Genomic DNA, 45195 nt, shown 5'->3' with positions numbered 1-45195 from the left:
CCATGCCAACAACGTAGGACCGACTGAAGGAGCCGTTCGTGTTGAACCAAGGCCTCGGCTCCTGGCCGGCGCGCCGGACCCGCAAGACGCCCGACCGGATCGCCGTCGTCCACGAGGACCGCAGCTGGACCTACCGGGAACTGCACCAGCGCGTCCTGCGCCTCGCCCACGCCCTGCGCGCTCTGGGCACGGGACGCGGTGACCGCGTTGCCTACCTGGGCCCCAACCATCCGGCGTTCCTGGAGACCCTGTTCGCCGCCGGGACGCTCGGGGCGGTCTTCGTCCCGCTCAACACCCGGCTCACGGCGCCGGAACTGGCGTACAACCTGTCCGACTCGGGCAGCACCGTCCTCGTCCACGCGTCCGAGCATGCCGAGGCGGCCCCTGCCGCGGCGGCCGCGGCCGGGGTGCGGCACCGGATCGCGCTCGCCGGGCCCGACGACGACGGTGCCCTCGGCTACGAGGAACTCCTCTCCGGGGCCGGGACCGGACCTCTGGACGAGGCCGTGGCGCCGGAGGACCCGTGCATGATCATGTACACCTCCGGGACCACGGGCCGCCCCAAGGGCGCCGTCCTCTCCCACGCCAACATCATCTGGAACAGCGTCAACGTCCTCGTCGACACCGACCTCGCCGGCGACGAGGTGACCCTCGTCGTGGCACCGCTGTTCCACACCGCCGGGCTCAACATGACCTGCCTGCCCACCCTGCTCAAGGGCGGCCGGGTGGTGCTGCTCGGCGCCTTCGACGCCGAGCGCGTCCTGGAGGCCATCGAGGGCCGGCGGGTGACGTACATGTTCGGCGTCCCCACGATGTACGACGCCATGGCCGCCCGTCCTCGCTGGGAGACGACGGACCTGTCCAGCCTGCGCACCCTCAACTGCGGCGGCGCCCCCGTCCCCGCGCACACCATCGCCACGTACCTCGCCCGCGGCCTGGCCTTCAGCCAGGGCTACGGCATGACCGAGGCGTCCCCCGGGGTCCTCTACCTGGACAGGGAGCGGACCTCGGACAAGGCGGGCTCCGCCGGCGTGCCGCACTTCTTCACCGACACGCGTGTCGTGCTGCCCGACGGCCGTGAAGCCGGACCCGGAGAGCGCGGCGAGATCCTCGTCCACGGCCCCAACGTCATGACCGGCTACTGGGGCCGGCCCGAGGACACCGAGGACGCCTTCACCTACGGCCGCTGGCTGCGCACCGGCGACGTCGCCCGGACCGATGCCGACGGCTACGCCTACATCGTCGACCGGGTCAAGGACATGTTCGTATCGGGCGGCGAGAACGTCTACCCGGCCGAGGTCGAGGACGTGCTCCTCACCCACCCCGCCGTTGTCGAATGCGCGGTCATCGGCGTGCCCGACCCGGTCTGGGGCGAGGTCGGCCGCGCCGTCGTCGTCCTCAGCCCCGACGCCCGCGCCGACGAGGACGACATCCTCGGCCACCTGCAGGGCCGGCTCGCCAAGTACAAGATCCCCAAGTCCCTCGTCGTCACGAAAGCCCTGCCCCGTACGGCCTCCGGGAAGATCATCAAGCCCGTCGTGCGCGACACCTACGCGACCGGCCCCGCCGAGCGCGCCCACCCGTGACAGACGTCCGGGCAACGCCCTCCCACTGGCAGCGCCCGCTGTTGCCTGTGCCATCGAAAGGATCTTCCATGCCTGCCATCGCCAACGGCCTCGACGGACTCAAGGCCCTCACCGGAGCAGACCTCGGCCGCACCGCATGGCTCGAGATCACCCAGGACCGGGTGAACACCTTTGCCGACGCCACCGACGACCACCAGTGGATCCACACGGACCCGGAGAAGGCCAAGGACGGCCCCTTCGGCGGCCCCATCGCCCACGGCTACCTCACCCTCTCCCTCATCATTCCGCTCTTCGGCGAACTGCTCACCATCACCGGCACCGAGATGAGCGTCAACTACGGCCTGGACAAGGTCCGTTTCCCCAGTCCTGTTCCCGCCGGCGCGAAGATCCGCCTCCACGGTGTCGTCGGCACCGTGGAGGAGGTCAAGGGCAACGGCGTGCAGATGCCGCTGACGTTCACCGTCGAGGTCGACGGCAGCGACAAGCCGGCCTGTGTCGCCCAGGCCGTCTACCGCCACTACGCCTGACCAGCACCGCGCCGTGAACTGCCTTCCGCACGTGCGGAAGGCAGGCGGCGGGGCGCCGTGACGCGGGCGGGGCAACGATGACCCCGCCCGCCAAGAGGGTGCCCGTCCTCGGTATCGGCACCACCCAGCGGCCCTCGCCCGCGCCGACCGCAACGAGGGCCGCCGCGGCCTGTGCGAAGGGCCCGATCCGGCGCGGCGCGCGGACCGGGCCCGCCTGAGGTGGCCTGCTAAGCGCCCGGGGCCGCGGCGAGCTGCTCCTCGAGGGCCGCCAGCGTCCGGTAGCAGGGCATCACCTGGGCGATGGACGCGTTCGGCTCGCGGCCCTCGCGGATGGCGGCGACGAACTCGCGGTCCTGCAGTTCGATGCCGTCCATCGAGACGTCGACGCCGCTGACGTCGATCGGCTCGTCCTTGCCGGTGACCAGGTCGTCGTAGCGGGCGATGTAGGTGCCGGTATCGCCGATGTAGCGGAAGAACGTGCCGAGCGGCCCATCGTTGTTGAACGACAGCGACAGGGTGCAGAGGGCGCCGTTCTCCGTGCGCAGCTGGACCGACATGTCCATCGCGATGCCCAGCTCGGGGTGGATCGGGCCCTGGACGGCGTTGGCCTGCACGATCGACGAGCCGGTCTGGTAGGCGAACAAGTCGACGGTGTGCGCTGCGTGGTGCCACAACAGGTGGTCGGTCCAGGAGCGCGGCTCGCCGAGGGCGTTGAGGTTCGTGCGGCGGAAGAAGTACGTCTGCACGTCCATCTGCTGGATGCGGTAGTCCCCGGCCTGGATCTGCCGCCGCACCCACTGGTGGCTGGGGTTGAAGCGCCGGGTGTGCCCCACCATGGCGACCAGCCCGGTGCGCTGCTGCGCCGCCAGGCACGTTTCGGCGTCGGTCAGGGAGGAGGCCAGGGGAATCTCGACCTGGACGTGCTTGCCTGCTTCGAGACAGGCCAGCGTCTGCGTGGCGTGCATCGGTGTGGGGGTGGCGAGGATGACGGCGTCGATGTCGTCCATCGCCAGCACCTCGTCGAGGGACGCGACGCCGCGGCCGACGCCCTGGTCCGCGGCGAACTTCCGGGCGCTTTCGAGGGTGCTGCTCACGACGGCGGCCACCTCGACGCCCTTGATCCGCCTGAGCGCGGCCGCGTGCTTGGCGCCGAAGGCGCCGCCGCCGGCCAGGGCGATCCGGAGGGTGCGGTCGTCCGTCATGTCACTTCACTCCTTCGGCGGGCTCCTGGGCCCGGGGGTGGTTTTCGAGGATCAGGTGGCCGACGGCGGTGTTGGACGCCGGCACATGGTAGAAGCGGTGCTTGACCTCGATCCGTCCGGACCCGTCGAGGTCGCTCATCGCCCCGCGGGCGATCAGCCACATGACCAGCTCGATGCCTTCCGAGCCGGCTTCCTCGACGTATTCCAGGTGCGGCACCTGCGACAGGCCGACCGGGTCCTCGATCAGCCTGTCGAGGAAGGCGTTGTCCCATCCCCGGTTGATGAGGCCGGCGCGCGGGCCCTGCAGCTGGTGGCTCATGCCGCCGGTGCCCCACACCTGGACCTTCAGCGGCCTGTCGTAGGACTCGATCGCCTTGCGCAGCGCCTGGCCGAGCTTGAAGCACCGGGCGCCCGAGGGCACGGGGTACTGCACCACGTTGACGTGGAACGGGATCACCTTGCACGGCCACTTCTCGACGTCCCCGAACATCAGCGACAGCGGGACGGTCAGGCCGTGGTCGACGCTCATCTCGTTGACGAGGGTGAGGTCGAAGTCGTCCCTGATGAGCGAGTGCGCGATGTGCGCGGCCAGGTCGGGGTCGCCCTCGATACCGGGGACCGGGCGGGGCCCGTAGCCCTCGTCGGCGGTGGGGTAGGCCGCGCCGGTGCCGAGCACGAAGGTCGGGATCAGCGACAGGTCGAACGTGGTGGCATGGTCGTTGTAGACCAGGAGGATCACATCGGGGAGGTTCTCCTTCTCCCACTGCTTGGAGAACTCATAACCCTCGAAGACAGGCCTCCAGTAAGGTTCGCCGGTCTTGTCGTGGTCCATCGCCGCGCCGATCGCCGGAACGTGCGAGGTGAAGACCGCGCCGGTGACCGTGGCGTGCTCGGCCGGCGGTGCCGGGTTGGAGTACGCCGCTTCGAGGACGGCGTGGTCGATCCGGTTGCCCTCGACGGAGCGGCCGCCGCTGACCATCATGTCGCGGTACTCCTGCTCGGTCATGCCGGTCATCGAGCCCGCCATCTGCTGGAAGGACAGTCCCAGCGTCGCTCCCCACTTGGCGAGGAAGTAGATGTTGCCGCCCTCGAGCACCGCGGCGTTGAGGTCGCGGTCGAGCAGCGCCTGCCTCTGCTCCTCCCGCAGCGGCCACGCGTCCAGGTAGGCGCGCTCGTCGGCGAGGTAGAGCTCGCGGTTCTCCGTCGTCATCAGCGACATGCAGAACTGGTTGAGGTGGTACCCCTTGGCGGACTGTTCGGCGTCGAAGATGGTCGTCCCCGGAACCAGTTTGTAGGTCTTGTCCAGTGACATGGTGGGACTCCAATGGTGGGGCGGTCAGCGGGCGTCCGACCAGTACAGGCGCGTCGGGTTGTCGACGAGGAGCTTGCGCTGCAGCTGCGCGGTCGGTGCGATGTGCGGGATGAAGTCGATGAGCAGGCCGTCGTCGGGCATGTGGGCGGCGAGGTTCGGGTGCGGCCAGTCGGTGCCCCACAGCACCCGGTCGGGGAACTCCTCGACCACGCGCCGGGCGAACGGGACGACGTCGCGGTAGGCCTGCTGCTCGCCGTCGAGGGCCGGCGGGCCGCTCACCGACAGCCGCTCCGGGCAGGTCACCTTGCACCAGATGTCCGGCCTCGCCCGCATGAAGTCCACGAACGCCTCGAACTCCGGGCCGTGCGCGCCCTTGGTGACATCGGGCCGGCCCATGTGGTCGATGACCAGCGGCACCGGGATCGAGAGGAGGAAGTCGCGCAGGCCGGCGAGGTCGGAGGCCTCGAAGTAGACGACGGCGTGCCAGCCGTAGGGCGCGATCCGCTCGACTACGTCCCACAGGTCCTGCCGCGGTGCCGTGTCGACGAGCCGCTTGACGAAGTTGAACCGCGCGCCGCGTACACCGGCCTCGTGCAGCTCGCGCACATCCGCGTCCGCGATGCCTGGCCGTACCGTCGCGATGCCCCGGGCCAGGCCTCCCGAAGCCCGCAGGGCGTCGATCACGGCGCTGTTGTCGGAGCCGTGGCAGGTCGCCTGGACCACGACGTTGCGGGACAAGCCCAGGTGGTCGCGCAGCGCGAAGAGCTGGTCCTTGGACGCGTCACAGGGGGTGTATTTCCGCTCGGGGGCGTACGGGAACTCCGCGCCCGGGCCGAAGACGTGGCAGTGCGCGTCGACGGCGCCCTCGGGCACCTGGAACCGCGGCCGGCTCGGGCCGGCGTACCAGTCCAGCCAGCCGGGGGTCTTGTCGAAGGTGGTCGTCATCCTCAGTCCTCGTAGCGCAGTCCGAGCTCGGCCAGCGGGCCGCGCATGTCGTACATGTCCAGGCCGAGTTCGCCCGTGCGGAACTGCGCGCGCTTGCCCTCCTCCTTTGCCTCGCGCCTGGCCGACGCCGCGGCGACCTCGACGGCCCGCTCGCGCGGCACCACGACGACGCCGTCGCTGTCCGCCACGACGACGTCGCCGGGCCTGACCAGGGCATTGGCGCAGACCACCGGTACGTTGACCGAGCCGAGGGTGGCCTTGACCGTGCCCTTGGCGTTGATCGTCCGGGAGAAGACCGGGAAGTCCATCTCCTCCAGGTCGACCGCGTCGCGCACGCCGCCGTCGATGACCAGGCCCTTGCATCCCCGGGCGCGGAACGAGGTGGCGAGCAGCTCGCCGAAGAAGCCGTCCTCGCTCTCGGTCGTGCAGGCCGCCACCACGACGTCGCCCTCCCGGATCTGCTCGGCGGCGACGTGGAGCATCCAGTTGTCGCCGGGCTGCAGCAGCACGGTCACCGCGGTGCCGCACAGACGGGCCTTGGGGTAGACGGGGCGCAGGTAGGGGCGCATCAGTCCCACCCGGCCCATGGCCTCGTGGATCGTCGCGACGCCGAACGCCGACAGCGCGGCGACGGCCCCGGGGTCGGCGCGGTCGATCGATGTGTGAACGACGCCGATCTCGGTGTGTTCCATGCGTACTTCTCCTGGGGTCAGCGGCCGGCCGCGGTGAGGCGGGCGGCGAGGCGGGGGTAGACGCGCAGGGCGTTGCGGGAGTAGACGGCGGTGCGCTGCTCGTCGGAGAGGTTCGCGGTGGCCTCGACGTACCGCTTCGTGTCGTCGAAGTGGTGGCCGGTGCGCGGGTCGATGTCGCGGACCGCGCCGATCATCTCGCTGGCGAACAGGACGGACCGGCTGGGGATCACGCGGGTGAGCAGGTCGATGCCGGGCTGGTGGTAGACGCAGGTGTCGAAGAAGACGTTGTCCAGAAGCGTCTCCGGGTCCGGTCTGCCCAGGGCCATCGCCAGTCCGCGGAACCGGCCCCAGTGGTAGGGCACCGCGCCGCCGCCGTGCGGGATCACGAACCGCAGCGTCGGGAAGTCGGCGAACAGGTCACCCTGGACCAACTGCATGAACGCCGTGGTGTCGGCGTTGAGGTAGTGGGCGCCGGTGGTGTGGAAGGCCGGGTTGCATGACGTGCTGACGTGGATCATGGCGGGGATGTCGTACTCGGCCATCGCCTCGTAGACCGGGTACCAGCTGCGGTCGGTCAGCGGCGGCGCGGTCCACCTGCCGCCCGACGGATCGGGGTTGAGGTTGATGGTCACCGCGCCGAGTTCCTCGACCGCGCGGCGCAGCTCGGGCAGACAGGTCGCGGGGTCGACGCCCGGCGACTGCGGCAGCATCGCGCCCATCGCGAAGCGGTCGGGGTAGAGCGTGCTGACGCGGTGGACCAGGTCGTTGCATATCCGCGCCCATATGGAGGAGACCTGGAAGTCGCCGATGTGGTGGGCCATGAAGCTGGCCCGCGGGGAGAAGACCGTCAGGTCGCAGCCGCGTTCGTCCATGAGCCGCAGCTGATTGCCCTCGACCGCCTGACGCAGGTCGTCGTCGGTGATGACCAGTTCGTCGGGATCGGGCGCGTCCTCGGGTACGCCGGCCGCCGCCACCTGCCTGTCCCGCCACCGCGCCAGCTGCGGCGGCGCGGTGGTGAAGTGACCGTGACAATCGATGATCATGGGTTCTCCTCGTGCTCGTCCGGGTCAGTTCTGCGGACGGGTGGGCCAGCCGGTGTACTGCTCGGCGAGGTAGGTGCGCCCGGCGCGCGTGCCCACCACGTTGTCGAGCTCGCCGAGCTGACGCTGCAGGTCGAACGACGTGCCGCCGGGCGCAGTGTGCAGGAGCTGAGTCATCCAGTAGGAGAAGTTCTGCGCCCGCCAGACCCGCTGCAGAGCGCGCGGCTGGTATTCGTCCAACGCCGCCTCGCCCTCGCTTCCGAGCGCCCGCAGCAGGACGCCGGCGAGTACCTTGACGTCGTGCAGCGCAAGGTTGAGCCCGCGGGCACCGGTCGGCGGCACGGTGTGCGCGGCGTCGCCCGCGAGTGCCATCGAGCCCCAGCGCATCGGCTCCTGTACGAACGAGCGGAACCGCAGCACCGTCTTCTCGAGGATCGGCCCCTCCTTGAGCCGGAAGCCGTCCTGGCCGGCCACCCGGGCCTGGAGCGTCTCCCAGATGCGGTCGTCCGGCCAGGCGTCGACGGACTCGTCGGAGCCGCACTGGAAGTACATCCGCTGCACGGTCTCGGTGCGCCGGCTGATCAGCGCGAACCCGTGCTCGGAGTGGGCGTAGACGAGCTCGGGCGCGCTCATCGGTGCCTCGGCCATGATGCCGAACCACGCGAAGGGGTACTCCTTGCCGTAGCGCACCCGCCGGTCCTCGGGCACCAGGTCGCGGCACATGCTGCGCGACCCGTCCGCACCGACCACGTACCGCGCGCGGATCTCGTGACGGGTCCCGTCGGGCGCGGTGTAGCGGACCCGGGGGGCGTCGGTCGTGATGCCGAGGACCTCGGTGTCCTGGATGTCGAAGTGGACCGTGCCGCCGTCGCGATGGCGGGCATCGGCCAGGTCGATGAACACGTCGGTCTGCGGGTAGAGCCACACCGACTCGCCCACCAGCTCCTTGAAGTGGATGCGGTGCGGCCGGCCGCCGAACCGGAGCTCGGTGCCCTCGTGCTCGTGGCCCTCGCGCAGGATCCGGTCGGAGACGCCGGTCTCGACCAGGTCCCTGGCCGTGTCGGCCTCGAGGATGCCGGCCCGCTGCGTCGTCTCGATCTCGCGCCGGGAGCGGGTGTCGATGACGATCGTCTCGACCCCTGCGCGCCCGAGGAGGTGCGCCAGCATCAGGCCGGCCGGGCCGGCACCGACGATGGCAACGGGAACCGAGGCAACGGTGTCGATGACGGCAGCGGCCATGGCATCTCCTGAGCGACGGGGAGCGACTCGAACACCCCGAACGCTGGCACCCGGAACCGCGGCCAGTCGCCGGCGTTTCCGTCAGGCGGAAGCCTTGTCCGATGTCAGTCCGTCCTGTGGGCGCGCCGGCCGAGCTCGTCGGACACCTCGTACGCGGCTCTCAGGAGCGGCTCACGCAGCCCTTGCGCCCGGGCCGCGCCATGGGCCGCTATGACGATCCCCAGTGCGGCGCTGACCGGCCCGGTCCGGCCGATCCGCACAGGTGCGGCCACCGCGACCGTGCTTTCCGACAGCTGCCGGTCGCTGACGAAGACCTGCTCGCGGCGGATGCGGTCCAACTGCGCGCGCAGCGTCTTCGGGTTGGTGACGGTGTGCGGGGTCCAGGCTCGCAGCGGCGCTTCGAGAACCTCCTCCTGGATGTCCCGGGGCGCGTGCGCCAGCAGTACTCGGCCCATCCCGGTGGAGCCGATCGGAAACCGGGCCCCCACCATCGTCACCAGTTCCACCGACCGATGTCCCGCGATCCGCTCGACGAAGACAAGCTCCGTGCCCTCGCGCACCGCGAGTTGGATGTTCTCGTGAGTCGCCTCGTAGAGGTCCTGCATGAACGGCAGAGCCACATCGCGCAGGATCTGAGTGCGCGGGCATCCCGAGGCGATCTCCCAGAGCCTCAGCCCGACATGCCACGACCCGTCCTCCTCGCGCTCAAGCGCTCCCCATCCCGCCAGCTCTGTGACCACTCGGTGCGTGGTACTCAGGGCCAGGCCCGTGCGCTGAGCGATCTCCGACAGTGTTTGCGACGGGCGCTCGCGATCGAAGGTCGAGAGGACCTTGAGAACTTTTCCAGCCGCCGTGATCTGGGTTGTGCTCACGCGGTCAGTCTTGCAGACGGGCGTTGAGCTGCCCGTTCGGGCGTCGTAGCATCGGCCGGACACTAGGCCCGTACTTCGCAGGTCACCCGTTAGGAACGCCTCAACTCAAGATCGTTGGCCGATCTCGGCCGCGTTGGCCCAGCCGTGACAGACCGCACGGCGTCAACTATCCGATGGCGACCGATCGCGACCGGTTGATCTTCACGATCGGGTGACCTGCGAAGTCCGGGACTAGGAGGCGACGTGGACCGAGAGCTCTGTGGGCTGTCCTCGATGGCGACGCGGCTGATTCTGGCTGACCTTTGCGAGCACATCGGACTCGATCGCGGGATTCCGGTGCGGTTCGAGTCCGCCGGCGGGGTCGAGATCGCACGGCGGGTGCGCGAAGGCGCTGAGGCCGACTTGCTCGTGCTCGCCGATGGCGCATTGACCACACTGGAACACGAGGGACACCTCCTGGCAGGAACGGTGCGCCCGCTATGGATCTCCCAGGTTGTTGCGGCGGTGCCGGAAGGATCACCGGTTCCAGCTCTCCGCTCGGAGTGTGACCTGCGAGCCGTGCTTCTTGCTGCGAAGAGAGTCGCCTACTCCACCGGCCCCAGCGGTACGGCCCTCGTCGATCTGATCACCCGGCTGGATCTCGCCGACACGCTCGGAAACCGGCTTGTCCAAGCACCACCGGGGGTGCCCGTCGGCAGCTTGCTCGCATCCGCCGAAGCCGACCTCGCCTTTCAACAGCACAGCGAACTGATGGGACTGCCAGGAATCGTCATCATCGGCCCGCTGCCGGGCGATACCGCGATCAGCTCGACGTTCAGCGGGGGCGTACTGACTGCATCTCACCAGCCACATCGCGCCTCGGAAGTTCTTGACATTCTCGGTTCCGATGCAGCATCGAAGGCCACCCGCGCCAGGGGCATGCGGGCCGTCGGGGAGCGGGGCTGACAAAGAACGCCTTTGACTCGCAGATGTGTTGCGGCAGAGCCGGCGTGGCTCGGGGCAGTACGGGGGGTGCCGGTGTTCGGCGATGACGCACGAGTCGTGGCGTCCCCCTTACCGTGCGTGTCCGCCTTGGCGGGGTTCTCCCGCGCCGCCCTCACCGAGCCCCGGTGGAACGGCGCAAGGCCGGTCGGCCGGTTTGGCGCGCAGGGTGAAGGGACAGGCGCTTGGCATGGACCGCAGTCGAGTACCGAATGCACGGGGCCACGTTCCCGATGCCAAGCAAGCCACGCCATCGGCGGCCGGCCCCGGCAGCGACGTAGAGGGCAACCCGCCGGACCGGCCGGCGGCGGCCCGCCGCTTCCTGGGGCTCGACCGGGCACTGACACGCTCGGCGGCGTCCTGGAAGGGACTCTGGGCGAGCAAGGTGCTGCCGGCGGTCGAGGAGTCGGCCGAGCACACCAAGCTGTGGCTGGCCGCCGCCGCCTTCCTGGCCGTCGCGGGCGGTCGTCGCGGGCGACGCACCGCCGGCTCGGGCCTGGCGGGGATGTGGACCGGGCAGGCCATCGGCGGCGCGGCAAAGTACCTGTGGGATCGGCGCCGCCCGCCCAAGCACCTCATCCCGAACGACCAGGTCGAAGATCGGCCGGACAGCTCCTCCTTCCCCTCCGGACACACCGCGGCCGCGGTCGCCTTCACCACCTCCGTGGCGGCTGTGTGGCCTGTGGCCGGCGTCCCTTGCGCGGCCCTGACCGCTGCCATAGCCCTCGAGCGGATCCACAGCGGAGCCCACTACCCCAGCGACGTGGTGGTCGGCGCCGTCATCGGCTTCACCGGCGCCCGCCTCGCCCGGCACACCACACGTCTCCTCAACCCACGCCTCGGCCGGATTTCCTCAGGGTGCGCAGCAACGTAGTCGCGGACCGTCTGGTCCGGGCTCTCGTCCGCGTCGGGTCCTGAAGCCTTGGCCGCCGCCCCCTGCATACGCCGCCCCGGCAAGGGGTACCCGAGTGGAGTGGCATGTGAACGGCTGAGCTTCGATGGCTGGATCGCGGCCGCCGGGACGGGGTCCGGCACGCGCGTGGTCGTCGGTCACTGGCCCCACTCGCCCTTCGGGCCGTTCAGTGACGTGATGCTGGAACGCGCTGACGGTTGGCGCGTGCTGCTGGCACCCACCTCCCGGACCGCGCAGTACATCGCGGGCATCTATCACTTCGACGAGGTCCGGACGGGCCCGGTGAGCGTGCGCAGGCGCGACAGGGTGTGGGACGTCGCGGCGGGGCCCCTTGCCCTGTGCTTCACGGTCGGCTGTCGCGGGGCCCTCGGCCTCGCGCTGCGGTCCGTCCCGCGACAGCTCGCCCGACGGCCGCTGTGGGCGGCCGTGACCGACGTCCCTGCCCGCCTGATGGCCGGCGTACGGACCCGGGGCAGCTCGCGCCCCGGATGGCGCCAGTGGTACGCGGTCGGCGACCTGTGGCCGATCATCGCCGCCGACGCATCCTTCGACGGAACCGACCTCGGCCCTCTCGCTCCGGTCGTCCCGCCGGTGCGCTTCGGGTTCGGATCGGCCCCCACGACGCCGGCACTGGTACGGGTCCTCTCCACCGTCGAACGCGCAGGTCCGGGAACGGCGTGAGGCGATGAGCACCATGGGAGTACATCACGTCACGGAAGGCCGCTTCCGCCACCGTGGAGCCGAGCTCGTGTACGACGACGCCGGTCACGGGCCGCTCGCCGTGTACGCCCACGGCGGGTTCGCGAGCCAGGCCAACGAGGACCGGATGGGCCTCTTCGTCTGGACGCCCGTGCTGGACGCCGGGCGGCGCCTGGTCCGCTACGACGCTCGCGCCCACGGCCGGTCCACCGGCGAGCCCGTCGCCACCGACTACACCTACGCGTCCCTCGCCGACGACCTGCTGGCCCTGCTCGGCCATCTGGGGGCCGCGGAGCCCGTCGACGGCATCGGCGCCTCCATGGGCTGCGGCACCCTCCTGCACGCCGCCGTCCGCGCACCCGACCGGTTCTCCCGGCTGATCCTGCTCATCCCGCCCACGGCGTGGGCGACCCGCGAGGCCTACGCGCGGGCCAACCGGTCGGCCGCCGACACCGTCGAACGGGAGGGGGTGGAGGCCTGGCAGGCCGCCAAGAACAGCCGGCCCCGCCCCGCGGTCGTAGCGGACGTGCCCGAGCTCCCGCCGACACCGGAGGAGCGGGTCCTGCCCTCCGTACTGCGCGGCCTCGCGCTGGCCGATCTGCCGGAGCCGGCCGCCATCGCCGGGCTGCGCCACCCGGCCTTGATCCTGGCCTGGGCGGATGACCCGGGCCACCCGCGGGCGACGGCGGACATCCTCGCCGGCTGCCTGCCTGACGCGCAGCTGCGCGTGGCACGGACGCGCGCCGAAGTGGGGACCTGGGGAGAGCGCATAGCGGAGTTCCTGACGGGACCTTCGCGCCCCGGGAGGTGAACAGCGGACGCCGTTCAGGCGGCTGCCCGCGTGGGCAGTGGCGTTTCCCCCGGGTCAGCCGCGTCAGCCGCGTCAGCCGCGTCAGCGCGGAGGGCTCTGACGGTCGCCTCGTGCAGCAGACGGCTGCGGTAGCCGGTCGGGCAGAACGCGGAAGCCCCCCCAAGGGTCAGCCACTGCGCTGCGCCGGTGGGCCGGACGCTGATCCTCACCTGGCCGGATCTCCAGTTCGTCTGTACGTCGACTTCGCCCGTGAGGACCCCGGCCTCCTCGGTGCGTACGCCGTCCGGTCCGACGGGAACTGCAGCAGTCGTCCACGTTGCCCAACCCATGTCCCATGTCCTTTCCCTCGATCGTTCGGCCCTGGGGCCTGTCCTTCGCGAGGGTGAAGGGGGCGAACCGTCTGCCGACGGGAGACGCAAACCGAACGAACCTGGTCCCTGCCTGCCTGCCTGCCTGATGGAGCCGGCCTATGCGCCTACCCCCTGATGCCACGGACATTCCCTCCCGGATCGGCCGTCACTGGGATGCTCGCCTCTCTCGGCGACAAAGTGCGCCAGGCGAAGAAAACGGCGCCGACCCGGCCGCACCCTGCCGCTCCGGACCGGCCGCCGGCCAACAAGCCGCTCGCGCCGGGCGTCGGCATGGTGGACCGGGTGCCCGACGCGCTGGCCGGCCGGGGCATGGAGTCCTGACCCGTTATCGCCGGATGGACGGCGTACCCCGGCCCAGCGCGATGCCCAGGGCGATCATGCCGGCGCCGAGCGCGAGGTGAAGCCAGTTGTCCGCACTGTTGGCCCGTGCCCGTGCCCGTGTCCTTGTCGGTTCGCAGGGCTGTCTCGCCCTCCGGTCAGCTTGCGTCGTGCGCGTCGGCCATCAGCGCGGCGAGGTCCCCGGGGTGGATGAAGGACGGCGGCACCGGCGGGCCCCAGTTGTAGTGCGCGCGGACGTCCTCCCACACACGTGGCGTCCAGAGCTGGTCGTCGACCACCACTGCCCGGGGTCATCTGTCCCGTTGGCCGTCATCACGCACGCCTCCGCCCCGTGCCACGGGACCGCTCGAGCAGCGGGTCCTGGTCAGACGTCGCAAGGGTGAACGGCGGCACCAAGCCAAGGGGGAACACCCGCCTTCAGCTGCGCCCGCGTCGGCGCAGGCGGCCCAGGCCCGGTGACGAACGCAGGACCGTACGGGCCGCGTTGGCGCCCGGTGCGCCGTGGACGCCGCCGCCCGGGTGGGCGGTCGCCGAGGCGAGGTAGAGACCGCGGATCGGTGTGCCGGGCCGGCCGGTGCCCGGGACGGGCCGGAAGAGGAGCTGCTGGTGGAGGTTGGTGGTGCCCTGGTTCACCGCGCCACCGACAAGGGCGGGGTTCAGCCGCTCGAGATCGGGCGGCGCGAGGACGCGACGGGACCGGATCGCCGCGCGGAAACCGGGCGCGTAGCGCTCGACCTGCGCCTCCACGCGGGCGGCCATCGCGTCCTTCTCGCGTTCGTCCCAACGCCCCGTGATGGCGTCGGCGCCGCCCCCGGCCGCGTCGCCGGAGATCGTCTGCGGAACGTGCGTGTAGGCCCACGCGGATTCGGTGCCGGTCGGTGAGCGGCTGGGGTCCGCCGTGGTCATCTGGCCGAGTACGAGGAAGGGCACCCGCGGTACGCGTTTCATCGCGATGTCGGCCGCGAAGCAGGTCAGCTCGTCCATTCCCTCGGCGAGGTGCACCGTTCCGGCGAGCCGCGCGCCCTCGGCCCGCCAGGGGATCGGCCGGGACAGGGCCCAGTCCACCTTCACCGTACTGAAGTCCCAGTGGAAGCGCCGCAGGTCGGAGCGCAACCGCTCGGGCAGGTGCTCCTCCCCGACGAGGCGCTCGTACAGCAGCGGAGCCGGTACGTCGGCGAGCACGGCCCGCCCGGCGGGGACCTCCCCGCCGTCCTCGGTGCGGACCGCCACGGCCCTTCCGCCCCGGACCACGACCTGGGTGACGGCACTGCCGCAGCGGACGGTGCCGCCGCGCGCTTGGAACCGGCGGACGAGCGCCGTGGTGAGCGCCTGGGCGCCACCGACGGGCACGGGGAAGCCGTACGTCTGCCCCAGCATGCACATCAGCCATCCGAAGCCGCCGCCGAGCGCCGAATCCGGGCCGAGGTCCGCGTGGAGCGCGTTGCCGGCGATGAGGAGCTGCCCCCCTACGCCGGAGAATTCCTCCTCGCCGAGCCTGCGGGCGGGCAGCAGCATCGAACGCGCCACCCGCAGGCCCTCTGCCGGCCCCAGCCGTACCCCGAGGCGCAGGCCGGCCCGGACGGGCGGGAAGGGCGTGAACAGACAGCCGAGCAGGTCGTCGCCGAGGCGCCGCCAGAGGGTGTGGAGGCGCTCCCACGCGGCCCCGTCGCCCGGCGCGAAGGCGTCGAGCGAGGCGGCCGTGTCGCGTACGTCGTCGCACAGGACCGCACAGCGCCCGTCCTCGAGGGGATGGGCGACGACGGCGGGAGCCCGGCTCCAGCGCAGTCCCTCCTCCTCGAGGTGCAGGGCGCGGATGACGGGCGAGGCGGCTGCCAGCGGGTAGAAGGCGCTGAACACGTCGTGCACGTAACCCGGGTCGACTCCGCGGTCGCTGCGCACGGCCCCGCCGGGCTCGGGCCGCGCTTCCAGGACGACGACGCGCCAGCCCGCGTCCGCCAGTACGTTGGCGGCCACCAGCCCGTTCGGGCCCGAGCCGATGATCACGGCGTCAGGCGTCGACACGGGACCCGCGTCCTTCGCTTTCGGCCACTCGGGCGAGGCGTCTGAGCACACCTCTGTGGCGGAGGTGGACGAAGGCGTCGATGGCCGCGGAGTGCACGGAGCCGTTCCGGCCCCGCAGGGGGTGTTCGTCGATGACGACCAGCGTGTCCTTGCCCCACGGGCGCAGCTCGATGGCGATCCGGGCGCTGCCGGCCTTGCCCGCCATCGCCTCCAGCTCCAGGCGGCGCTGCGGCTCGCAGATGCGCACGACGGTGGTGCCCTCGTACGACCAGGGGCCGAGCTTCAGCCGGTAGCCCAAGGCGGCGCCCTCGCGGGGCCACTGTGGGTCCTTCTCCCAGGAGTCGTGCGTGCCGACGACCCAGGCGGCATACCGGTCACCGTCGCTCAGGACGTCCCATACGTCGGACGGCGGCCGGTGGACGAGCCGGTGCATCACTGCCATGTGGTCCTCCGTGAGGCTGTGTACGGCTGTGTCGGTGCGGCCGGGTTGCCGCCGTCGATGGCCGGCGCCTACCCAAGGCGGTGCGGCTTACCCGTGCGCAGCGCGGCGCGCCCGGCGGTCGTCAAGACGACCGCCGCCGCTGCCGCCCCGGTCCTGCGGGCGGCCGTGCGCCAGCCGCTGCCGAGGCCGCCGCGTACGGCGGCGTGGGGTCCGGACGGTGTGTGCAGGATGCCCTGCGTGGCCGGTGCGCTGCCGCGGGGGCCCAGGTAGCGGCGGTCGGTGCGCCGGCCGAGCGCGAGGCGGGTGAGTCCGGGGGTCAGTGCGTGGGCCGCCGCCAGAGTGTGGGCGTAGGGTCCGACGAGCCTGCGGGCGCGGGGGCGGCGTATGACGGCGGTGACGGCGCGTGCCACGCGCTCCGGTGTCGCTACGGGGGGCAGGGCCCGGACATCGCGGCCGGTGTGGTTGGCCGCGTGCCGGAAGAAGGGCGTGTCGACCCCCACGGGGAGCACGGTGCACACGCTGACGCCGCGCGGCCCGCCGAGGGCCAGCTCCAGGCGCAGTACATCGCCGAACGTGACCAGGGCGGCCTTGGACATCGCATAGCCGGAGAGGTACGGGGCCTCGACGACGCCGCCGAGCATGGAGGCCACGTCGATGACGATGCCCTCCCCCTGCCGGCCCATGACGGGCACGGCGGCACGCGCCCCGTGGACGGCGCCGACGACGTTGACGTCCAGGAGCCGGCGCAGCTCCGCGGGCGGCATCTCGTCGAACCGGCCCAGCATCCCCACCCCGGCCGTGTTCACCCAGACGTCGATCCTGCCGAAGCGGTCGGTGGCCGCCGCGGCGAGGGCGTTCACGGACCCGGCGTCGGTCACGTCGGTCGGGACGGCCACGGCCCGGGCGCCGCGGCGCCGGCACTGTGCCGCGACGTCTTCGAGTACGAGCGCGCTGCGGGCGGCGAGGACGACGTCGGCTCCGCGGCGCGCACAGGCCAGGGCGGTGGCCCGGCCGATGCCGCTGGAGGCGCCCGTGATGACGACGACTCGGTTCTTCAGTTTCACGCCGGGCGTCTGACCAGGATGGCGGATTTCATGCGGCGCCCCCGTGCGCGCTTGACCGCCGGCCGCCGAACATCGCGTCGTGCTGGGCCATGACCCGCTCGCTCGCGGCGCCTACTGCCGACTTGACAGGCTGGTGAGGATGTGCGGCGACAGGACTTTGATCATGGTGTTCGTCCAGCGCATCTGCCGCAGCGTCTGCGGGTGACAGGCGGACGACACGGCCAGCAGCCGGTCGTCGCGGGCCGCCTGGGCCGCTTGGGCGAGCATCTCCCAGTACAGGGAGTTCCCGGCGGCGGCCATGGATGTCCTGCGCGGCCGCCTCGGCCGGGCTCAGCTCGGCCCACACGTCGGGGGCCGCCGCGTCGAGCTGGGGGACCCGCCCCGTTTTCGTCCGGGTGTGGAAGTGGTAGAGGGTGCGGCCGGTGGTCAGCTGGAGGGGGTACTCCTCGCTGGTGTCCTCGGCTACTCGGCCCTTGTCAGGCAGGCCGAGGCAGCCCCTCCCTCCCGTTGACCTCGACGTGCCCAAGGCATCCTCCGCGGTGCGACGGGCAGGTGCAGCACACGGGCGCCCCCCCTCCTACCCACCAGCGGCTGATCCGGCGCCTCCAGGGAGGTCACGATGGACGAAGTGCGGGTCCCCCTGGTGTCGGTGCACTGGAGGCGGCAGGCGTTCGTGCACTGGCCCTATCCGCCGGCGGTCCTGCAGCGCTTGCTCCCGCCCCCCTTGGAAGTCGACGTGTTCGAAGGGCAGGGCTGGGTCAGCCTGACCCCCTTCGTCATGGCTTCCACGCGGGTCCTGGGAGTGCCGTTGCCCGGGTCGACCTTCCCCGAGACCAACCTGCGCACCTATGTGCGGCGCAAGGGCGGGCCGAGCGGCGTGTGGTTCTTCTCCCTCGACGTCACCCATCCGGCCATGCCGGCCGCGCGCCTGCTGGGAATCCCGTATTCCTTGGGACGTCTGACCGTGCAGTGCCAGGGCCGCACCTGCCACTACGCGGGCCGCCGGGGATGCCGGGGGCCCGGTTATGAGCTGGTGGTCCGCACGGACGACCGCATCGACGCGCCGCACGGCCTGGACTCCTGGCTGACCAACCGCTTCCACGTGTACGCGGCGTCGGCCGGCTTGCTCTGGCGGATCCCGGCGTCCCACGAGCCCTGGCCCCTCTTCCGCGGAACGCTCAGGCGCTTGGAGCAGTCCCTGTTGGCCGCGGCCGGGCTGCCCGAACCGGCCGCATCCCCCCTCGTCCACACCTCGCCCGGTGTGGGCCCCGTACGCCTCGGTTTCCCCCGGCCTGGCTGAGAAGGCCGTGGTGCCGGGGCCGGCTGGTGCTGCCCGCTGCCGCCCGACCTGGGCGCGGCGCCTCTCGCGCCACCGCGAAGGCGTGGCACGCGGGAAGGCGGGTAGCCGCCCACCATGAACGGGGCCCACGCCTGGAAACAGATGACGATCATCGGGTCGTTGGACGAGCTGGCGGACCTGCTCGCCAGTTGGCACGGCCTGTACGTACGCTGGTCGATGGGTCCGGAGGCCGACCTGCCCGAGCCGTCGAGCCGGGACGCACTCACCGGTGTCGAGCTGCCCGGTCTGTCCGCGAACCCCCTGGACATAGAAGACTGGTGGGGTGAGCGGCCGCTCCGCACGTGGGCCGCGCGCCGCCTCTACGACTACTCGCACTTGCCCCACGTCAAAGACCGACGGGTGCGGCCGTGGCTGCTGCACGGCACGGAGGCCGGCCGGGGGCCCGACAACGAACCCCTCGTACGGGACGTGCAGCCCATCGGCTGGGTCGACCGGGAAGTCATCACCGAAGCGGAAGAAGAGATCGAACAGCAGCAAGGAGCATGGGGGCCGCTCAACCGCCACTGACGGACACCGCGACTTCGCAGAAAGCCGGGGTGTGTCAGGCGCCGAGCTGGTTCACCGCGGCCTGCAGGACCGAGGCCAGCACGTCAGGGTGGGCTTTGTGCGGCGGGCTGAGGGCCGCCATCGCGTCCAGGTCCCGCGAGGAGGCGACGTGCAGGGCGCCTGAGTACTCGGGCTCCTGCAGCTTGGCGACGTCCACGACTTCCACCTGACCCCGGATGACGATGAGGACCCGCTCCTCACCGGAGGAGTCGAGAAGGGCCCGGACATGATCCGTTGTGACCGTGGTGAGGCGTGGCCCGTCTGCGGTCCCAGGGTCTTCGACATGCGATCCGCCGTCTGTCATGGCGTCCTCCTGCCACCTCGTCACGCGGCGCCTGCCCAGGGACGAGGGGGATTACGCCTGGGTAGCCACCCGGAGATGCCGCGCGCGCAGCCCGACCCCGTGTCGACTGCGACGGCATCGGCTTGTTTCCCGTCGGGACGAGGGGTAGACGCCCGGCATGACTGACACCAGACCCCTCGCCGTGGTGACCGGAGCGTCGAGCGGCATCGGATTCGAACTGGCCAGACAGCTCGCTGAGCGCGGGTTCGACCTCGTGATCAACGCGAAGGACCATGGCCGTCTGCGGGCGGCGGCGCAGCAGATCGAGCAGACGACCGGGGTGGCGGTGCAGACCCTGCCGGCCGACCTGCGCGGCTATGACGATACGGAACGCTTCTACGAAGCCGTCACCGCGACGGCCAGGCCAGTGGCGGTAGCGGTGTTGAACGCGGGCGTCGGGCAGGGCGGGCCGTTCGTCGACACGGATCTCGCGGACGAGCTGGAGATCATCGATCTCAATGTCCGCTCCACGGTGCACCTGGCCAAACGCGTCCTGCGGGACATGGCGTCCGACGGGGAGGGCTACGTACTCGTGACGTCCTCGATCGCGTCGACCATGCCTGGTTCCTTCCAGGCCGTCTACAACGCGTCGAAGTCGTTCCTGCAGTCCTTCGCTCATGCGGTGCAGAACGAGCTGAGGGACACGGGCGTGTCCATCACGGCGCTGATGCCCGGCCCGACGGACACCGACTTCTTCCATCGCGCCGCCATGGACGACACCAAGGTCGGCCGGCAGAAGAAGGACGACCCCGCCGAGGTGGCCCGGCAGGGGCTGGACGCCCTCTTCGCGGGCAAGGGCAAGATCGTCGCCGGCTCCCTGAAGACGAAGGTCCAAGGCCTGGCCAACAAGGTACTGCCGGACAAGGCCAAGGCTCAGGTCCACCGGAGGATGGCAGAACCCGGATCCGGTGGTGCCCGGGCCGCCGGAGAAGGATGACCTGCCTGTTCCGGACGGGAGGACGGGGTGAGCGGGTGGCAGCTCCGCATGGTCGAGGCCGGGAAGGGCAGGCGCAAGTGAACTTGGCGGGCCGATCTCCAGGGGTGACATGCGCAGCGTAGGTGTGGAAGAAGAATTGCTGTTGGTGGACGCACGCAGCGGAACGCCCCTCGCCGTCTCAGGGGCTGTTCTGGCAGCCGCGGAACGCCTGGCGTGGCAGGAGTCGGGGCACGGGAGAGGGAAGCCGCACGAGTTCGAAAAGGAGCTGCAGAAGGAGCAGTTGGAGTTCGCCACGAAGCCCGTGACCGAGATGGGCGAGCTCCAGGCCGAGATCACCCGAATCCGCGGCGAGGCGGGCCGCTACGCGGCGAACGCCGGCGCGGTGGTGGCGGCCGTCGCGACGTCGCCGCTGCCGGTGAAGCCCTCGCTGAACGCCGGCAAGCGCTACCAGTGGTTGGGGGAGCAGTTCGGGCTGACGGCCCAGGAGCAGCTGACATGTGGCACACATGTCCACGTATCGGTGGCTTCCGACGAGGAAGGCGTCGCCGTCCTGGACCGGATCCGCCCCTGGCTGGCCGTCCTGACGGCGATGAGCGCGAATTCGCCGTACTGGCAGGGTGAGGACACCGGGTACGGGAGCTACCGCAGCCGGGTGTGGAACCGGTGGCCCTCGGCGGGTCCGATGGAGGTCTTCGGCTCTGCCGACCACTACCACGAGCACGTCCGAACCATGATCGGGACCGGGGTGCTGCGGGACGAGGGCATGATCTATTTTGACGCGCGCCTGTCGGCCACGTATCCCACGGTCGAGGTGAGGGTCGCGGACGTGTGCCTGCACCCGACGACCCCCGTCCTGCTGGCCGCCCTGATCCGCGGCCTTGTGGAGACCGCCGCCCGCGCCTGGCGCGACGGCGAGCCACCGGCCAGGATCAGCACGGGCCTGTTGCGACTCGCCTCGTGGCGGGCCGGCCGCTCGGGACTGGACGGCCCCCTGCTGCACCCCGAGACGATGCGGGAGACCTCCGCCGCCCACGCCGTCGAGGCCCTGTACCAGCACGTGCGCGAGGCCTTGGCGGACCACGGCGACGACGAGCGGGTCCGCCAAGGCATCGCACACCTCCACGAGCGCGGGAACGGCGCCCGCGTTCAGCGGCAACTTTTTCGGAGCGAAGCCAGCCTCGCCCGTGTGGTGAGCGAGTGCGCACGGATGACCAACGAGGGCTGACACGGACGTCGTTCGCGCGGGGCCCGGCCCTGAGCGCGTCGCGTCGCTGACTCGGCAGAGTGGAGCGCTGTTCCTGCGGGAGCGGCGCCCACGGCGACTACCGGATCACCAGACTGTACGACCCTCAGCGCGGCGCAGCCGAAGAAGCGACAGGTCCAGTGCCGCTCGTGTCGGTGTCCGCGCTGGCCGGCGTCGGGGCTGGAGTGGAGCACTAGCGCGCGGTGAAGGGCATTCTGGTGACCGACCCCGTGGTTCGGGCGGGCGAGCCAGGCAAGGGCAAGCCCCGATGAATGTCTTGAATTCATCGAAAGGGGCGACGGCAGCGGTCGTATGGTCTGCTCGAGACCGCTTCAGATTGTTGTGGCGGAGGGTGGCGATCGCCGAGAGTCCCGGGAGGCCCCATGCTCGACTGGATACTTGCCGTCGTCATCCCCGTCGCCCTGTTCGCCATGGGTGCGCTGGCCTTCTGGTTGTGGGTGCGCTGGGGCACTGACGATCCGGTGGAGCACCACAGTTCCATGCCCAGTTCGCCGGACTGGCCTGAGGGGTGAAACGCCCTCTTCAGGCCACCTCGAGCCGCGTCAGCCACCAACGGCATCGTCCCGGACCCGGCTGACGCGGATCCGCGTCTCCCCGGCCCTCAGGGCCGCGGCCACGGCATGAGGCCTGCGAGCGGCAAGAGCGCCGGCCGGGGCCGCCATGGTGCTCGGTGGCCTTGTCCGGCCTTCGCGGACGTAAACCGTCTCCCCGCTGACGAAACAGTAACGATTGCATGGATCTGGGAGCCCGGCGAGCACAACGGCACCTTCCGCGGCAACAACCCCGCCTTCGTGACGGCCACCGCCGCCTTGGAAACGTACTGGCGTGACGGCGTCCTGCGCGAGCGGACCCTCATTCAGGGCGGCCGGATCGAGCGGACGCTGCGCGAACTCTGCTCGGACGACCTGGGTCCGGGCACGAGCTACCGGGGCCGCGGCTTGGTCTGGGGCCTCGAATTCCAGGACAAGGAGCGAGCGGCCGCCGTCTGCCGCCGGGCCTTCGAGAACGGCCTCCTGATCGAAACCTCCGGCCCCGCGGACGAGGTGGTCAAGCTGTTGCCGTCGCTCACCATTTCTCCGGCCGAGCTGGAAGAGGGCCTGGAGATTCTGACGCGGTCCGTCCGCGAGGCCGGCTGAGCGCGGACGCACGCCGCGGGCCCTGGGCCGCGCGCCGCACGCCGAAGAAAGGCAGATCCAGAGTGATTGTCCGTTCCTTCAAGGACATCGAGGGGACCGAGCGGCACGTGAAGGCCGCGTCGGGAACCTGGGAGAGCAAGCGCATCGTCCTCGCGCGCGAACGCGTCGGCTTCTCCCTGCACGAAACCGTGCTCTACGCCGGTACCGAAACGTCGATGTGGTACGCGAACCACGTCGAGGCCGTCGTGTGCCTGGACGGCGAGGCCGAACTCACCGACGAGGAAACGGGCGACAGGCACCTCATCACGCCCGGAACCATGTATCTGCTCGACGGCCACGAGCGCCACACCCTGCGTGTCAGGAGCGACTTCCGCTGCCTGTGCGTCTTCAACCCGCCCGTCACCGGGCGTGAGGACCACGACGAGAACGGCGTCTATCCGCTGCTCACCGAGCCGGACGACGCCTGACGGATGACGAGAGGAGAGGCAGGCACCATCATGACCACCACACCCGTGCGCACTGCGGACGTCTACCCGACCCGGGGCCCCGAGGAGGTGCTGATCGGCCGCAAGGACCCCGTCGTATGGTCCGACCCCGGAACCCCTGGGCCACTGTGGGGACACGAGCTGGAGAGCTTCGAGCAACAGGGATTCCTCCCCGTCGAACAGCTCATCACCCCTGAGGAGGTGGATGTCTACCGCGGCGAACTCGACCGCCTCGTCAGCGATCCCGCGATGCGCGGGGACGAACGGTCGAGCGTCGAGCCCGCGTCCCGGGAAGTACGCTCCGTCTTCGAAGTGCACCGGGTCAGCGAGGTGTTCGCGCGCCTCGCCGCCGACCCGCGCGTGGTCGGAACGGCGCGGCAGATCCTCGGCTCGGACGTCTACGTGCACCAGTCCCGGATCAACGTGAAGCCCGGCTTCGGAGCGCGGGGCTTCTACTGGCACTCCGACTTCGAGACCTGGCACGCCGAGGACGGACTTCCGCGCATGCGGACCGTTTCGGTGTCCATCGCACTGACGCCGAACCATCCCACCAACGGCGGCCTCATGATCATGCCGGGCTCGCACCGGATCTTCCTGGGCTGTGCCGGCGCCACACCCGAGGACAACTACAAGAGGTCCCTGCAGATGCAGGACGCGGGCACGCCCTCGAACGAGGCCCTCTCGAAGTTCGCGGACGCCTGCGGGATCCGGCTCTTCACCGGCCGGGCGGGCTCGGCGACCTGGTTCGACTGCAACGCGATGCACGGATCGGGGGACAACATCACGCCGTACCCGCGCAGCAATGTCTTCTTCGTGTTCAACAGCGTGGACAACGTGGCGGAGGAGCCCTTCGCCGCCCCGCTGCGCCGTCCCGAGTTCATCGCCGCGAGGGACTTCACTCCGGTGCGCTGACGCCTCCACGACGGCATGAACCGCGGCCGCGCCTCCGCCGGAGCGCGCGGCCGCTCGCGCCTGCGCGTCCTGCGGGTCGTCCGCCCGCGGTCACGTCGGCCGCCGTCCGTCACCGTCAGCGCCCTCCACGTCGGCGTCGTAGTCCGCCGGCAGCGCCTGACCTGCCGGCGTCAGGCGTCGGTGTCCCCGGAGCCGGTGACGAAGGCGACCAGCAGGCCCGCGAGCACCGCCCAAGCGGCTGCGGCGGGCCCGGCGGCGGCCCAGCCCAGCAGACCGAGCGCCAAGCCGACCGCGGCTCCGGTGGCCACGGCACGCCGGTCGGTCAGGGAGGCCCACTGACGTCGCCCGCTTCCCGGCACGCGGATCTCGGCAACAGCCGTTTTGATCACCAGGGCCGCGATGACGATGGCGATGCTGAGGAGGGTGATCGCCACTGCGGCCTCCGGCTCTCGGTCAGGTCGCGGCCGTGGCGCCGGGGCGCCGTGGCGGCCGCGACCGCGGGGGTGCGCTGGTGGAGGTCCGGGTGCCGCCACCGTCGGCGTCGAGGTTCTCTTCGTCGTACAGACGACGGTAGACCGCGTTCCGGCGACGCAACAGGTCTTCGTCGTACAGACGACGGTAGACCGCGTTCCGGCGACGCAACAGGTCGGCGGCGAGCCCGGCGGCCACCCGGACCATACGGCCGTACCGTCACCCAGCGTGCTACCAAGTCAGCATGTCGCACCCGGGGACCCTCATCCTGATCACGGCTGCCGTGGTCCTCGCACCGCCATGCTGATCTTCCTCGCCGGGTACGAGCGACGGCTTCGCTCCCCGCCCGGGCCTGTCCGGGCCTGTGGCGTGGGCCGGTCGGGTGGTCGGTGAAGGCCGACGGGGATCAGGGCGCCGACAGGGGGCATAGGAGGACATGGTGTTGTGACAGAGCCGGACCTGGGAGAACACGCGTGATCGTAATGTCCGGAGTGAGGCGTCGCCCGTGAGACCGGCAAGGATGCGAGCTGTGCGTGCCGTGCGTGCCGCCCTGGGCGCCGCTGCCGTCGGTGTGCTGGTCGCCGGGTGCGGGGCGCCCGCGGCCCGGGTGGACGGGGCGCGGGCTGCGGGGGAGGGGTTCGAGCAGGCTCTGGCCGCCGGGGACAACGAGGCGGCCTGTCGGCTGCTGGCCCCCGAAACCCTGGAGCAGCTGGAGCAGGACGAGCGGAAGGCGTGCGCCCAGGTGCTGGGCGCAGAGCAGCTTCCCAAGGCGGCGTCGGTGGTGGCCACCGAGGTGTACGGGCGGCAGGCCATGCTGCGCCTCGAGGGTGACACGTTGTTCCTGTCGCAGTTCAGTGACGGGTGGAAGGTCGTGGCGGCCGGCTGCACCCCGCAGGGGGAACGGCCCTACCAGTGCGTGCTGAAGGGCGGCTGAGGATGCGCTTCCTGTTCGTGACCTGCCTCGTCGTGGTGGTGGGCGGGCTCGGGTACTTCATCGCGATCGGGGCGATGCACCGATGAGCGACGAGCAACACGGGGACCGACGGCGCGGCCGGTTCTGGCGCGACAACAGCCTCACCCTGGCGTTCGGAACGGCGTTCCTGCTGGTCCTGCTCGGGCAGGCGCTCGCCGGACACGCCGAGTTCAACGAGCAGCTCACCGTCGACGGGCTCCAGCAGATCAGCCTGGGCCAGTACATGACCACCTCCGACTTCGCCGTGGACGTCACCGAGAACTGGCAGTCGGAGTTCCTGCAGTTCTTCCTCTTCATCTTCGGCACCGTCTGGCTCGTCCAGCGGGGATCTCCCGAATCGAAGGAGCTCCACAAGGCCGGTACGGAGTCGGACCGGGAGCAGCGCCTCGGCGAGCACGCCCGGAGCGACTCGCCCCGCTGGGCAGGCACCGAGGACTGGCGGCAACGGCTGTACTCACGCTCGCTGGGCCTCGTCATGGGCTGCCTGTTCGTCATCTCCTGGCTCGCCCAATCGGTGGCGGGCGTGGCGGCCTACAACGAGCGGCAGCTGCGACAGCTCCAGGCCCCCGTCGGATGGGGCGACTACCTTGCCCTGCCCGATTTCTGGAACCGTACATTGCAGAACTGGCAGTCCGAGCTCCTCGCGGTGGCCGCGATGGTGATCCTCTCCGTCTACCTGCGCCAGCGGGGCTCGCCGGAGTCCAAGCCTGTCGGCGCCGCTCACACCTCGACCGGTGTCGAGGGGTGACTCGAGTCGGCCCACGGGATCGGCGCAGGCGGCGCAACAGCTGGATCCATCGAGCGGCGGCACACCCCGTAAAGGAGTGACGTGCGGGAACGCGGGTAGCCGCCCACCATGGATGGGGTCCGGGGCCTGGACGCAGGTGGCGGCGGGTCTCCTTGCCGGCCGCCTGGGCCGCTGAACCCCGGTGACGAAAAGGCTGACGCGAAGGGGAACGAGACGATGGGTGACGCTCAGCAACCGGAAGCGCGGCGCAGCGGAAAAGGCGCTGCGACGCCGCAGGAAAGCAGGCACCTCAAGGCCGCCCAGCCGAAGACGCCCCAGAAATCGGGCGGCAGCGGCAGCAAGGACGAGCGGTCACAGACGGGTGGCCCCACGCCGCCTGAACAGCGTCCTGACCACCCGTGACGTCAGGTGCGTCGGCGGCAGCCCAGCAGCGGGCCGGGCTCCGTGCGCATCGTCAGCACCGCTCACGCCGTCTGGCCCGGACTGGCGCCGGCCGCTTGCCCCGCGTCTGACGCCGTTCCGTGTGCCGCCGTGCCGCCGTGCCGCCGTGCCGCCGTCCGGGGGACATCGCCGTTCGGCGTGATGTCCGCCGCCTGCGGACCTTTGGGGCCGGCCGTGCTGTCGAAGCGCATGGCCTGGCCCTTCCGCAGCGCCCTGAAGCCCGTGCCCCGGATCGGGGAACGGAGCAGTGGGCGAAGCCTTCAAGGGCTCGTCCTGCACGATGAAACGAAGCCCCTCTGCGCGCTGAACCACTTCACCCGTCCTGTCGCCACAGCCGGCATCCTCCGTCGAGGCTCGCTCCACGCTGCCGAGATCCATTGCGCCCCCACCGAGCCCAGCCGACCCCCGCAGGAACGAGGGCCGTGGTGGCCCTCCCGGACCGTACGCGGCCGCGGCACGCGGGAACCGGACCTCCATCACCCGTCCGCAGCCGGCCCGCTCGCCGCGCCGAAGCGCCGCTCCAGGGAGTCGTCACCCGGATGCCCTCTCTCCCCGGGCGGCATCCGGGGCCCTGGGGCAGTCTGAGGTAATCCCTGCGGGTCGGGTTGTTCCCAGGTACGGGCGGTGGGGCAGCCGCCGCCCCGCGATCCCTGCGTCCCGCGCTCTCCCCCTTTCCGAGAGGAGACCATCATGGGCTCTGTCGCGGTACCGACTTGGGAGCACGCCGTCGTCACAGGCGGCGCGGGCTTCGTCGGCTCGCACCTGTGCTCCGCGCTGACGGCTGCGGGCACCGCGGTCACCTGCGTCGACGACTTCAGCACCGGACGGCTCGAGAACGTGGCCCATCTGGCCGACCGCCCCGGCTTCACCCTCCAGGAGGCGAACGTCTCGCGGCCCTTCACCGTGGAGCGGCCCCCCGATCTCGTCCTCCACCTCGCCTCTCCCGCCTCTCCCGCCGACTATCTCCGGCTGCCGGTGCACACGCTGGAAGCGGGCAGCCTCGGTACCCGCAACGCCTTGGACCTCGCGCGCCGCAGCGGGGCCCGGTTCCTTCTCGCCTCCACCTCCGAGGTGTACGGCGATCCGCAGGAACACCCGCAGAACGAGCGGTACTGGGGCCACGTCAACCCCGTCGGCCCCCGGAGCGTCTACGACGAGGCCAAGCGCTTCGGCGAGGCCCTCACCACGGCGCACGGATCCACGCTCGGCACCCACACCTGCGTCGTGCGGCTCTTCAACACCTACGGTCCGCGCATGCGGGGCTACGACGGACGCGCCGTCCCCACCTTCATCCGCCAGGCTCTGGCCGGCGCCCCGCTGACGGTCACGGGCGACGGCCTGCAGACGCGCTCCCTGTGCTACGTGGACGACACCGTCTCGGGGATCCTCAGGGCCGCCGGCCACGGCATGCCGGGCCCCGTGAACATCGGCAACCCCGCCGAACTCACCATGCTGGAACTGGCCCGCTGGATCATCGAACTGACGGGGTCGCACTCGGAGATCACCTTCGTGGAGCGACCGACGGACGACCCGGCCGTGCGCTGCCCCGACATCACGCTCGCCCGGGACAAGCTGGGCTGGGAGCCGCTCGTGACGGCCGAAGAAGGGCTGCGCCGCACCATCGACTGGTTCCGCGCCCACGCCGACAACTGACCCCTCCGCAGAACGCAGACCGCAGGTCCGCAAGCGTTGCCGTCCCGGCCCGTGCCGGCGCCGACGGCCGATACCCACAGCCGAAAGGCCCGCACCGTCATGCGCATTCTCGGAATCAACGCGCTCTTCCACGATCCCGCCGCCGCCCTCGTCATCGACGGCCGCACCGTCGCCGCGACCGAGGAGGAACGCTTCTCGCGCCGCAAGCACGGCAAGCGGCCCGTGCCGTTCTCCGCCTGGGAGCTGCCCGAGCAGGCCGCGGCATGGTGCCTGCGCCGCGCCGGACTGCGTCCCCAGGACCTGGACGCCGTCGCCTACTCCTACGATCCAGCCCTGGCCCGGCCCGCCGAGGACATGGGGCTGCACGACCCGTGGGACCACCTGCGCCAGACGTACGCCCGCCAGGCCCCGGGGTTCCTGGCGGCCGCGCTCCCCGGTCTCGACCCGGCCCTCGTCCGCTTCGTGCCCCACCACATGGCGCACGCCGCCTCCGGCGCGTTCGCCGCCGACGGCGCGGACACCAGCTCCGTCCTGGTCCTCGACGGCCGTGGCGAGCGCGCCTCACACCTCGCGGCGCGCCGGACCGGCAACAGCCTGGAGCCGCTGTACGCGCAGGACCTCCCTCATTCGCTCGGGCTCGTGTACGAGGAACTCACCGGCCACCTCGGCTTCCTGCGCTCCTCCGACGAGTTCAAGGTGATGGCCCTCGCGTCCCACGGCACACCGCGCATGCTGTCGGAACTGCGACGGTACGTGTACCCGACCGGCGACGGCGGCTTCCACGCGACCGGCGTCCCCTGGCACGAGTTCTGCCCGCCCCGCAGCGAGGACGAGCCGTGGACCGCCGCCCACGCGGACGTCGCCGCGAGCGCCCAGGCCGTGCTGGAGGAGACGCTGCTCGACCTGGCGCGCTGGCTGCACGGCCGTACCCACGACCAGGTCCTCACCCTGGCCGGGGGCGTCGCCCTGAACTGCGTCGCCAACTCCCGCATCGCCCGCGAGGGACCCTTCTCCCGGGTCTGGGTGCAACCCGCCGCCGGCGACGCCGGAACAGCCCTCGGCTCGGCGCTGCTCCTTGCCGCCGGGGCGGGAGACGAGCCCGAACCGATGACCGGCGCGGACCTGGGCCGCGACTGGTCGGATGCGGAGCTCGGGGCCTGGCTCAAGACGGCCGGCGTGCCGTTCGAGCGACCGCAGGACATCGCCGCCACCGTCGCCGAGGCCCTCGCCGACAACGCCATCGTCGCCTGGTTCCAGGGCCGTTCCGAATACGGGCCGCGCGCCCTGGGGCACCGCTCCCTCCTGGCGCACCCCGGCCACGCGGGAAATCTGGAACGGCTCAACGACGTCAAGGGCCGCGAGCAGTTCCGGCCGGTGGCGCCCATGGTGCTCGCCGAACGCGCCTCCGAGATCTTCGACGGGCCGCTGCCCAGCCCGTACATGCTCTTCGTCCACGACGTGGCCCCCCACTGGCGGGAGCGGATCCCGGCCGTCGTCCACGTCGACGGAACGGCCCGCATCCAGACCGTGGACCGGAGTACGGAACCCCTCGTGGCACGCATGCTCACCGAGTTCGAGCGGCGGACCGGACTGCCCGTGGTCGTCAACACCAGCCTGAACACCGCCGGCCGGCCGATGGTGGACGACCCCCGGGACGCGCTCGAGTGCTTCGGCTCGTCACCGGTGGACCTGCTCGCCATCGGACCGTACGCCGTTCGGCGGGGCGGACTGTTCTGCAACGGAGAGGAAGCGTGACCGCGATGACGCAGCGAACGACGGCCGAACCGTACGCCGTGGTCGTCCCCACACTCGGCAGGCCGAGTCTGCGGGCCTGCCTGGAGGCCCTCGCGGCCGCGACGGCCGACGGCACCGGACCGGCGAAGCTGGTCCTCGTCCACGACCGCGCGGACGCCGACGGCACGCTGCCCGCCCTGGACGTGCCGCAGGCGCTGCGCCCGGTCACCACCGTCGTGGCCGGCGGCGGACGGGGACCCGCCGCGGCCCGCAACACCGGGTTCCGGGCCGCCGCCGCCGGCCCGGCGCCGTGGATCGTCTTCCTTGACGACGACGTGGTGCCGGGGCCCACATGGGGCAGGGACCTGGCCCGCGACCTGGCGTCGGCGGCGCGCGACACCGCCGCCGTCACCGCGCGCATCGACGTCCCGCTCCCGGCCGGGCGCCGCCCCACGGACTGGGAGCGCAATACCGCGGGACTGTCCACCGCCCGCTGGATCACCGCCGACATGGCCTTCCGGCGTGAGGCGCTGGAGGCGGCCGGCGGCTTCGACGAACGCTTCCGGCGCGCCTTCCGGGAAGACGCGGACCTCGCCCTGCGCCTGCTCGACGGCGGGTGGCACCTGGCCCCCGGCACCCGCCGCACCACGCATCCGGTCCGCCCCGCCGACCGCTGGGTATCCGTACGGGTCCAGGCGGGCAATGCGGACGACGTGCTGATGAGCCGCCTGCACGGCCACGACTGGTGGGCGCGGGCCTCCGCTCCGCGCGGCCGGCTGCCGCGCCATCTCGCGGTCAGCGCGGCGGCGGCAGCCGCCGTGGGGTGCGCGCTGGCCGGCAGGGGCGGCGCCGCCGCCGTGTGTGCCGGGAGCTGGCTCGCCGGGACCGCCGAGTTCGCCGCGGCACGGATCGGGCCCGGACCGCGGACCCGGAACGAGACCGCCACCATGGTCGTGACGAGCGTCCTCATTCCGCCCGTGGCCGCCTGGCACTGGCTGCGCGGCCACGTCCTGCACCGCGCAGCCCGGCCCCTCGGACCCGCGCAGCCGCCGGGAGCCCGCACCGCGACCCCGAAGAAGTCACCGGTCGAACGGGTGCGGTCATGACACGCCCCCTCGCCGCCCGCGCACGCCGTGGCGAGCCGCCACCCGACGGCCCCTGGCTGTGGGGCGACGCACGTGCCGCCGCCCGGCCCCGCGGCCGCTCCCGCGCGCAAGACGGTCTGCCGGAGGCTGTCCTCTTCGACCGTGACGGCACCCTCGTCGTCGACGTCCCCTACAACGGCGACCCGGCCCGCGTGGTTCCCATGCCCTCCGCCCGGGCCGCGATAGCCGCCCTGCGGGGCCGCGGCATCCCGACCGGCGTGGTGAGCAACCAGTCGGGAGTCGCCCGGGGACTGCTGACACGGGACCAGGTGCAGTCCGTACGGCTGCGCGTGGACGCCCTGCTGGGGCCGTTCGCCGTGTGGGCGGTCTGCCCGCACCGGCCCGAGGACGGATGCGGCTGCCGCAAGCCCTCGCCCGGACTGGTGCTCGCCGCATGCGAACGGCTCGGCGTCGCACCCCGGCGCACGGTGGTCGTCGGCGACATCGGGGCCGACGTGCGGGCCGCGGAAGCGGCCGGAGCACGCAGCGTGCTGGTACCGACACCGGCCACCCGGCCCGAGGAGGTCGCCTCCGCCGGTCAGACGGCGCCCGACCTGCTGGCCGCAGTCCGCCTGATCCTGGACGCGGACAGGCCGCTGCGCGAGCCCGGCGGCACGCGATGAGCCTCCCGCGCAGCCTGGTCGTACGCCTCGACAGTGCCGGGGACGTCCTGCTGGCCGGACCCGCCCTGCGAGCGGTGGCGGCCGGCTCCTCGCACACCACGCTGCTCTGCGGGCCCCTCGGTGTTCCGGCGGCCCGGCTGCTGCCCGGCGTGGACCAGGTACTGGTCTACGACGCACCGTGGGTGGGCCTGGAGCCCGGCAGGACCTCCCGCGAGGAATGCGGCCTGCTGGTCGACGCCCTGTCCGCCGGCCGCTTCGACCGCGGCGTGGTCCTCGTGTCGTACCACCAGAGTCCGCTGCCGACCGCCCTGCTGCTCGCACTCGCGGGAGTGGAGCGGGTCGCCGCCGACTGCGAGGAGTATCCCGGCTCCCTGCTGAGCCTGCGGCACCACCGACTGCCCGGACGGCACGAGGCCGAGGCCGCCCTCGACCTGGTGCGCGCCTTCGGTTTCTCCCTGCCGCCCGGGGACGACGGGAGGCTCGGCGTGCTCCCGCCGCCCGACACCACACGGCTGACGGGTCCGGAACCGTACGTGGTGCTCCATCCGGGGGCCGCCGTGGCCGCCCGCAGGTGGAGTGCCGCCCGCGCGGCGCGCGCCGCCGCCGCGCTGCACGGGGCGGGACACCGTGTGGTGGTCACCGGCAGTCGTGCGGAGAAGGACCTGACCGCCGAGGTGGCCGGACATCACGGACTCGATCTGGGCGGTGCCACGGGTGACCTGCACGAACTGGCCGGCGTCCTGGCCGGCGCGCGGGTCGTGGTGACGGGCAACACGGGCCCCATGCACCTCGCGTGCGCCGTCGGCACCCCGGTCGTCTGCCTCTTCGCCCCCGTCGTGCCGGCGGAGCGCTGGCGGCCGTACCGCGTGCCGCACGTCCTGCTGGGGGACCACGCTGCCGCCTGCGCCGGCAGCAGGGCCCGGGAGTGCCCGCTTCCGGGACACCCCTGTCTGGACTCCGTCAGCGACGCAGAGGTACTGGCGGCCGTGGCCGGACTCCTCGGACACCCACCGGTGAACGGGCACCCCGCCCGCGTGCCGGACCGCAGCGAGAACGATCGAGGAGCCAGCGTATGAACATCCTCCTGTGGCACGTCCACGGTTCCTGGACGACCGCGTTCGTCCAGGGAGCGCACACCTACCTGGTGCCCGTCACGCCGGACCGGGGGCCCGACGGACTGGGGCGGGCCCGCACCTTCGACTGGCCGGAATCGGTCCGTGAGGTCACTCCGGCCGAACTTGCCGACACGCCCGTCGACCTCGTCGTACTGCAACGGCCCCATGAGGCGGAGCTGGCCGAGCGCTGGCTCCGCCGCCGCCCGGGCAGGGACGTCCCCGCCGTGTACCTGGAGCACAACGCTCCGGACGGAGCCGTGCCGCTGACCCGCCATCCGTGTGCCGACCGCGACGACCTGACGCTGGTGCACGTCACCCATTTCAACCGGCTTTTCTGGGACAGCGGCAGCACCCGGGCCGAGGTCATCGAGCACGGCATCGTCGATCCGGGGCACCTCTACACCGGCGCCCTGCCCCGCGCCGCCGTGGTCGTCAACGAGCCGGTCCGACGCGGCCGCTACACCGGCACCGACCTGTTGCCCGCTCTGGCACGGTCCGCGCCCCTGGACGTCTTCGGCATGCGCACCGAAGGGCTCGCCGCACACCTGGGCCTGCCCGCCGAGCAGTGCCGCTCGCACGAGCTGCCCCAGCGGGACCTGCACGCGGCCATGGCGCAGCGCCGCCTCTACGTGCATCCCGTGCGCTGGACCTCCCTGGGCCTGTCCCTCCTGGAGGCCATGCACCTGGGGATGCCCGTCGTGGCGCTGGCCGCCACGGAGGCCGTGGAGGCCGTGCCGCCCGGCACCGGCGTCCTGTCCACCCGGCCCGAGGTACTGGCCCGCGCGGCCCGCCACTACCTCGCCGAACCGGAGGCAGCGGCCGAGGACGGCGCACGGGCCCGGCAGGCGGCCCTCGAACGCTACGGCCTCAAACGCTTCCTGGACGACTGGGAGCGGCTGATGACGGAGGTACGGTCATGACTTCCTCCCCCCGGTCCGCCCTCCCCGCCACTCCCCGGCGGTCGCTGTCCGTGGCGCTGGTATCCGAACACGCGAGCCCGCTCGCCGCCCTGGGCGGAGTCGACGCGGGCGGACAGAACGTGCACGTGGCCTGCCTGGCCGGGGCTCTCGCCGACCGCGGCCACCGGGTGACGGTCTACACCCGCCGCGATGCGCGTGACCTGCCCGAACGCACCCTCATGCGCCCCGGTGTCACCGTGTACCACGTCCCGGCCGGCCCGGCGGAGCACCTGCCCAAGGATGAACTCCTGCCGCACATAAGGAAGTTCTCCTACTACCTGATGAACCGCTGGCGGCATGACCAGCCCCCCGACCTGATCCATTCGCACTTCTGGATGTCGGGCCTCGCCTCCCTCACGGCAGCGCGAGAGCTGCGGCTGCCGATGCTGCACACCTACCACGCGCTCGGAACGGTCAAGAAGAGGTACCAGGGCGCCACCGACACGAGTCCGCCGTCGCGCATCGGCTTCGAACGGGAGGTCGGCCTGGGCTGCGACCGGGTGGTGGCCACCTGCCGGGACGAAGTCGCCGAGCTCGAACGGATGGGCATCCCCGCAGACAAGGCCGATGTCGTCCCCTGCGGCGTCGACACCGACCGGTTCCGCCCGGACGGTCCTGTCGCCGACCGCGGGACGCGTCACCGCTACCGGCTGCTGCAGGTCGGCCGGCTGGTCCCCCGCAAGGGAGCGGCCGTGTCCATCGCCGCGCTCGCCCGCCTGCCGGAGGCGGAGCTCGTGATCGCGGGCGGTCCCGAGGCCGGCTCGTTGGACTGGGATCCGGAGGTGTGCCGGCTGCGCGACATCGCCCGCGGGGCCGGGGTCGCCGACCGCGTGCGCTTCCTCGGCGCGGTCCCGTGCGGCGAGGTCCCCACCGTGATGCGCAGCGCCGACGTCGTGCTGTGCCCCGCGGACTACGAGCCGTTCGGCATCGTGCCGCTGGAAGCCATGGCCTGCGGCCGCCCCGTCGTGGCGAGTGCCGTCGGCGGCCAGCTCGACACCGTCGTCGACCGGGAGACCGGGCGGCTGGTACCGCCCGGGGACCCCGGCGCGCTGGCCGAGGCCGTGGCCGAGCTACTGGCCGACGCCGGCCTGCGGGAGGCCTACGGCGCGGCCGGCCGGCGACGGGTGACGAGCCGGTACGGCTGGGCGCACGTCGCCACGGCCACGGAGCGGGCCTACCGCCAGGCGCTCGCCGGGCGCCTCACCGCCGCCGGGGCCCCGTGATTCCGCGGGCGAGCGCCCCTTCGACCCCCGCCGCCCGCCCGGTCCCGCCGGACCGGCGGCCCGTCCCGCGCAGCCTCGAAGCCTGAAGGAGGTGGGGCCCGGACCGCTCTCGCGAGCGGCCGGCCCGACGCCATGAGCCAGACCCCCGCACACGCAGGAGCCCACCAGCACTGCCAGTCGCTCCAGGACGCCCTGCAACGCCTGCGCGTCCACGGGCTGGACCAACTCGCCCACTGGGGCCGCCGGCTGGCCGTGGTACTGCCCGCGGGCGGCCGGCTGCTCGCTGCCGGGAACGGCGGCAGCGCGGCCCAGGCGCAGCACCTGACCGCCGAACTCGTCGGCCGGTACCGCGAGGAACGCGCCGCCTATTCGGCCATCGCCCTGCACGCGGAGACGTCCAGCGTCACGGCCATCGGCAACGACTACGGATTCGAGCACGTCTTCGCCCGTCAAGTGGCGGCCCACGGCCGGGACGGCGACGTGCTGATCCTGCTGTCGACCTCCGGGCGCAGCACCAACCTGCTCTCCGCCGCGATGACGGCCCGCGCGGCGGGCGTGGAGGTCTGGGCGCTGACCGGCGCCTCCCCGAACCCGCTGGCCGAAGCCGCCGACCAGGCCCTGTGCATCGACGCGGACACGGCGGCGACCGTGCAGGAGGCCCACCTGGTGGCCGTGCACCTGCTGTGCGAGTCCTTCGACGCCGCGCTCGCCGGCGCCACCCCTGCCGCCGGCCTGGCCGTCGGCGGGAGAGCGCCCCGGCCGGCGGCCGCCACCCTCAGGAGGACGTCGTGAACGCCGCCCGGCCCCTGGTCGTCGTCGGCGACGTCCTCCTCGACCGGGATGTCCAGGGTTCCGTGGACCGGCTCGCCCCCGACGCGCCGGTGCCCGTCGTCGACGTCACCGCCGACCTCTCGCGCCCCGGGGGAGCCGGACTGGCCGCGGTCCTGGCCGCCCGGGCGGGCCGCGACGTCGTCCTGGTCACCGCGCTCGGCGAGGACCGGGCCAGCGAACGTGTGCGCGAGGCGCTGCGCGGGCGGGTACGGCTGGTGGAGCTCCCGCTGGACGGCAGCCTGCCGGTGAAGACGCGGGTGATGGCCGCGGGCCGTCCCCTGATCCGCATCGACCGGGGCGGCGGCGAGGTCGGCCCGGCCCCCGCTGCCGTCCGGGACACCCTGCGGGAGGCGGCCGCGATCCTCGTCGCGGACTACGGCAGGGGCGTGGCCGATGCCGTCCGGGCCTTGCTGGCCGAAGCCGCCCACCGGGTTCCGCTGGTGTGGGACCCGCACCCGCGTGGCGGGCCACCCGTACCGGGAGCCCGCCTGGTGACCCCGAGCGCAGCCGAGGCGGCCGCCCTGTGCCCGGGCGACGGGCACTCGCTGGGGGCGCACGCCCGGCGGGGCGCCGACCTGGCGGAGCGCTGGAACGCCGTCTCGGTCGCCGTGACACTCGGCGATCGCGGTGCGCTGCTGACTCGGCCCAGATCGGCTGCGCCGATGCTCGTACCGGCTCCCTATGCGGCCGTGGGCGATCCGTGCGGCGCCGGCGACTGCTTCGCCGCCCTCGCGGCCGTCGCACTGGCGGAGGGGGCACTGCCGGAGGAGGCGGTGCAGCGGGCGGTGGCCGGGGCGGCCGCCTTCGTCGTGGCGGGCGGGGCCTGCGACCCCGGCCTGTGGCGTGCCCACCGAGAGGGCGGCCCGGCGCTGCCGCCGACGGGCGACGCCTTCGCGCTGGCGGAGAGCGTACGCGCGCGCGGAGGCACCGTGGTGGCGACCGGCGGCTGCTTCGACCTGCTGCACGCCGGGCACGTGGGCCTGCTCGACAGCGCACGGCGCATCGGCGACTGCCTGATCGTCTGCGTGAACACGGACGCCTCGCTGCGCCGCCTGAAGGGGCCGGGCCGCCCGCTCACCCCGCTGGAGGACCGCATGAGGGTTCTGGCGGCCCTCGGCAGCGTCGATGCCGTGGTCGCCTTCGAGGAGGACACGCCGCAGACCCTGCTGCACGCACTGCGCCCGGACGTCTGGGTCAAGGGCGGCGACTACTCGGCCGACGCCCTGCCGGAGGCGGAGGCGCTGCGCGGCTGGGGCGGCCAGACCGTCGTCCTGCCGTACCTGGACGGCCGCTCCACCACCAGCCTCGCCGACCGCGCGGCACGCGCCGCGTCGAGCCCGAAGCCGGCCCGCAAGCCCGCCCCGGACCCGGCTCCCTGACCCGTCGGGCCAGGGAGCCGGGCGGGAGGGCTCAGGCCGCGGTGCCCAGGCTGGTACGGGCGGGCAGGGCCGCCTCGGGCACCCGGGCGGACGCCACCGGGCGGGGCTTGCGGCCACGCAGCAGGTAGCCCGCCGCCACCGCCCCCGCGATGACGAAGCCCCCGGCCACGAGCGTGGCGCGGACGCCGGCGAACTCCATCAACAGCCCCAGCATCGGCGGCGCCGTGAGACCCCACACGGTGCGGATGCTGGACCAGGCACCGAGGACACGGCCCCGCATCCGGGCCGGCGGGTCCGTCTGGAGCACCGTGGACTGCGCGGTGTCCCCGACGGATTCCGCCACGGCCATCGGCAGGACCAGGACCAGGAGCAACGCGAGCGACGGGGACAGGCCGGCCAGCACCTGGAGCAGCGCCCCGGCGAAGGTCAGCACCCCCACCAAGCGGACGCTGGGCCTGTGCAGCCGCGCGCCCAGGACGGCGCCGATGATCCCGCCGACGGCCAGGACCGTGGAAACCTTGCTGAAGGAGGCCGCGTCGCCCGCGAGGGGTCCGGTGACCAGGACCACCAGGGTGAGCGAGTAATTGCGGCCGAACATCGCGCTGATCCCGTTCAATGCGGCGAGAGCCACCAGCCGGGGCCGGCGCATGAAGAAGGCGAGTCCCTCCCGGGCGCTCGTCTTCTGCTCCACGACCGACCCGGACGCCGGGCCGGCTTCGGGCGCCGTGACTGCCTGAGCACGCGGTGCTGCGGGACGCGCCGCCTTGAGGAAGGGGATCACGCAGGCCACGAACAGGAACGACAAGCCGTTCGCCGCGTATGCCGCCGCCGTGCCCATGACGGCGACGGCCACCCCGGCGAGCGCCGCGCCCGCGAGCCGCCCCGCGCTGTGCACGAGCGAGCCCACGCCGATGGCGGAGGGCACGTCCTGCGGACGGACGAGGTCGTTGCCGAGCAGCGCGCAGGCCGGGCCGTCGACGGTGGCGATCAGGCCGGTGACGGCGGACAGCGCGAGCAGCACGGGGAGGTCGAGGCGGCCGGTGACCACGAGGACCGCCGTCACGAGGGCCACCACGCCGAGCAGGGCCTGGCCCACGGCGGCCGTCAGCTTGCGGGGCCAGCGGTCGACGGCCGCACCGCCGGCCAGGCCGAGCAGCAGACCGGGCGCCACCTGGATGGACACGGACAGCCCCGTCGCGGCGGCCGATCCGGTGATCTGGAGCACGAGCAGGTTCTGCACCGTCAGCTGCATCCACGTACCGGCGTTGGACACGAAGTTGGCGACGGCCCACCAGCGCATGCTGCGGTAGCGCAGGGACCGCCACGGCGAGCGGTCGGCAGTGGCGGGGGCAGAGGTCGAGGACAGGGCGGAAGAAGGCACAGACACAGACACAGAGGCACCGGGGACGGAGCGCGAAGCGCGGAGGACGGCAAAGGGAGGCGGGGAACGGGCGCTCCGCACCGTCGACACGCACACCGGCGCTCGACAGGTGGGGGAGGAGGGGGAGGAACGAACCCGCCGGCCATCGTGGCAGACGCTCTCCCGGCCACGCTGTGACCTGCGTCCCGGACCGGCCGGGCCCCACCCCCGTCCCATGGGCCGTGCCCTTGGGCCACCAGGGATGCGGGGGTGCCCGTGTGCTTGCTCACACGCCGCGGCGACGGGCGGCCGGCCGCTCCCGGCGGGCCGCGGGCCGGACGCCGTGCCGCCCTGCGGCCTAACCCGGCGTGCCGGAGGCGGCCGTGCTGGTGACAGTGGAGACCAGAGCGGCCGCACGGCGCGGACACACGCGTTGCGGGCAGGCCGGCAGCCGACGACGGAAGGCAAGGCGGATGAGCAACGCGACGTACGTGGACCTGCAGGGCAAACAGGCGTTGGTGACCGGCGGCGCCCGCGGACTGGGGGCCGCCATCTCCCGCCGACTGGCCGCTGCCGGAGCCTCGGTCCTCGTGGCGGACGTACGGCAGGACCTGGCCAAGGAACTGTGCGAGGACCTCATGGCCCAGGGCTTGCGCGCCCGTGCCGTGGGCCTGGACGTCTGTGACCCGGGCGCGGTCGCCGACGTCTTCCGTGACGTCGACGAGGCCGGTCAGCGGGTGGACATCCTCGTCAACAACGCCGCCGTGGACGTCTCGAAGTCGGCCGAGCACCTCACCGCGGACGAGGTCGCCCGGGTGGTGAACACCAACCTGCTCGGCCCGATGTACCTGTGCCTCGAGGCATACCGCCGCATGGTGGCCCAAGGCGGCGGGCACATCGTGAACATCCTCTCGACCGCGGCGAACCGGACCTGGACGGAGGCCGGCCCCTACGCGGCGAGCAAGTCGGGACTGCGCGCCTTCACCCACACCCTCTTCAAGGAGGCCCAGCGCGACTGCGAGGGCATCGGAGTGACGGGGATCATCGCCGGCGGCATGGAAACCGCCTTCATCCTGGAGCGGTTCCCGGACGCCGATGTCTCGATGCTCCAGAGCCCGGAGATCGTCGCCGACACCGTCGTGTACGCCCTGTCCGTCCCCAGCGGAAGCGCCATCGGGGAACTGGTGGTCGTACCCCGCCGAGAACCGTCCTGGCCGTGAGCGGGGCGACCCAGGCGGCCGGCGAGCCCCGCGCCCGGCCCCAGGTGCTGGTTCTGCGGGCTCTGGGGCTCGGCGATCTGCTGACGGTGGTGCCGTGCCTGCGCGCGCTGCGCCGGAGCATGCCGGACAGCGACATCGTGCTGGCCGCTCCCGGCCGCTTGTCCGCCGCAGTCAAGGCGACGGGCCTGGTCGACCGGCTCCTGCCCGCCGGCGCACCCGGCCGCGCCGTGCCCTCCGGGCTCGGCTGGGCGGGCCCGGCTCCGGAAGTGGCCGTGGACCTGCACGGCAACGGGCCACCGAGCCATCTGCTCCTCCAGCGTCTGCGGCCCGGCCGGCTCCTGGCCTTCCGGCACACCGGCACGCCTGACATCGCCGGGCCCGAATGGCACGCGGACGAGCACGAGCGCGACCGCTGGTGCCGGCTGCTGCGCTGGTACGGGATCGAGGCCGACCCCGCCGATCTCCGTATCCCGCGCCCTGCCTGCCCGTCTCCCGCACCCGGCGCCGTCGTCGTCCACCCCGGCGCCGACTCGGGCGCCCGCCGCTGGCCGGCGGAACGGTTCGCGGCCGTGGCGCGGGCCCTGGACCGCGCGGGGCACCGGGTCGTCGTCACGGCGGGGGCAGGGGAGGAACGGCTGGGCCGCCGGGTGGCCGCCGAAGCCGGGCTGTCGCCGGAAGCGGTGCTGGGCGGCGCGGACGACGTACCGTTCCCGCAGCTCTGTGCCCTGGTGGCCGACGCACGCTGCGTCGTGGTCGGAGACACCGGGCTGGCCCACCTCGCCACGGCTCTCGGTACCCCGTCCGTCGTGCTGTTCGGCCCCGTGGCGCCGCGCTTGTGGGGGCCGCCGCCGGACCCGTGGCACCGGGTGCTGTGGCGGCCGCGAGCCGGCGAGGACCCCTTCCGCCCCGGCGACGCCCACGGGCCGCTGCCCGACGCCCGGCTCCTGCGGATCACCGTCCACGAGGTGCTGGAGGCGGTGGAGGCGGTGCTCAGCCGCGATCCGTACGCAGCTCCCGCACGCGGCTGACCGGCCTGTCCGACCTCATCGGGTCCCGCCGCGTGCCACCACCCGGAACGTCTTCACGGACGGATCGGCCGCGTCCGGGATGAGCATTCCGTGGTCGGCACCGCTGCGCAGGTAGTCCACCACCTCGGAGGTGATCACCTCGCCCGGTGCCACCACCGGCACGCCGGGCGGGTACGGGCTGATGGTCTCGGCGGCGATCCGGCCGACCGCGTCCTTCGCCGGTACCTGCTCCGCTGCGCCGAAGAAGGCGTCGCGCGGCAGGCGTGCCTGCTCCAGTTCCAGCGCCGGCGGCGCGGGCAGGTGCACCGCGGGCTGCCGTTCGATCGAGTCGGCCCGGTCCACGAGCGTGCGCAGGGCATCGACCAGGACCTTCTCCGTCTCGTCGTCATCCGCGTGGGTGATCGACGCACTGATCCGGCAGGTGTCGGACCCTCCCATGTCCACGTGGCACTCGGCCCGCAGCCACTCCGCCGCCTGCATGCCGCTGATCCCCAGCTCCCGTACGTCGATCACGATCTTGAGCGGGTCCAGATCGGCGGCGAGGCCGGCCTCGACGACCTCGCGGTCCATCAGCCTCAGGCCGGACATGCCCTCGACGGCCTCACGCACCCGGGAGGCCCGCCGCAGCGCGCCGTCCAGCAGCTCCCGGCCGTGCTCGACCATCTGCCGCCGCCAGCCGTCGAGCGTCGCGTACACGAGACTCGAGGCGCTGGTCGTCCCCAGCAGGTCCTCACGCTGCTTGAGGACGTCCGGCGAAACCCTGTCGTGCCGCAGGTGGAAGACCGAACTCTGCTCGATGGCGCCACCCATCTTGTGCACGCTGGTGACCACGAGGTCCGCGTCCGCATCGATGCCCCAGGCCGGCAGATCCGGGTGGAAGGGCAGATGGGCCCCCCACGCCTCGTCGACGATCAGCGGCACGTCGAAGGCATGGCAGACATCGGCCACCCCCCGGATGTCGGCGCACGTGCCCCCCTCGGTCGGGGTGATCAGCAGCATCCCCTTGGCATCGGGGTGCTCCTCCAGCCGCCGGCGTACGTCGTCGGGCTCCGGCGGGTGCGCCATGTGCCGTTCGGAGTCGAACTTCGGGTGGACCCAGATCGGCTCCACGCCGTTCACCACCACCGCCGCGATCACCGACTTGTGCGCGTTGCGTGACAGCAGCAGCTTCTCGCCGGGCCCGGCCACGGCCAGCATCGCGGTCCTCACCGACAGGGAGCTTCCGCAGGTCGAGAAGAACGCCTGGTCCGCGCCGACCGCGTCGGCCATCAGCTCCTGGGCCTGGGTCAGCACGCCCTGGGACTGACGACGGTCGTCCAGTCCGTTGAGCGTCAGGACGTCCGACCTGAAGACATCGAGGCCGACGACGTCGGCCACCCGGGGGTCGACCCCGCGACCCTGCTTGTGGCCGGGCGGGCCGTAGGCGATGTCGCCCCGGCGCCGGAACTCCTCCAGCGCATCGAGTACGGGCGCGTGCGAATGGTCCATGGATCCTCCAATGGTGGGACGTCGACCCTGCCTCCGGTCACGTACCAAGGCGCGCCTACCCTCGGGCCCGTCCCGGAAACGGCGGTACGGGCCGTCCCCCGGGCGGAGGCGTTGGGCACCACCACCACCACCACCACCACCACCACCGGCGGCCGCCGCACCGGCCGGGCGGCGCGCTGCCCACGACAGGGCGCCTGGAACGAAAACAACGGCTGGGACGCCACCACCGCACGCACATAGAGCGTCCGTTCGGGTGGCGTCATCCTTGCGCCGACGGCAAGTGCCGCGGTAAGGACCCCGGTCCGTGCTGTGCTGTGGCCACGGCCCGAAGACGGCCGTACGCGGGCCCGCCCGCTGTTCGCGGCAGGCCCGCCCCCACAGCGAAGGAGGACTGATGCCGCACCACCGCAAGGACCGGCGAAGCCGGAGCGCGATCGGCCAACTGCTGGCGGTCGTAGCCTTGTTGACCGTAGCCCTGCTGGACGTCTCCGGGGCTCATGCCGTTGCGGTCCACTCCAAACCGTACCCCGACTGGGACGCCATCGCCCGGTGCGAATCCAGCGGCAACTGGCGGGCGAACACCGGCAACGGCCATTACGGCGGGTTGCAGTTCACCCAGTCCAGCTGGAAGGCGGCAGGAGGCCGCAGATACGCACGACGCGCCGACCTCGCGACGAAGGCGGAGCAGATCGCGACGGCGAGAAGACTCGCCAAGATCCAGGGCATGGGGGCCTGGACCTGCGCACGCCGGCGCTGACAGGACCACTCCGACAGGGTGGTGGGTCGGCCCTGTCGGAGAGGCCCCGGCCGGACGCGCCGACCGCCGGCGTTTGTTGCCGACCGCGTCCGTCTTCCCACCGCCGGACCCGGTAGTTGGAGGCGTAGCCGCCGAACGGGGAACGGCGGCAGCGGACATGGCATTCCTGCGCCCACGGGAGGGTGCCGTGGGGGGTCTGTGGAGGATCCCCGCCGGCACCCTAGCGGGTCGGGTAGTCCGTGTAGCCGCGGGCGTCTCCCCCGAAGAAGGTGGAGGTGTCCGGGGTGTTGTACGGGCCTTCGGTGCGCAGGCGCTCGGGCAGGTCGGGGTTGGCCAGGAAGAGGGCGCCGAAGGCGAGCAGGTCGGCGATGCCGTCCTCGATCAGGGTGAGGGCGCGGTGGTCGGTGGGGCCTTCGGTCGCCGGGTTCAGTACGAGCGGTCCGGTGAACTGCTTGCGCAGCGCGAGGGTGGTCTCCCGTGCCTCGGGTCCGTACTCCAGGACGTGCAGGTAGGCCAGGCCGAGCCCGCCGATCTCCTTGACCAGCGCCTCGTAGACGGGCTGCGGGTCGGGCTCGGAGATGTCGTTGTACGGGTTCCCGGGCGAGACGCGCAGTGCTGTGCGCTCGGCGCCGATCGCCGCGGCCACCGCCTTGACCGCCTCCACCGCGAAGCGGATCCGGTTCTCCACCGGGCCGCCCCACTCGTCGGTGCGCAGGTTCGAGCCGGGGGCCAGGAACTGGTGGATCAGGTAGCCGTTGGCCCCGTGCAGCTCCACCCCGTCGAATCCGGCTGCCACCGCGTTGCGGGCGGCCTCCGCGAAGTCGGCGATCGTCTCCCGCACCTCGGCTCCGGTCAGCTCGCGGGGGGTCACCAAGTCCTTCATGCCGTCGCCGGTGAAGAGCTGCCCGCGGGCGGCCACCGCCGACGGGGCCACGGGGACGAGGCCGTCGGGCAGCAGCGTCGGGTGGCCGATCCGGCCGGAGTGCATCAGCTGGGCGAAGATCCGGCCGCCCGCCGCGTGTACGGAGTCGGTGACCTCGCGCCAGGCCGCGACCTGCTCGGCGTTGTGCAGGCCGGGGGTGAAGGGGTAGCCCTGCCCGACGACGGAGGGCTGGATCCCCTCGCTGATGATCAGGCCCGCCGAGGCGCGCTGCGTGTAGTACTCGGCGACGAGGCTGGTGGCGACGCCGCCCCCACCTGCGCGGCTGCGGGTCATCGGCGCCAGGGCGATCCGGTTGGAGAGGGTGGCTCCGGCGAGCTGAACCGGTTCAAAAGCGCTGGTCATGACTGCCTCACATCAATAGTTGGTCGGCCAATGATTGGCTGCAAGAGGCAGCGTACCGCATTACTTGGCCGACCAAGATAAAATGGAGCGACAGGTAGAATCCGAACCGGATCTGCCGGACCGACCAGGAGGAGCACTCCCATGACCGCGGAATCCGTGCAGGACCCGCGCGCCACCCCGCAGTGCGCGGCGGCGCCCAGCGCCGTACTGGACGGGCCGGTGAGTCATGCGATCAGTCGCGTCGCCCGGCTCCACCGGATCGCGGCAGGCCGGCTCCTCCGGGAGCTGGGGCTGCACCCGGGGCAGGAGTTCCTGATGATGCACCTCTGGGACAGCGGGGCCGTGCGCCAGTCCGAGCTGATCAAGGCGCTCGGCCTCGACCCCTCCACGGTGACCAAGATGCTCCAGCGCCTGGAGCACTCCGGCCACGTACGGCGCCGGCCCGACCCCTCGGACCGGCGGGCCTCCCTGGTCGAGGCGACGGAGAGCAGTTGCGGGCTCCTGGCCGAGGTCCGCAGGGCGTGGGGCGAGCTGGAACTCCAGACCCTGGACGGCCTGGAGGCCCCCGAACGCACCGAACTGGCCCGCCTCCTGGGCAAGGTCGAAGCCGCCCTGTGCACGGAGATCACCCGCGGCGGCGGTCCGGAGTGCGATGCCCCGTACAAGGGGCCGGGCGGGCGGCTGCTAGTGCTGTGACCGGCAAGGTTCACCGGGTCGCGACG

Annotated in this window: 45 protein-coding genes and 4 pseudogenes; 30 read left to right on the top strand and 19 right to left on the bottom strand. The window is 72.2% G+C overall.

The window, feature by feature from the left end:
- Positions 1-38 precede the first annotated feature (38 nt).
- Positions 39-1586 (top strand): long-chain fatty acid--CoA ligase, encoded by a 1548-nt coding sequence (locus tag J7E94_RS16350; protein ID WP_215016141.1) that lies wholly within the window; start codon positions 39-41, stop codon positions 1584-1586.
- Between the two features lie 68 nt (positions 1587-1654).
- Entirely contained in the window at positions 1655-2113 is a 459-nt protein-coding gene (locus J7E94_RS16345) for a MaoC family dehydratase (protein ID WP_215016139.1), read from the top strand.
- A 227-nt stretch (positions 2114-2340) separates the two neighbouring features.
- Here the strand turns inward: J7E94_RS16345 and J7E94_RS16340 are convergent, their stop codons facing one another.
- The 7 genes from J7E94_RS16340 to J7E94_RS16310 form a co-directional block, all read right to left on the bottom strand.
- A complete protein-coding gene (locus J7E94_RS16340) occupies positions 2341-3315 on the bottom strand; it encodes a Gfo/Idh/MocA family oxidoreductase (RefSeq protein WP_215016137.1) in 975 nt (324 codons plus the stop codon).
- 1 nt (position 3316) lies between these two features.
- Complete coding sequence (gene ligA / locus J7E94_RS16335; protein ID WP_215016134.1) at positions 3317-4627, bottom strand: protocatechuate 4,5-dioxygenase subunit alpha; 1311 nt, start codon at positions 4625-4627, stop codon at positions 3317-3319.
- A gap of 24 nt (positions 4628-4651) precedes the next feature.
- The gene (locus J7E94_RS16330) at positions 4652-5572 is read right to left on the bottom strand and encodes an amidohydrolase family protein (RefSeq protein ID WP_215016132.1); all 921 of its coding nucleotides are present in this window, start codon (positions 5570-5572) and stop codon (positions 4652-4654) included.
- A 2-nt stretch (positions 5573-5574) separates the two neighbouring features.
- Positions 5575-6264, bottom strand: coding sequence for a 4-carboxy-4-hydroxy-2-oxoadipate aldolase/oxaloacetate decarboxylase (gene ligK, locus J7E94_RS16325; protein WP_215016131.1), 690 nt, complete (start codon positions 6262-6264; stop codon positions 5575-5577).
- Between the two features lie 17 nt (positions 6265-6281).
- Positions 6282-7307, bottom strand: coding sequence for an amidohydrolase family protein (locus J7E94_RS16320; RefSeq protein ID WP_215016130.1), 1026 nt, complete (start codon positions 7305-7307; stop codon positions 6282-6284).
- A gap of 24 nt (positions 7308-7331) precedes the next feature.
- Complete coding sequence (locus tag J7E94_RS16315; RefSeq protein WP_215016129.1) at positions 7332-8543, bottom strand: 4-hydroxybenzoate 3-monooxygenase; 1212 nt, start codon at positions 8541-8543, stop codon at positions 7332-7334.
- Positions 8544-8647: 104 nt separating this feature from the next.
- The gene (locus tag J7E94_RS16310; RefSeq protein WP_215016128.1) at positions 8648-9415 is read right to left on the bottom strand and encodes an IclR family transcriptional regulator; all 768 of its coding nucleotides are present in this window, start codon (positions 9413-9415) and stop codon (positions 8648-8650) included.
- Positions 9416-9658: 243 nt separating this feature from the next.
- Between J7E94_RS16310 and J7E94_RS16305 the strand changes: the two genes are divergently transcribed.
- The 5 genes and pseudogenes from J7E94_RS16305 to J7E94_RS16285 form a co-directional block, all read left to right on the top strand.
- On the top strand, positions 9659-10360 hold the full coding sequence (locus tag J7E94_RS16305) for a substrate-binding domain-containing protein (protein ID WP_215016127.1): 702 nt from the start codon (positions 9659-9661) through the stop codon (positions 10358-10360).
- A gap of 226 nt (positions 10361-10586) precedes the next feature.
- The gene (locus J7E94_RS16300; protein WP_215016125.1) at positions 10587-11270 is read left to right on the top strand and encodes a phosphatase PAP2 family protein; all 684 of its coding nucleotides are present in this window, start codon (positions 10587-10589) and stop codon (positions 11268-11270) included.
- A 243-nt stretch (positions 11271-11513) separates the two neighbouring features.
- Positions 11514-11990: a hypothetical protein gene (locus J7E94_RS16295; RefSeq protein ID WP_308345136.1), complete on the top strand. Its 477-nt coding sequence runs from the start codon at positions 11514-11516 to the stop codon at positions 11988-11990.
- Between the two features lie 4 nt (positions 11991-11994).
- Positions 11995-12819, top strand: a complete 825-nt coding sequence (locus tag J7E94_RS16290) for an alpha/beta fold hydrolase (RefSeq protein WP_215016121.1) — start codon at positions 11995-11997, stop codon at positions 12817-12819.
- A gap of 527 nt (positions 12820-13346) precedes the next feature.
- Positions 13347-13511: pseudogene (locus J7E94_RS16285) on the top strand (hemerythrin domain-containing protein); the annotation flags it as partial.
- Positions 13512-13666: 155 nt separating this feature from the next.
- On the opposite strand, the gene J7E94_RS16280 reads toward J7E94_RS16285, so the two are convergent.
- The 6 genes and pseudogenes from J7E94_RS16280 to J7E94_RS16255 all read right to left on the bottom strand — a co-directional run.
- On the bottom strand, positions 13667-13810 hold the full coding sequence (locus J7E94_RS16280; protein ID WP_215016120.1) for a hypothetical protein: 144 nt from the start codon (positions 13808-13810) through the stop codon (positions 13667-13669).
- A 136-nt stretch (positions 13811-13946) separates the two neighbouring features.
- A complete protein-coding gene (locus J7E94_RS16275) occupies positions 13947-15551 on the bottom strand; it encodes an NAD(P)/FAD-dependent oxidoreductase (RefSeq protein WP_215016119.1) in 1605 nt (534 codons plus the stop codon).
- Positions 15538-15993, bottom strand: a complete 456-nt coding sequence (locus tag J7E94_RS16270; RefSeq protein ID WP_215016118.1) for an SRPBCC family protein — start codon at positions 15991-15993, stop codon at positions 15538-15540. The genes J7E94_RS16275 and J7E94_RS16270 overlap by 14 nt, the downstream gene beginning before the upstream one ends.
- Before the next feature lie 68 nt (positions 15994-16061).
- Positions 16062-17057, bottom strand: a complete 996-nt coding sequence (locus tag J7E94_RS16265; RefSeq protein ID WP_215016117.1) for an SDR family oxidoreductase — start codon at positions 17055-17057, stop codon at positions 16062-16064.
- Positions 17058-17168: 111 nt separating this feature from the next.
- A pseudogene (locus tag J7E94_RS16260) lies at positions 17169-17369 on the bottom strand (hypothetical protein); the annotation flags it as partial.
- Positions 17368-17517 (bottom strand): annotated as a pseudogene (locus tag J7E94_RS16255) (molybdopterin dinucleotide binding domain-containing protein); the annotation flags it as partial. The pseudogenes J7E94_RS16255 and J7E94_RS16260, both read right to left, overlap by 2 nt.
- 159 nt (positions 17518-17676) lie before the next feature.
- Here J7E94_RS16255 and J7E94_RS16250 point away from each other — a divergent pair.
- On the top strand, positions 17677-18357 hold the full coding sequence (locus tag J7E94_RS16250) for a YqjF family protein (protein WP_215016116.1): 681 nt from the start codon (positions 17677-17679) through the stop codon (positions 18355-18357).
- Between the two features lie 114 nt (positions 18358-18471).
- Entirely contained in the window at positions 18472-18924 is a 453-nt protein-coding gene (locus J7E94_RS16245; RefSeq protein ID WP_215016114.1) for a DUF6098 family protein, read from the top strand.
- 34 nt (positions 18925-18958) lie between these two features.
- Here J7E94_RS16245 and J7E94_RS16240 read toward each other — a convergent pair whose 3' ends face one another.
- Positions 18959-19267 carry a hypothetical protein gene (locus J7E94_RS16240; RefSeq protein ID WP_215016113.1) on the bottom strand — a complete coding sequence of 103 codons (309 nt, stop codon included), beginning with the start codon at positions 19265-19267 and terminating at the stop codon, positions 18959-18961.
- A gap of 157 nt (positions 19268-19424) precedes the next feature.
- On the opposite strand from J7E94_RS16240, the gene J7E94_RS16235 reads away from it, so the two are divergent.
- The 6 genes and pseudogenes from J7E94_RS16235 (at position 19425) to thpD (ending at position 24040) form a co-directional block, all read left to right on the top strand.
- Entirely contained in the window at positions 19425-20243 is an 819-nt protein-coding gene (locus tag J7E94_RS16235) for an SDR family oxidoreductase (protein WP_215016112.1), read from the top strand.
- 109 nt (positions 20244-20352) lie between these two features.
- Positions 20353-21468, top strand: coding sequence for a glutamate--cysteine ligase (locus J7E94_RS16230; RefSeq protein ID WP_215016111.1), 1116 nt, complete (start codon positions 20353-20355; stop codon positions 21466-21468).
- A gap of 401 nt (positions 21469-21869) precedes the next feature.
- Positions 21870-22019, top strand: coding sequence for a hypothetical protein (locus J7E94_RS16225; RefSeq protein ID WP_215016110.1), 150 nt, complete (start codon positions 21870-21872; stop codon positions 22017-22019).
- A gap of 225 nt (positions 22020-22244) precedes the next feature.
- Positions 22245-22643: pseudogene (locus J7E94_RS16220) on the top strand (aminotransferase class III-fold pyridoxal phosphate-dependent enzyme); the annotation flags it as partial.
- A 62-nt stretch (positions 22644-22705) separates the two neighbouring features.
- On the top strand, positions 22706-23110 hold the full coding sequence (locus J7E94_RS16215; protein ID WP_215016108.1) for an ectoine synthase: 405 nt from the start codon (positions 22706-22708) through the stop codon (positions 23108-23110).
- Positions 23111-23140: 30 nt separating this feature from the next.
- The gene (thpD, locus tag J7E94_RS16210) at positions 23141-24040 is read left to right on the top strand and encodes an ectoine hydroxylase (RefSeq protein ID WP_215016107.1); all 900 of its coding nucleotides are present in this window, start codon (positions 23141-23143) and stop codon (positions 24038-24040) included.
- Positions 24041-24210: 170 nt separating this feature from the next.
- Here thpD and J7E94_RS16205 read toward each other — a convergent pair whose 3' ends face one another.
- Positions 24211-24474: a hypothetical protein gene (locus J7E94_RS16205; RefSeq protein ID WP_215016106.1), complete on the bottom strand. Its 264-nt coding sequence runs from the start codon at positions 24472-24474 to the stop codon at positions 24211-24213.
- A gap of 19 nt (positions 24475-24493) precedes the next feature.
- On the bottom strand, positions 24494-24718 hold the full coding sequence (locus J7E94_RS16200) for a hypothetical protein (protein ID WP_215016105.1): 225 nt from the start codon (positions 24716-24718) through the stop codon (positions 24494-24496).
- Between the two features lie 322 nt (positions 24719-25040).
- Between J7E94_RS16200 and J7E94_RS16195 the strand changes: the two genes are divergently transcribed.
- The 11 genes from J7E94_RS16195 (at position 25041) to rfaE2 (ending at position 37335) form a co-directional block, all read left to right on the top strand.
- Entirely contained in the window at positions 25041-25445 is a 405-nt protein-coding gene (locus tag J7E94_RS16195) for a hypothetical protein (protein WP_308345133.1), read from the top strand.
- Between the two features lie 82 nt (positions 25446-25527).
- The gene (locus J7E94_RS16190) at positions 25528-26232 is read left to right on the top strand and encodes a DUF6766 family protein (protein ID WP_215016104.1); all 705 of its coding nucleotides are present in this window, start codon (positions 25528-25530) and stop codon (positions 26230-26232) included.
- 1131 nt (positions 26233-27363) lie between these two features.
- Positions 27364-28326, top strand: a complete 963-nt coding sequence (locus J7E94_RS16180) for an NAD-dependent epimerase/dehydratase family protein (protein WP_215016103.1) — start codon at positions 27364-27366, stop codon at positions 28324-28326.
- Between the two features lie 99 nt (positions 28327-28425).
- On the top strand, positions 28426-30081 hold the full coding sequence (locus J7E94_RS16175) for a carbamoyltransferase C-terminal domain-containing protein (protein ID WP_215016101.1): 1656 nt from the start codon (positions 28426-28428) through the stop codon (positions 30079-30081).
- Between the two features lie 5 nt (positions 30082-30086).
- Entirely contained in the window at positions 30087-31166 is a 1080-nt protein-coding gene (locus J7E94_RS16170) for a glycosyltransferase family 2 protein (RefSeq protein WP_215016143.1), read from the top strand.
- A complete protein-coding gene (locus tag J7E94_RS16165; RefSeq protein ID WP_215016099.1) occupies positions 31163-31828 on the top strand; it encodes an HAD-IIIA family hydrolase in 666 nt (221 codons plus the stop codon). Before J7E94_RS16170 ends, J7E94_RS16165 begins: the two co-directional genes overlap by 4 nt.
- Complete coding sequence (locus tag J7E94_RS16160; protein WP_215016097.1) at positions 31825-32904, top strand: glycosyltransferase family 9 protein; 1080 nt, start codon at positions 31825-31827, stop codon at positions 32902-32904. Before J7E94_RS16165 ends, J7E94_RS16160 begins: the two co-directional genes overlap by 4 nt.
- Complete coding sequence (locus J7E94_RS16155) at positions 32901-33863, top strand: glycosyltransferase (protein ID WP_215016096.1); 963 nt, start codon at positions 32901-32903, stop codon at positions 33861-33863. The genes J7E94_RS16160 and J7E94_RS16155 overlap by 4 nt, the downstream gene beginning before the upstream one ends.
- Positions 33860-35125 (top strand): glycosyltransferase, encoded by a 1266-nt coding sequence (locus J7E94_RS16150; RefSeq protein ID WP_215016094.1) that lies wholly within the window; start codon positions 33860-33862, stop codon positions 35123-35125. Before J7E94_RS16155 ends, J7E94_RS16150 begins: the two co-directional genes overlap by 4 nt.
- A 132-nt stretch (positions 35126-35257) precedes the next feature.
- The gene (locus J7E94_RS16145) at positions 35258-35917 is read left to right on the top strand and encodes an SIS domain-containing protein (protein ID WP_215016093.1); all 660 of its coding nucleotides are present in this window, start codon (positions 35258-35260) and stop codon (positions 35915-35917) included.
- Positions 35914-37335, top strand: coding sequence for a D-glycero-beta-D-manno-heptose 1-phosphate adenylyltransferase (gene rfaE2, locus J7E94_RS16140; RefSeq protein ID WP_215016092.1), 1422 nt, complete (start codon positions 35914-35916; stop codon positions 37333-37335). Before J7E94_RS16145 ends, rfaE2 begins: the two co-directional genes overlap by 4 nt.
- Before the next feature lie 31 nt (positions 37336-37366).
- On the opposite strand, the gene J7E94_RS16135 is transcribed toward rfaE2, so the two are convergent.
- Positions 37367-38635 carry an MFS transporter gene (locus J7E94_RS16135; RefSeq protein WP_251056744.1) on the bottom strand — a complete coding sequence of 423 codons (1269 nt, stop codon included), beginning with the start codon at positions 38633-38635 and terminating at the stop codon, positions 37367-37369.
- Positions 38636-39168: 533 nt separating this feature from the next.
- Between J7E94_RS16135 and J7E94_RS16130 the strand changes: the two genes are divergently transcribed.
- The gene (locus J7E94_RS16130; protein WP_215016090.1) at positions 39169-39915 is read left to right on the top strand and encodes an SDR family oxidoreductase; all 747 of its coding nucleotides are present in this window, start codon (positions 39169-39171) and stop codon (positions 39913-39915) included.
- A complete protein-coding gene (locus tag J7E94_RS16125; RefSeq protein ID WP_215016089.1) occupies positions 39912-40943 on the top strand; it encodes a glycosyltransferase family 9 protein in 1032 nt (343 codons plus the stop codon). The genes J7E94_RS16130 and J7E94_RS16125 overlap by 4 nt, the downstream gene beginning before the upstream one ends.
- A 15-nt stretch (positions 40944-40958) precedes the next feature.
- Here the strand turns inward: J7E94_RS16125 and J7E94_RS16120 are convergent, their stop codons facing one another.
- Positions 40959-42431 (bottom strand): aminotransferase class I/II-fold pyridoxal phosphate-dependent enzyme, encoded by a 1473-nt coding sequence (locus tag J7E94_RS16120; protein ID WP_215016088.1) that lies wholly within the window; start codon positions 42429-42431, stop codon positions 40959-40961.
- Between the two features lie 394 nt (positions 42432-42825).
- Here J7E94_RS16120 and J7E94_RS16115 point away from each other — a divergent pair, with 394 nt between their 5' ends.
- Positions 42826-43188 carry a transglycosylase family protein gene (locus tag J7E94_RS16115; RefSeq protein ID WP_215016086.1) on the top strand — a complete coding sequence of 121 codons (363 nt, stop codon included), beginning with the start codon at positions 42826-42828 and terminating at the stop codon, positions 43186-43188.
- A 220-nt stretch (positions 43189-43408) separates the two neighbouring features.
- Here J7E94_RS16115 and J7E94_RS16110 read toward each other — a convergent pair whose 3' ends face one another.
- Positions 43409-44473, bottom strand: coding sequence for an alkene reductase (locus tag J7E94_RS16110; protein ID WP_215016084.1), 1065 nt, complete (start codon positions 44471-44473; stop codon positions 43409-43411).
- 141 nt (positions 44474-44614) lie between these two features.
- On the opposite strand from J7E94_RS16110, the gene J7E94_RS16105 reads away from it, so the two are divergent.
- Positions 44615-45169, top strand: a complete 555-nt coding sequence (locus tag J7E94_RS16105) for a MarR family winged helix-turn-helix transcriptional regulator (RefSeq protein WP_215016083.1) — start codon at positions 44615-44617, stop codon at positions 45167-45169.
- Positions 45170-45195 lie beyond the last annotated feature (26 nt).

Source organism: Streptomyces sp. ISL-94, assembly GCF_018614075.1.
Classification (GTDB): domain Bacteria; phylum Actinomycetota; class Actinomycetes; order Streptomycetales; family Streptomycetaceae; genus Streptomyces.
The sequence above is the reverse complement of the archived record's forward strand: the minus strand, read 5'-3'. Positions and strand labels throughout refer to the sequence as shown.

Coding starts and splice junctions, on each gene's coding strand:
- J7E94_RS16110 (WP_215016084.1), bottom strand. CDS start 44,473: ATGACCAGCGCTTTTGAACCGGTTCAGCTCGCCGGAGCCACCCTCTCC.
- J7E94_RS16330 (WP_215016132.1), bottom strand. CDS start 5,572: ATGACGACCACCTTCGACAAGACCCCCGGCTGGCTGGACTGGTACGCC.
- J7E94_RS16225 (WP_215016110.1), top strand. CDS start 21,870: ATGCTCGACTGGATACTTGCCGTCGTCATCCCCGTCGCCCTGTTCGCC.
- thpD (WP_215016107.1), top strand. CDS start 23,141: ATGACCACCACACCCGTGCGCACTGCGGACGTCTACCCGACCCGGGGC.
- J7E94_RS16230 (WP_215016111.1), top strand. CDS start 20,353: ATGCGCAGCGTAGGTGTGGAAGAAGAATTGCTGTTGGTGGACGCACGC.
- J7E94_RS16245 (WP_215016114.1), top strand. CDS start 18,472: ATGAACGGGGCCCACGCCTGGAAACAGATGACGATCATCGGGTCGTTG.
- J7E94_RS16160 (WP_215016097.1), top strand. CDS start 31,825: ATGAGCCTCCCGCGCAGCCTGGTCGTACGCCTCGACAGTGCCGGGGAC.
- J7E94_RS16340 (WP_215016137.1), bottom strand. CDS start 3,315: ATGACGGACGACCGCACCCTCCGGATCGCCCTGGCCGGCGGCGGCGCC.
- J7E94_RS16130 (WP_215016090.1), top strand. CDS start 39,169: ATGAGCAACGCGACGTACGTGGACCTGCAGGGCAAACAGGCGTTGGTG.
- J7E94_RS16155 (WP_215016096.1), top strand. CDS start 32,901: ATGAACATCCTCCTGTGGCACGTCCACGGTTCCTGGACGACCGCGTTC.
- J7E94_RS16120 (WP_215016088.1), bottom strand. CDS start 42,431: ATGGACCATTCGCACGCGCCCGTACTCGATGCGCTGGAGGAGTTCCGG.
- J7E94_RS16150 (WP_215016094.1), top strand. CDS start 33,860: ATGACTTCCTCCCCCCGGTCCGCCCTCCCCGCCACTCCCCGGCGGTCG.
- J7E94_RS16270 (WP_215016118.1), bottom strand. CDS start 15,993: ATGGCAGTGATGCACCGGCTCGTCCACCGGCCGCCGTCCGACGTATGG.
- J7E94_RS16165 (WP_215016099.1), top strand. CDS start 31,163: ATGACACGCCCCCTCGCCGCCCGCGCACGCCGTGGCGAGCCGCCACCC.
- J7E94_RS16345 (WP_215016139.1), top strand. CDS start 1,655: ATGCCTGCCATCGCCAACGGCCTCGACGGACTCAAGGCCCTCACCGGA.
- J7E94_RS16250 (WP_215016116.1), top strand. CDS start 17,677: ATGGACGAAGTGCGGGTCCCCCTGGTGTCGGTGCACTGGAGGCGGCAG.
- J7E94_RS16235 (WP_215016112.1), top strand. CDS start 19,425: ATGACTGACACCAGACCCCTCGCCGTGGTGACCGGAGCGTCGAGCGGC.
- J7E94_RS16240 (WP_215016113.1), bottom strand. CDS start 19,267: ATGACAGACGGCGGATCGCATGTCGAAGACCCTGGGACCGCAGACGGG.
- J7E94_RS16320 (WP_215016130.1), bottom strand. CDS start 7,307: ATGATCATCGATTGTCACGGTCACTTCACCACCGCGCCGCCGCAGCTG.
- J7E94_RS16190 (WP_215016104.1), top strand. CDS start 25,528: ATGAGCGACGAGCAACACGGGGACCGACGGCGCGGCCGGTTCTGGCGC.
- J7E94_RS16145 (WP_215016093.1), top strand. CDS start 35,258: ATGAGCCAGACCCCCGCACACGCAGGAGCCCACCAGCACTGCCAGTCG.
- J7E94_RS16170 (WP_215016143.1), top strand. CDS start 30,087: ATGACGCAGCGAACGACGGCCGAACCGTACGCCGTGGTCGTCCCCACA.
- J7E94_RS16105 (WP_215016083.1), top strand. CDS start 44,615: ATGACCGCGGAATCCGTGCAGGACCCGCGCGCCACCCCGCAGTGCGCG.
- J7E94_RS16315 (WP_215016129.1), bottom strand. CDS start 8,543: ATGGCCGCTGCCGTCATCGACACCGTTGCCTCGGTTCCCGTTGCCATC.
- J7E94_RS16175 (WP_215016101.1), top strand. CDS start 28,426: ATGCGCATTCTCGGAATCAACGCGCTCTTCCACGATCCCGCCGCCGCC.
- J7E94_RS16135 (WP_251056744.1), bottom strand. CDS start 38,635: ATGCGCTGGTGGGCCGTCGCCAACTTCGTGTCCAACGCCGGTACGTGG.
- J7E94_RS16290 (WP_215016121.1), top strand. CDS start 11,995: ATGAGCACCATGGGAGTACATCACGTCACGGAAGGCCGCTTCCGCCAC.
- ligK (WP_215016131.1), bottom strand. CDS start 6,264: ATGGAACACACCGAGATCGGCGTCGTTCACACATCGATCGACCGCGCC.
- J7E94_RS16180 (WP_215016103.1), top strand. CDS start 27,364: ATGGGCTCTGTCGCGGTACCGACTTGGGAGCACGCCGTCGTCACAGGC.
- ligA (WP_215016134.1), bottom strand. CDS start 4,627: ATGTCACTGGACAAGACCTACAAACTGGTTCCGGGGACGACCATCTTC.
- J7E94_RS16300 (WP_215016125.1), top strand. CDS start 10,587: ATGGACCGCAGTCGAGTACCGAATGCACGGGGCCACGTTCCCGATGCC.
- J7E94_RS16115 (WP_215016086.1), top strand. CDS start 42,826: ATGCCGCACCACCGCAAGGACCGGCGAAGCCGGAGCGCGATCGGCCAA.
- J7E94_RS16200 (WP_215016105.1), bottom strand. CDS start 24,718: ATGGTCCGGGTGGCCGCCGGGCTCGCCGCCGACCTGTTGCGTCGCCGG.